Source organism: Peribacillus sp. FSL K6-5616 (assembly GCF_038008245.1).
GTDB lineage: Bacteria > Bacillota > Bacilli > Bacillales > DSM-1321 > Peribacillus > Peribacillus frigoritolerans.
The window spans coordinates 3,045,228-3,102,159 of the sequence record NZ_JBBOYT010000001.1 but is presented as its reverse complement, the minus strand read 5'-3'; the positions used below and the strand labels follow the sequence as shown (position 1 = coordinate 3,102,159).

The 56,932-nt window shown below is 41.3% G+C and carries 64 protein-coding genes and 2 riboswitches (2 of these 66 only partly in view); of the genes, 46 read left to right on the top strand and 18 right to left on the bottom strand.

Features of this window, described 5'->3' with window-relative positions; translation table 11 throughout:
• The 5 genes from rpoD to MHB45_RS14850 form a co-directional block, all read left to right on the top strand.
• Positions 1-600, top strand: the 3' portion of a protein-coding gene (rpoD, locus tag MHB45_RS14870; RefSeq protein WP_034308477.1) for an RNA polymerase sigma factor RpoD. It extends 534 nt beyond the left edge of the window; only the last 600 of its 1,134 coding nucleotides appear in the window; its start codon lies off the left edge, out of view; the stop codon is at positions 598-600.
• Positions 601-772: 172 nt separating this feature from the next.
• Positions 773-1,306: a hypothetical protein gene (locus tag MHB45_RS14865; protein ID WP_048685702.1), complete on the top strand. Its 534-nt coding sequence runs from the start codon at positions 773-775 to the stop codon at positions 1,304-1,306.
• 235 nt (positions 1,307-1,541) lie between these two features.
• Positions 1,542-1,910, top strand: coding sequence for a cytochrome c550 (gene cccA / locus MHB45_RS14860; protein WP_034308472.1), 369 nt, complete (start codon positions 1,542-1,544; stop codon positions 1,908-1,910).
• 217 nt (positions 1,911-2,127) lie between these two features.
• Positions 2,128-2,835: a tRNA (adenine(22)-N(1))-methyltransferase gene (locus MHB45_RS14855; protein ID WP_048685717.1), complete on the top strand. Its 708-nt coding sequence runs from the start codon at positions 2,128-2,130 to the stop codon at positions 2,833-2,835.
• A complete protein-coding gene (locus MHB45_RS14850; RefSeq protein ID WP_340907947.1) occupies positions 2,832-3,950 on the top strand; it encodes a Nif3-like dinuclear metal center hexameric protein in 1,119 nt (372 codons plus the stop codon). Before MHB45_RS14855 ends, MHB45_RS14850 begins: the two co-directional genes overlap by 4 nt.
• A gap of 47 nt (positions 3,951-3,997) precedes the next feature.
• On the opposite strand, the gene MHB45_RS14845 is transcribed toward MHB45_RS14850, so the two are convergent.
• Both MHB45_RS14845 and vrrA read right to left on the bottom strand, forming a co-directional pair.
• Entirely contained in the window at positions 3,998-4,942 is a 945-nt protein-coding gene (locus MHB45_RS14845) for a 4-hydroxy-3-methylbut-2-enyl diphosphate reductase (protein ID WP_048685698.1), read from the bottom strand.
• 126 nt (positions 4,943-5,068) lie between these two features.
• Positions 5,069-5,755: a VrrA/YqfQ family protein gene (vrrA, locus tag MHB45_RS14840; protein ID WP_072273231.1), complete on the bottom strand. Its 687-nt coding sequence runs from the start codon at positions 5,753-5,755 to the stop codon at positions 5,069-5,071.
• Positions 5,756-6,277: 522 nt separating this feature from the next.
• Here vrrA and MHB45_RS14835 point away from each other — a divergent pair.
• Together MHB45_RS14835 and MHB45_RS14830 are read left to right on the top strand one after the other, a co-directional pair.
• Positions 6,278-7,591, top strand: a complete 1,314-nt coding sequence (locus MHB45_RS14835) for a DEAD/DEAH box helicase (RefSeq protein WP_048677986.1) — start codon at positions 6,278-6,280, stop codon at positions 7,589-7,591.
• Positions 7,592-7,603: 12 nt separating this feature from the next.
• Entirely contained in the window at positions 7,604-8,497 is an 894-nt protein-coding gene (locus tag MHB45_RS14830) for a deoxyribonuclease IV (RefSeq protein ID WP_034308459.1), read from the top strand.
• 109 nt (positions 8,498-8,606) lie between these two features.
• Here MHB45_RS14830 and MHB45_RS14825 read toward each other — a convergent pair whose 3' ends face one another.
• Positions 8,607-8,867, bottom strand: a complete 261-nt coding sequence (locus MHB45_RS14825; RefSeq protein ID WP_048677987.1) for a DUF2624 family protein — start codon at positions 8,865-8,867, stop codon at positions 8,607-8,609.
• A gap of 211 nt (positions 8,868-9,078) precedes the next feature.
• Here MHB45_RS14825 and MHB45_RS14820 point away from each other — a divergent pair, with 211 nt between their 5' ends.
• From MHB45_RS14820 to MHB45_RS14810, 3 genes are read left to right on the top strand one after another with little or no spacing between them, the layout of a single operon-like run.
• Positions 9,079-9,843: a metal ABC transporter ATP-binding protein gene (locus MHB45_RS14820; protein WP_048677988.1), complete on the top strand. Its 765-nt coding sequence runs from the start codon at positions 9,079-9,081 to the stop codon at positions 9,841-9,843.
• 21 nt (positions 9,844-9,864) lie between these two features.
• Complete coding sequence (locus tag MHB45_RS14815; protein ID WP_034308452.1) at positions 9,865-10,698, top strand: metal ABC transporter permease; 834 nt, start codon at positions 9,865-9,867, stop codon at positions 10,696-10,698.
• 15 nt (positions 10,699-10,713) lie between these two features.
• A complete protein-coding gene (locus MHB45_RS14810; RefSeq protein WP_072273229.1) occupies positions 10,714-11,139 on the top strand; it encodes a Fur family transcriptional regulator in 426 nt (141 codons plus the stop codon).
• A 35-nt stretch (positions 11,140-11,174) separates the two neighbouring features.
• Here the strand turns inward: MHB45_RS14810 and MHB45_RS14805 are convergent, their stop codons facing one another.
• Complete coding sequence (locus tag MHB45_RS14805; protein WP_034308447.1) at positions 11,175-11,759, bottom strand: 5' nucleotidase, NT5C type; 585 nt, start codon at positions 11,757-11,759, stop codon at positions 11,175-11,177.
• A 168-nt stretch (positions 11,760-11,927) separates the two neighbouring features.
• Between MHB45_RS14805 and MHB45_RS14800 the strand changes: the two genes are divergently transcribed.
• Positions 11,928-12,398 (top strand): hypothetical protein, encoded by a 471-nt coding sequence (locus MHB45_RS14800; protein WP_063594173.1) that lies wholly within the window; start codon positions 11,928-11,930, stop codon positions 12,396-12,398.
• Between the two features lie 93 nt (positions 12,399-12,491).
• Here the strand turns inward: MHB45_RS14800 and ispG are convergent, their stop codons facing one another.
• The 4 genes from ispG to MHB45_RS14780 all read right to left on the bottom strand — a co-directional run bounded on the left by ispG (position 12,492) and on the right by MHB45_RS14780 (position 15,347).
• A complete protein-coding gene (gene ispG / locus MHB45_RS14795) occupies positions 12,492-13,604 on the bottom strand; it encodes a flavodoxin-dependent (E)-4-hydroxy-3-methylbut-2-enyl-diphosphate synthase (RefSeq protein ID WP_187050875.1) in 1,113 nt (370 codons plus the stop codon).
• 212 nt (positions 13,605-13,816) lie between these two features.
• A complete protein-coding gene (locus MHB45_RS14790; RefSeq protein ID WP_048677989.1) occupies positions 13,817-14,149 on the bottom strand; it encodes a hypothetical protein in 333 nt (110 codons plus the stop codon).
• A 113-nt stretch (positions 14,150-14,262) separates the two neighbouring features.
• Complete coding sequence (locus MHB45_RS14785; RefSeq protein ID WP_253349608.1) at positions 14,263-14,397, bottom strand: anti-repressor SinI family protein; 135 nt, start codon at positions 14,395-14,397, stop codon at positions 14,263-14,265.
• A gap of 182 nt (positions 14,398-14,579) precedes the next feature.
• A complete protein-coding gene (locus MHB45_RS14780) occupies positions 14,580-15,347 on the bottom strand; it encodes a DUF1189 domain-containing protein (RefSeq protein WP_072273228.1) in 768 nt (255 codons plus the stop codon).
• 162 nt (positions 15,348-15,509) lie between these two features.
• Between MHB45_RS14780 and MHB45_RS14775 the strand changes: the two genes are divergently transcribed.
• Positions 15,510-15,995, top strand: a complete 486-nt coding sequence (locus tag MHB45_RS14775) for a DUF456 domain-containing protein (protein ID WP_072273227.1) — start codon at positions 15,510-15,512, stop codon at positions 15,993-15,995.
• A gap of 143 nt (positions 15,996-16,138) precedes the next feature.
• A complete protein-coding gene (sodA, locus tag MHB45_RS14770) occupies positions 16,139-16,747 on the top strand; it encodes a superoxide dismutase SodA (protein WP_034308436.1) in 609 nt (202 codons plus the stop codon).
• Between the two features lie 134 nt (positions 16,748-16,881).
• Here the strand turns inward: sodA and MHB45_RS14765 are convergent, their stop codons facing one another.
• Positions 16,882-17,031 carry a hypothetical protein gene (locus MHB45_RS14765; protein ID WP_161802084.1) on the bottom strand — a complete coding sequence of 50 codons (150 nt, stop codon included), beginning with the start codon at positions 17,029-17,031 and terminating at the stop codon, positions 16,882-16,884.
• A gap of 1,091 nt (positions 17,032-18,122) precedes the next feature.
• Between MHB45_RS14765 and MHB45_RS14760 the strand changes: the two genes are divergently transcribed.
• The 7 genes from MHB45_RS14760 to phoU all read left to right on the top strand — a co-directional run bounded on the left by MHB45_RS14760 (position 18,123) and on the right by phoU (position 26,317).
• Positions 18,123-19,343: an MFS transporter gene (locus MHB45_RS14760; RefSeq protein ID WP_048682129.1), complete on the top strand. Its 1,221-nt coding sequence runs from the start codon at positions 18,123-18,125 to the stop codon at positions 19,341-19,343.
• Positions 19,344-19,536: 193 nt separating this feature from the next.
• On the top strand, positions 19,537-21,705 hold the full coding sequence (locus MHB45_RS14755) for a peptidoglycan D,D-transpeptidase FtsI family protein (RefSeq protein ID WP_048682132.1): 2,169 nt from the start codon (positions 19,537-19,539) through the stop codon (positions 21,703-21,705).
• A gap of 210 nt (positions 21,706-21,915) precedes the next feature.
• Positions 21,916-22,881, top strand: a complete 966-nt coding sequence (locus tag MHB45_RS14750; RefSeq protein ID WP_034308431.1) for a PstS family phosphate ABC transporter substrate-binding protein — start codon at positions 21,916-21,918, stop codon at positions 22,879-22,881.
• 138 nt (positions 22,882-23,019) lie between these two features.
• Positions 23,020-23,919 (top strand): phosphate ABC transporter permease subunit PstC, encoded by a 900-nt coding sequence (gene pstC / locus MHB45_RS14745; protein ID WP_048682191.1) that lies wholly within the window; start codon positions 23,020-23,022, stop codon positions 23,917-23,919.
• Positions 23,920-23,922: 3 nt separating this feature from the next.
• Positions 23,923-24,801, top strand: a complete 879-nt coding sequence (gene pstA, locus MHB45_RS14740) for a phosphate ABC transporter permease PstA (RefSeq protein WP_048682136.1) — start codon at positions 23,923-23,925, stop codon at positions 24,799-24,801.
• Between the two features lie 21 nt (positions 24,802-24,822).
• Positions 24,823-25,644, top strand: coding sequence for a phosphate ABC transporter ATP-binding protein PstB (gene pstB / locus MHB45_RS14735; RefSeq protein ID WP_048682195.1), 822 nt, complete (start codon positions 24,823-24,825; stop codon positions 25,642-25,644).
• A gap of 19 nt (positions 25,645-25,663) precedes the next feature.
• Positions 25,664-26,317, top strand: coding sequence for a phosphate signaling complex protein PhoU (phoU, locus tag MHB45_RS14730; RefSeq protein WP_048682139.1), 654 nt, complete (start codon positions 25,664-25,666; stop codon positions 26,315-26,317).
• Between the two features lie 68 nt (positions 26,318-26,385).
• On the opposite strand, the gene MHB45_RS14725 is transcribed toward phoU, so the two are convergent.
• Positions 26,386-26,838, bottom strand: coding sequence for an endolytic transglycosylase MltG (locus MHB45_RS14725; RefSeq protein ID WP_048682142.1), 453 nt, complete (start codon positions 26,836-26,838; stop codon positions 26,386-26,388).
• A gap of 2 nt (positions 26,839-26,840) precedes the next feature.
• Positions 26,841-27,221: a hypothetical protein gene (locus MHB45_RS14720; RefSeq protein ID WP_048682145.1), complete on the bottom strand. Its 381-nt coding sequence runs from the start codon at positions 27,219-27,221 to the stop codon at positions 26,841-26,843.
• A gap of 424 nt (positions 27,222-27,645) precedes the next feature.
• Here MHB45_RS14720 and MHB45_RS14715 point away from each other — a divergent pair, with 424 nt between their 5' ends.
• From MHB45_RS14715 to MHB45_RS14695, 5 genes are all read left to right on the top strand, one after another.
• The gene (locus tag MHB45_RS14715; protein ID WP_034308418.1) at positions 27,646-28,254 is read left to right on the top strand and encodes a hypothetical protein; all 609 of its coding nucleotides are present in this window, start codon (positions 27,646-27,648) and stop codon (positions 28,252-28,254) included.
• 117 nt (positions 28,255-28,371) lie between these two features.
• Positions 28,372-28,521, top strand: coding sequence for a 50S ribosomal protein L33 (rpmG, locus tag MHB45_RS14710; RefSeq protein WP_028391797.1), 150 nt, complete (start codon positions 28,372-28,374; stop codon positions 28,519-28,521).
• 182 nt (positions 28,522-28,703) lie between these two features.
• Positions 28,704-29,276 (top strand): 5-formyltetrahydrofolate cyclo-ligase, encoded by a 573-nt coding sequence (locus MHB45_RS14705; RefSeq protein ID WP_048682150.1) that lies wholly within the window; start codon positions 28,704-28,706, stop codon positions 29,274-29,276.
• Between the two features lie 76 nt (positions 29,277-29,352).
• Positions 29,353-29,541: a hypothetical protein gene (locus tag MHB45_RS14700; RefSeq protein ID WP_034308414.1), complete on the top strand. Its 189-nt coding sequence runs from the start codon at positions 29,353-29,355 to the stop codon at positions 29,539-29,541.
• 167 nt (positions 29,542-29,708) lie between these two features.
• Positions 29,709-31,247, top strand: a complete 1,539-nt coding sequence (locus MHB45_RS14695; protein ID WP_048682154.1) for a rhomboid family intramembrane serine protease — start codon at positions 29,709-29,711, stop codon at positions 31,245-31,247.
• Here MHB45_RS14695 and MHB45_RS14690 read toward each other — a convergent pair.
• Positions 31,242-32,099, bottom strand: coding sequence for a hypothetical protein (locus MHB45_RS14690; protein WP_048682157.1), 858 nt, complete (start codon positions 32,097-32,099; stop codon positions 31,242-31,244). The two genes, MHB45_RS14695 and MHB45_RS14690, sit on opposite strands and share 6 nt — an antisense overlap.
• 213 nt (positions 32,100-32,312) lie before the next feature.
• Between MHB45_RS14690 and MHB45_RS14685 the strand changes: the two genes are divergently transcribed.
• From MHB45_RS14685 to MHB45_RS14665, 5 genes are all read left to right on the top strand, one after another.
• The gene (locus tag MHB45_RS14685) at positions 32,313-32,534 is read left to right on the top strand and encodes a YqgQ family protein (RefSeq protein WP_048682161.1); all 222 of its coding nucleotides are present in this window, start codon (positions 32,313-32,315) and stop codon (positions 32,532-32,534) included.
• Between the two features lie 2 nt (positions 32,535-32,536).
• A complete protein-coding gene (locus MHB45_RS14680) occupies positions 32,537-33,508 on the top strand; it encodes an ROK family glucokinase (protein ID WP_048682164.1) in 972 nt (323 codons plus the stop codon).
• A gap of 150 nt (positions 33,509-33,658) precedes the next feature.
• Positions 33,659-35,512 carry an LTA synthase family protein gene (locus tag MHB45_RS14675; RefSeq protein ID WP_340907946.1) on the top strand — a complete coding sequence of 618 codons (1,854 nt, stop codon included), beginning with the start codon at positions 33,659-33,661 and terminating at the stop codon, positions 35,510-35,512.
• 761 nt (positions 35,513-36,273) lie between these two features.
• Positions 36,274-37,440 (top strand): M14 family metallopeptidase, encoded by a 1,167-nt coding sequence (locus MHB45_RS14670; protein WP_048682170.1) that lies wholly within the window; start codon positions 36,274-36,276, stop codon positions 37,438-37,440.
• Between the two features lie 173 nt (positions 37,441-37,613).
• Positions 37,614-38,786, top strand: a complete 1,173-nt coding sequence (locus MHB45_RS14665) for a YqgU-like beta propeller domain-containing protein (protein ID WP_048682174.1) — start codon at positions 37,614-37,616, stop codon at positions 38,784-38,786.
• A gap of 41 nt (positions 38,787-38,827) precedes the next feature.
• On the opposite strand, the gene MHB45_RS14660 is transcribed toward MHB45_RS14665, so the two are convergent.
• Positions 38,828-39,001: a DUF2759 domain-containing protein gene (locus MHB45_RS14660; protein ID WP_034308396.1), complete on the bottom strand. Its 174-nt coding sequence runs from the start codon at positions 38,999-39,001 to the stop codon at positions 38,828-38,830.
• A 233-nt stretch (positions 39,002-39,234) separates the two neighbouring features.
• On the opposite strand from MHB45_RS14660, the gene MHB45_RS14655 reads away from it, so the two are divergent.
• Both MHB45_RS14655 and MHB45_RS14650 read left to right on the top strand, forming a co-directional pair.
• Entirely contained in the window at positions 39,235-39,861 is a 627-nt protein-coding gene (locus MHB45_RS14655) for an MBL fold metallo-hydrolase (protein WP_048682180.1), read from the top strand.
• A gap of 307 nt (positions 39,862-40,168) precedes the next feature.
• The gene (locus MHB45_RS14650) at positions 40,169-41,269 is read left to right on the top strand and encodes a class I SAM-dependent methyltransferase (protein ID WP_048682197.1); all 1,101 of its coding nucleotides are present in this window, start codon (positions 40,169-40,171) and stop codon (positions 41,267-41,269) included.
• A gap of 52 nt (positions 41,270-41,321) precedes the next feature.
• Here the strand turns inward: MHB45_RS14650 and MHB45_RS14645 are convergent, their stop codons facing one another.
• Both MHB45_RS14645 and MHB45_RS14640 read right to left on the bottom strand, forming a co-directional pair.
• Positions 41,322-41,564: a DUF2626 domain-containing protein gene (locus MHB45_RS14645; RefSeq protein ID WP_034308393.1), complete on the bottom strand. Its 243-nt coding sequence runs from the start codon at positions 41,562-41,564 to the stop codon at positions 41,322-41,324.
• An 85-nt stretch (positions 41,565-41,649) separates the two neighbouring features.
• On the bottom strand, positions 41,650-42,351 hold the full coding sequence (locus MHB45_RS14640; RefSeq protein ID WP_048682184.1) for a helix-turn-helix transcriptional regulator: 702 nt from the start codon (positions 42,349-42,351) through the stop codon (positions 41,650-41,652).
• Between the two features lie 215 nt (positions 42,352-42,566).
• Between MHB45_RS14640 and MHB45_RS14635 the strand changes: the two genes are divergently transcribed.
• The 9 genes from MHB45_RS14635 to MHB45_RS14595 all read left to right on the top strand — a co-directional run bounded on the left by MHB45_RS14635 (position 42,567) and on the right by MHB45_RS14595 (position 47,394).
• Entirely contained in the window at positions 42,567-42,947 is a 381-nt protein-coding gene (locus tag MHB45_RS14635; protein WP_048682187.1) for a Spx/MgsR family RNA polymerase-binding regulatory protein, read from the top strand.
• 95 nt (positions 42,948-43,042) lie between these two features.
• The gene (comGA, locus tag MHB45_RS14630; protein ID WP_373689754.1) at positions 43,043-44,128 is read left to right on the top strand and encodes a competence type IV pilus ATPase ComGA; all 1,086 of its coding nucleotides are present in this window, start codon (positions 43,043-43,045) and stop codon (positions 44,126-44,128) included.
• On the top strand, positions 44,112-45,146 hold the full coding sequence (gene comGB, locus MHB45_RS14625; RefSeq protein WP_065421218.1) for a competence type IV pilus assembly protein ComGB: 1,035 nt from the start codon (positions 44,112-44,114) through the stop codon (positions 45,144-45,146). The genes comGA and comGB overlap by 17 nt, the downstream gene beginning before the upstream one ends.
• A 76-nt stretch (positions 45,147-45,222) precedes the next feature.
• Positions 45,223-45,534: a competence type IV pilus major pilin ComGC gene (gene comGC, locus MHB45_RS14620; RefSeq protein ID WP_048688337.1), complete on the top strand. Its 312-nt coding sequence runs from the start codon at positions 45,223-45,225 to the stop codon at positions 45,532-45,534.
• 7 nt (positions 45,535-45,541) lie between these two features.
• Positions 45,542-45,985: a competence type IV pilus minor pilin ComGD gene (gene comGD, locus MHB45_RS14615; protein WP_048688291.1), complete on the top strand. Its 444-nt coding sequence runs from the start codon at positions 45,542-45,544 to the stop codon at positions 45,983-45,985.
• The gene (locus tag MHB45_RS14610) at positions 45,972-46,310 is read left to right on the top strand and encodes a hypothetical protein (RefSeq protein WP_048688295.1); all 339 of its coding nucleotides are present in this window, start codon (positions 45,972-45,974) and stop codon (positions 46,308-46,310) included. Before comGD ends, MHB45_RS14610 begins: the two co-directional genes overlap by 14 nt.
• Positions 46,258-46,737: a competence type IV pilus minor pilin ComGF gene (comGF, locus tag MHB45_RS14605; RefSeq protein WP_081088666.1), complete on the top strand. Its 480-nt coding sequence runs from the start codon at positions 46,258-46,260 to the stop codon at positions 46,735-46,737. Before MHB45_RS14610 ends, comGF begins: the two co-directional genes overlap by 53 nt.
• Positions 46,730-47,116 (top strand): competence type IV pilus minor pilin ComGG, encoded by a 387-nt coding sequence (comGG, locus tag MHB45_RS14600; RefSeq protein ID WP_048688300.1) that lies wholly within the window; start codon positions 46,730-46,732, stop codon positions 47,114-47,116. Before comGF ends, comGG begins: the two co-directional genes overlap by 8 nt.
• Before the next feature lie 92 nt (positions 47,117-47,208).
• Positions 47,209-47,394, top strand: a complete 186-nt coding sequence (locus tag MHB45_RS14595; protein ID WP_048688303.1) for a YqzE family protein — start codon at positions 47,209-47,211, stop codon at positions 47,392-47,394.
• A gap of 44 nt (positions 47,395-47,438) precedes the next feature.
• On the opposite strand, the gene MHB45_RS14590 is transcribed toward MHB45_RS14595, so the two are convergent.
• Together MHB45_RS14590 and MHB45_RS14585 are read right to left on the bottom strand one after the other, a co-directional pair.
• Complete coding sequence (locus tag MHB45_RS14590; RefSeq protein ID WP_048688306.1) at positions 47,439-48,236, bottom strand: YqhG family protein; 798 nt, start codon at positions 48,234-48,236, stop codon at positions 47,439-47,441.
• Positions 48,214-49,902, bottom strand: coding sequence for a DEAD/DEAH box helicase (locus tag MHB45_RS14585; protein WP_034308367.1), 1,689 nt, complete (start codon positions 49,900-49,902; stop codon positions 48,214-48,216). The genes MHB45_RS14590 and MHB45_RS14585 overlap by 23 nt, the downstream gene beginning before the upstream one ends.
• A 375-nt stretch (positions 49,903-50,277) precedes the next feature.
• A riboswitch (glycine riboswitch) is annotated at positions 50,278-50,365 on the top strand.
• Between the two features lie 3 nt (positions 50,366-50,368).
• Positions 50,369-50,454, top strand: a riboswitch (glycine riboswitch).
• A gap of 140 nt (positions 50,455-50,594) precedes the next feature.
• Between MHB45_RS14585 and gcvT the strand changes: the two genes are divergently transcribed.
• The 3 genes from gcvT to gcvPB are packed head-to-tail and all read left to right on the top strand — an operon-like array spanning position 50,595 to position 54,515.
• Positions 50,595-51,701 carry a glycine cleavage system aminomethyltransferase GcvT gene (gene gcvT, locus MHB45_RS14580; RefSeq protein ID WP_340907945.1) on the top strand — a complete coding sequence of 369 codons (1,107 nt, stop codon included), beginning with the start codon at positions 50,595-50,597 and terminating at the stop codon, positions 51,699-51,701.
• Positions 51,702-51,718: 17 nt separating this feature from the next.
• Complete coding sequence (gcvPA, locus tag MHB45_RS14575; RefSeq protein ID WP_338565951.1) at positions 51,719-53,065, top strand: aminomethyl-transferring glycine dehydrogenase subunit GcvPA; 1,347 nt, start codon at positions 51,719-51,721, stop codon at positions 53,063-53,065.
• Positions 53,058-54,515, top strand: a complete 1,458-nt coding sequence (gcvPB, locus tag MHB45_RS14570) for an aminomethyl-transferring glycine dehydrogenase subunit GcvPB (protein ID WP_063594101.1) — start codon at positions 53,058-53,060, stop codon at positions 54,513-54,515. Before gcvPA ends, gcvPB begins: the two co-directional genes overlap by 8 nt.
• Positions 54,516-54,654: 139 nt before the next feature.
• Here gcvPB and MHB45_RS14565 read toward each other — a convergent pair whose 3' ends face one another.
• Positions 54,655-55,038, bottom strand: a complete 384-nt coding sequence (locus MHB45_RS14565) for a rhodanese-like domain-containing protein (protein ID WP_034308355.1) — start codon at positions 55,036-55,038, stop codon at positions 54,655-54,657.
• Between the two features lie 201 nt (positions 55,039-55,239).
• On the opposite strand from MHB45_RS14565, the gene MHB45_RS14560 reads away from it, so the two are divergent.
• Positions 55,240-56,076 carry a lipoate--protein ligase family protein gene (locus tag MHB45_RS14560; RefSeq protein ID WP_048688324.1) on the top strand — a complete coding sequence of 279 codons (837 nt, stop codon included), beginning with the start codon at positions 55,240-55,242 and terminating at the stop codon, positions 56,074-56,076.
• Positions 56,077-56,463: 387 nt separating this feature from the next.
• Positions 56,464-56,932 carry the start of a vitamin B12-dependent ribonucleotide reductase gene (locus tag MHB45_RS14555; protein ID WP_340907944.1) on the top strand. Its footprint extends 2,102 nt past the window's final position, so the window shows 469 of its 2,571 coding nt (coding positions 1-469); the start codon lies at positions 56,464-56,466; the stop codon falls past the right edge of the window.

Below are 56,932 nucleotides of genomic sequence, written 5' to 3'. Positions count from 1 at the left end.
AAAGCTGTGGAAAAATTTGATTACCGCAAGGGATTCAAATTCAGTACGTATGCAACATGGTGGATTCGCCAAGCGATAACCCGTGCCATTGCCGACCAAGCAAGAACGATCCGGATACCGGTGCATATGGTGGAAACCATCAATAAATTGATTCGTGTCCAAAGACAGCTTCTTCAGGATTTAGGACGTGAACCTTCACCGGAAGAAATTGCGGAGGATATGGACCTGACTCCCGAAAAAGTTCGTGAAATCTTGAAAATAGCTCAGGAGCCTGTTTCATTGGAAACGCCAATAGGTGAAGAAGACGATTCACATTTAGGTGATTTCATTGAAGATCAGGATGCGACTTCCCCATCGGAGCATGCAGCATATGAACTATTGAAAGAACAGCTTGAAGACGTATTGGATACTCTTACAGACCGTGAAGAGAACGTCTTGAGACTCCGCTTTGGACTTGATGATGGCCGCACCCGTACACTTGAAGAGGTAGGTAAAGTGTTTGGGGTCACCCGCGAGCGTATCCGTCAAATCGAAGCGAAGGCGCTGCGTAAACTGAGACATCCAAGCCGCAGCAAACGCTTGAAAGATTTCCTTGAATAGAATATATGCCCTTAACAGAGCCCTCTTTGAATGCCCAGCGTTCGGGAGCGGCTCTTTTTTTTAATTTCGATGTAAAAATATCCTAATAAGAACAATAGTTATCCATTTTTCCAAATAACAGAAACAAATTTACAGACGTTAAAAAGAAGATCATCATGAGGATGTGAGATTCATGGATGAAATGAGAAAGAAAATCATCATTCAAGAAATATACTCCTGGAAAGAAAGTCGTATGCTTCCGGAGCAATATTGTAATTACCTGCTTGCATTATACGGTCAAGGTGAACTTCCGCCATCAAAATCGAATGATGAAACCGCGAGCAAAAAAAACGACCTCTTTTTCGGAATGTTGATTGGAACCAGTTTTGCATTTATTGTATTTTTGAATTATTTTACTGAAATAACCATAAGAATGCAAATGCTTATGACAACAATTTCAATACTTGTCTTTGGGCTGGCAGTCCGCCGCTTAAAAGGCAGGAAGGTCATTTTTCAGATGGCGTTGATGGGGATGGTACTTTCATTGCTTTTATTAACTGTCAGTTTGGCGGAATTCATGGCACCCGGCAAAGCGGGTATCCTTTATATTTTCTTATTCATTAATTGCGGACTCTGGATTTTATTGGGCAATAAGCTGAAGCTGCTCCATTTTTCCATAGCGGGAAGCCTTGGGGCACTGGTCACTCTTTACTTTTTATTAATATAATTCAAGGACATTCCAGCGGTTTTAAATAATGATTTTTGGGTATTATGAAACATATGTAAGAAAAAGTAAAATTGTTTGGAAATATACATAAGTTTTTGACAATTTTAAGAAATTATATAATATCTTCTATTTTTGGGCTTTTACTTGAAACTCTTTTCAAGTAAAATAATATATAGTTGTTTGTATATAATATTAAATATGGTAAGTTTAGGTTCTACATAGGGGAGGAAATACTATGAATCGCAATCCAGTAATGCCTTTTATTATTATCATGGTTTTTGGTATTGGACTTATGTTTTTACTTTCGTTTAAAGGTTTGGGTGATGCCAAAGATCTTGCTAAGGAAAAAGAGGGCGGCGAAAAGACAGAAGAAACAGAAAGTGCCTCAGCATCACCTGAGGACATTTATAAGCAAAACTGTATCTCTTGTCATGGTGACGCCTATCAAGGTGGTGTCGGGCCTGCGCTAAAAGGAGTTGGCGATCGCCTGTCGGTGGACGAGGTTAAAGACGTGATCACTAATGGACGAGGTGCAATGCCGCCAGGTTTAGTCGAAGAACAGAACATTGACGCCATGGCCGAATATATTCATGGACTGAAATAATTCATGAAACTGACTCAAGAAATCGTTGGAAAGCGACCTTTTTGAGTCAGTTTTTCATTTAATTCAGAAAAGGAAGAATCCAGATGGCAGTTTTTCTTTTGCCCATGATAGAAAGGACCCTATTTCTCCTTTCTGTAATTTTTCGATTGAACTTGGTATAATCGAATGGGAAAGTAATTATAGCAAGACATTATTTGAATTAAGAGAGTTGATAAATATGAATCATGAAAAACTATCGATGAGATTAGAACGTGTTGCCATACATATACCAAAAGGAAGCATCCTAGCAGACATAGGATCAGACCATGCTTACTTGCCGTGCTATGCGGTGACTAACGGCTTGTGTGACAGCGCCATAGCAGGTGAGGTTGTAGAAGGACCCTATCAGTCAGCACGCAAGCAAGTGGCAATGACGGGTCTTGGAGACAAGATAGAGGTCCGTAAAGGAGATGGGCTTGAAGTATTGAATCCCGATGAAGCGACATGCATTACGATTGCAGGCATGGGAGGGACTTTAATATCAAGTATATTGGAAAGCGGAAAAGCGAAACTCGGCAAGGCAGACAGGCTAATCCTTCAGCCTAATGTCGGTGCAGCGAATGTTCGCAGCTGGCTAATCGAAAACGGCTGGGAACTTTGTGGAGAGGAGATCCTTGAGGAAGATGGGAAAATCTACGAGATCTTAATTGCCAAAAAAGGAGACCCGCTCCGTCCTTATGGTGTAAACAAGCAAACGGGCCTCACTTTCGGTCCATTCTTAAGAGAGCAATTCAGTGATATTTTCATAAAAAAATGGCAGCTTGAGAAAAAACATTTGGAGAGGATCATCGAACAATTGGATGAAAGCGGAAGAAGCGGACTGGAAACGAAGCGCAATGAGTTAAAATCCCAAATTTCGGTAATCGAGGAGGTGCTTAAAGGTTGAAGACAGTGAATGGTCACAAAATCATTGAGATGTTTGAACAATTCTCCCCAAAGCATTATGCAATGGAGGGAGATCCGATCGGGCTGCATGTCGGGCAGCTAAATAAGCCGATTACTAAAGTGCTGATTGCCCTTGATGTGCTGGAAGAGGTTGTAGACGAAGCGATCGAACATGGCGTGGAATTGATCATCGCCCACCATCCGCTAATTTACAGACCAATGAAAAGGATCGATACAAACACAGCTGGAGGCCGCATCATCGAAAAGCTGATTAAACATGATATCGCTGTTTATGCTGCACACACCAATTTGGATGTTGCTAAGGGCGGAGTGAATGATTTACTTGCCGAAGCGCTTCAATTGCAGGACACAGAGGTATTGATTCCAACCTATGAGACAGCTCTTAAGAAATTGGTCGTATATGTTCCAAAGACCGACGAACAAAAGGTGAGGGAAGCCCTGGGCAAGGCAGGGGCCGGAGCGATCGGGAACTACAGCAATTGTTCGTTTTCTGGGGAAGGTACCGGACGCTTCTTGCCAGGTGAAGGCAGTGAACCGGTTATCGGCTCTAAAGGAAAGCTTGAAGAAGTAGCTGAAGTGCGGATTGAAACGATATTCCCGGAAAATATCGAGAAGAAAGTGCTAGCTGCGATGATTAAAGCCCATCCATATGAAGAGGTAGCTCACGATATATATAAACTGGAGAATAAAGGGGAGTCACTTGGCTTAGGAAAGATTGGTGTACTTGCCGAAGAAATGACACTTGAACAATTTTCCGAACATGTGAAGCGGACACTCGATGTTGAAAAGGTGCGTGTCGTTGGAGATCTGCAAAGTCCGATAAAAAAAGTGGCCGTTTTGGGCGGAGACGGCAATAAATACTTTACGAAAGCAAAATTCAAGGGTGCCGATGTTTACGTTACAGGTGATATGTATTACCATACAGCCCATGACGCGATGATGATTGGATTGAATATCGTCGATCCCGGCCACAATGTTGAAAAGGTGATGAAAAAAGGGGTGGCACGACTCCTTGAAAGAACGTGCCGCGAAAAGAACTACGATGTGGAATTCATTCCATCCAGGCTGAATACAGACCCATTCCGCTTCATTTGATAAACACGAAAAAGGCAGCCCTAGTGGCTGCCTTTGTATTTGTGCAATCATTTCTTCACTTTAATTTTTGGTAAAATTTTATGCAACGGCGTTTTCTTTTCGGTATTCCAAGTCGATTCATCATTTGCTTCATATTGTTCTAGAAATGCGATAACTTCCTTCGTGATCGGCGTTGGTGTAGAAGCCCCCGAAGTGACGGCAACCGTTTCTGCATCTTTTAGCCATTCAAGGTTCAGCTCGGAAATGTCAGCGATTCGATAAGCTCTCGTGCCGGCAATCTCTTGGGATACTTGTGCAAGTCGGTTTGAATTATTACTCTTAGGGTCTCCGACAACGATTAATACATCAGCTTCGCCAGCTTGCTCGGCAACGGCTTCTTGACGAACCTGTGTCGCTAAACAAATTTCCTTATGGACTTCGGCATGTGGAAACTTTTCCTTGACCTTATCCATGATATCCAAAACATCCCATTGGCTCATCGTTGTTTGATTGGTGACGATGATCTTATCACTATTCAAAGTCAAGGCTTCCACATCTTCATCCTTTTGAACCAGGTGAACGACATCGGGAGCAACTCCGACAGCACCCTCAGGTTCCGGATGGCCTTTTTTGCCAATATAAATGATTTGATAGCCTTCCGCTTGTTTTTCCCGAATTAAGTCATGTGTTGCTGTAACATCGGGACATGTTGCATCAAGCGTCACAAGCCCTTTTTTCTCAGCGATCTTCCTGATCTCAGGTGAAACGCCGTGAGCAGTAAAGATGACGGTTCCGCTGTCCACCTGTTCGATGATATCGTTGCGGTTGCTGCCGTCCAACGTGATGATGCCTTCTTCTTCAAACGCATCCGTCACATGTTTGTTATGCACGATCATTCCTAAAATATAAATGGGACGTGGCAAGGTTTTATCTAAAGCCGCATTTCGGGCGATGACCATGGCATCGACAACGCCATAACAATAGCCGCGCGGGGAAATTTTAATCACTTTCATCTATGTGTCCTCCTTCAAGGCAAGAAACTCTCACTTTTTATACCTTTCTATTATATAAGACCATAGATGATATTACAAAACATCATATTTACATAAAATCAGTTATTGGTAAATTTTTTGTAGCTCTTAAATATAAAGCTTGGGACCTGAGGATCTTTTCCTTTTGGTTTCGGGACGAACTGGGGCGGTGGGGTTAGCTTCTATAGCTTTTTCTTTTTTCGTCGAATCCGTTTTTACCTCACTTTTTTCTTGTGCCCCAACCGCGGGCCCGCTTCCAACGGAAGCTCCCTCGTCCTTGGTCTCATCGGCTGATGATATGCTTCGGAAAACTTTCCACATGGAAGGCAGGTTTTTAATCACTGGTCCGTATTGTTCCACCATAGGCGTGAATTGTTCCGCCGCTTGCAACACCTTTTGCGTGTTGGAAAGCATATTATTAAGGGAATCGGGGTTTTTTAATGTTTCTAAGATACCGCCTCCGCTGCTTCTTGAAGAACTTTGGTTAGTGGAACCCGCTGGCGCAAACAAATTCGGAGAAGCTGCTTTTTGTTTCGACTTACCGAGTATTTTTGACAATAACCCTTCTTTCTTTGCTGGCGGCATTTCCTGCCGCTGCTGTTGGTTGAAAGGGCCGCGGAAACCTTGAGGTCCCTGTGGCATCTGCGGTCTGTTTGGAATCATCGGACGCTGCATCTGCTGATAAGGATGGGGAATTTGCGGTGACTGCCTGAATGGAGCAGGGGGCTGCTGCCTCCTTCGGCCATTGGGTGGCGGAAAACCGGGTCCGGGTTGACGATTTCTATTTGGGAACATAGGTTTCACCTCCTAAGAATATTATATACTGGTGTTATCTTCTATATAAATTATGCAACTCGACAAAAAAGGTTTGAGGAAAGAGTGACTGGGAAGTTGTGAAGTAACCGGAAAGAAGGTAAGATGGTAACGGTAGTCTTTTAGCTCCATGTCTGCGGGGGATACGCTATGACCAGGACAGGGGCTTTTCATTTGCAAGAGTCCATTTTAAGAGAACTAACCTCAGCGCTTGCGCTTTTGTGATTAGAGTGAATGGGGATATCGGAAAAGGTGGATGACATTCCTATTATGGGACAATCCCTATTTTCTTCACGAGCAACCCAGGCGCTTGCGCTTTTTGTGTAATCCAGCTTCAGCGCCTAGCTCGATGTGAAAAAGAGGATTGCCCTCACAAGGCAAAAAGCGCCTTATGGGACAATCCCTATTTTCTTCACGAGCAACCCAGGCGCTTGCGCTTTTTGTGTAAAATTTATTATAATAACAGGACATGTCTTATGACTGACAGGATAAAGGGGTTTTTTGATGAAACAAAATCAATTTGAACGATTTAATTTGAAAAGCTACATTCTAGATGCGGTTCGTACTTTAGGGTTCGATAAGCCGACGGAAATTCAAGAGCGCGTGCTTCCGTCGCTTTTAAAGGGAAGTAGCTTAATTGGACAGTCGCAGACAGGTACAGGAAAGACACATTCCTATTTGCTGCCGATCATGAACAGGCTTGATGCTGGTAAAAATGAGGTTCAAGCGATTATTTCCGCACCAACCCGTGAGTTAGCGAACCAAATCTACAAAGAAGCTTTGAAAATTGCTGACCATTTCCCTGAGGATGAGCAGATTCAAGTCCGTTGTTATATCGGTGGTACTGATAAACAGCGAATGATCGATAAATTGAAGACACAGCCGCAATTGGTAATTGGTACGCCGGGCCGGATCAAGGACTTGGTTGAAGCCCAGGCATTACAGGTGTATACAGCAAAAATGCTTGTGGTCGATGAAGCGGATCTTATGCTAGACATGGGATTCATAGAAGATGTCGATTTATTTGCATCACGTATGGCTGAAAAAATTCAAATGCTTGTCTTTTCGGCAACCATCCCAGAAAAATTGAAGCCGTTTTTGAATAAATATATGGAGAATCCAAAGTATGTACAGGTGAATCCCAAACAGGCGACCGCTTCGAAAATCGAACATGTTCTCGTACCGCTTCGCCACCGGAACAAAGAGCAGTTACTTCATGACATCATCGTTCGTTATAATCCATATTTGGCGATCATTTTCACGAACACAAAGAAAATGGCGGACCATGTGGCTAATTCCTTGATCGAAAAAGGGTTGAATGTCGGCCGTATTCATGGGGATTTAACGCCTCGTGAGCGTAAAAAAATGATGAAGCAAATCAATGATTTGGAGTATCAATTCATCGTTGCGACTGATCTGGCTTCCCGTGGAATCGATATTGAAGGTGTAAGTCATATCATTAACTATGAATTGCCTTCAGATTTGGATTTTTATATCCATAGGACGGGAAGGACGGCTCGTGCAGGATATTCAGGCATTGCCACTACCATTTACGATACTTCCGATGAAGATGCATTGAACCGCCTTGAAAAAATGGGCATCGAGTTCCGTGATGCCGATATCCAAAACGGTGATTGGGTTGATATCGACGAGCGTAATAAACGGAAAAACCGTAAAAAACAAAAATCTGATATCGATGTTAAAGCGAGCAGGCACATTAAGAAGCCAGCTAAAGTCAAGCCAGGATACAAGAAGAAAATTCAACGAGATGTGGAAAACTTTAAAAAACGCGAACGTCGTATACAGAGAAAGAAATAGGGGAGAAATCAGATGCTGAAGATTGGATCGCATGTTTCAATGAGCGGGAAAGGTATGCTTCTTGCTGCGAGTCAGGAAGCGGCTTCGTATGGCTCCAACACATTCATGATCTATACAGGGGCCCCTCAAAACACAAGACGTAAAAAAATCGAGGATTTAAATATCGAAGCCGGAAGATTGCATATGGAGGAAAATGGAATCAGTGATATCGTCGTCCATGCTCCGTATATCATTAATATAGGAAATACCACGAATCCAGCCACATACGAACTTGGAGTCAACTTCTTACGCAGCGAAATCGATCGGACCGAAGCGATTGGCGCAAGGCAGATCGTACTTCATCCAGGTGCGCATGTTGGTGCTGGAAGTGAACTGGGAATCAAGAGAATCATCGAAGGTTTGAATGAAGTGCTGACTGCCGACGATAAAGTTCAGATTGCCCTTGAAACGATGGCGGGTAAGGGTTCCGAATGTGGCAGGTCTTTCGAAGAGCTGGCGATGATCATTGATGGTGTGACCCATAATGAAAAATTATCGGTTTGCTTCGATACTTGCCATACTCACGATGCCGGATATAATATCATCGAGGATTTCGATGGAGTACTGAATGAATTTGATAAAGTGGTCGGTGTTGACCGCATCAAGGTACTTCACATAAACGACAGCAAAAACGAACGCGGCACGCGTAAGGACCGCCATGAAAACATTGGTTTCGGTCATATTGGTTTTAAGGCTTTGAATGATATTGTCCACCATCCGCAATTAAGCTCTGTTCCTAAAATCCTGGAAACACCTTATGTAGGGGAAGACAAAAAAGACAAAAAGGCCCCATATAAATTCGAAATTGATATGTTCAAGAATAAACAATTTGAAGAAGATTTATTGGAAAAGATCAGATTCCAATAATCACAAATAGAAAGGGACGATTCATCGATATGAAGATGAATCGTCCTTTCATTTTGCATTTGGATTAAGTATGCCCAAATAAAGACTGTCGTCAGCAGGCTTGGAATCTTTAAAAATTGGATGTAAGGTTGTTGAAGAGGGATTCTATTTCCCTGGCCGTGCTTGCTCCGGCAACTTTTGTAATTTGACCAAGTACGTTCTGTCTTTGACGAATATCAAAAATGTTAATATTTTTACCGGCTAGAAGTGCAGTAATATCCTGTGCTTGTTTTTGAGTGAGTGCAACCTTATGCTGTTTAGCAAGGGAAAGCAATTCATCTGGGCGTATACTGTTGATTTTATGATTGACCATCATTTCAAATAATTTCAAACGATCTCCTCCTTTGTTAAAACATATGAAGGAAGTGGACGTATGTGAACTTGAAACTTTGTTTGATTATGAAATTGGTTCAGATAACATTTTTTTGTGATTCAAGGCATATCGGCACTTGTTCGGAGGACCGGATTCTTTACATCTGGACTTCTTTGATTTATACTAACGATTGTTAATCGTAATGATTCTTAAAAAAAAGGTGATCTCTTTGGATAATGTAGTAAACCCCATAGTTAAATTTGAAGATATATCTTACAAATATACAAAAGATCTGGTGCTGGAACATGTTTCTCTTGAAATTCCCAGAGGGGCATTCCTAGCTATCGTCGGGCCTAATGGATCCGGTAAATCAACGCTTTTGAAGTTGCTGCTTGGTCTGTTCAAGCTCCAAAAGGGGAAAATTGAAATATTCGGTGAAGACATTCGGCGCTTTAAAGATTGGCAAAAGGTCGGGTTCGTTTCCCAAAAGGCGAATTCCTTCAACTCTGGATTCCCTGCCACTGTATTTGAGGTGGTTCAGAGCGGATTGACCAAAAAAATAGGCTTATTTAAGTTCGCTGGCAAAGGGGATAAGCAAAAGGTGAAGAAGGCTCTGGAATCAGTGGACATGCTGGAATATCAAAACCGCAATATCGGGGAATTGTCCGGAGGCCAGCAGCAGAGGGTATTCATTGCCCGTTCACTGGTCAGCGAGCCGGAATTGATGATATTGGATGAGCCCACTGTTGGCGTTGATTCAAAAAACGTCCACCAATTTTATGAAATGCTTGAGATGTTGAATAAAAAATTAGGAATAACCCTGATTTTAGTAACCCATGATGTTGGTACTGTGACCGATAAAGTCACACATGTTGCCTGCTTGAATAAAAAGCTTCATTTTCATGGGGATGCCTGTGAATATAATGAGTTGGATGAAGGTGAACTCTCGTCCATTTATGGACATGGAGTCCAATTTTTAAATCATGATCATTAATATGTTTTGGAGGATAGCCCAATGATATCGGGGATATTGCAATTTGAATTTTTGCAGAACGCATTCTTGACCGGAATCATCATCGGAGCGATTGCGCCATTAGTGGGCGTTTTTGTCGTGGTAAGGCGGATGTCGATGATTTCCGATGCGCTCAGTCATGTAGCGCTTGCTGGTATAGCGTTCAGTTTATTGCTGCAGAAGAGCTTTCTATCTTTAGCAGGATTGAATCCACTTTATATTGGAATGGCGTTTTCTGTAGGTGGTTCATTATTCATTGAAAAATTAAGAGGGGTGTACAAGCATTACCAAGAGCTTGCAATCCCGATCATTATGTCCGGCGGCATGGGTCTTAGTGTCATCTTCATATCCATTGCTGATGGTTTCAATACCGATTTATATGGTTATTTATTCGGCAGTGTCAGTGCCGTCAGCCGGGCGGACTTGTACGTCATTTTGGCAGTGGGGCTAGTCGTAGCCTTGATGCTCACTTTATTGTATAAAGAATTATTCCTGTTATCATTTGATGAAGAGCATGCCAAAGCGTCTGGAATCCCTTATAAAGCGATTCATTTTATTTTTATTGTCATGGTCGCATTGGTTATTGCCGCTTCCATGAAAATCATTGGCATATTACTTGTTTCTTCGCTCATGACGCTCCCGGTAGCAGCCAGTCTCCGCTTTGCTAAGGGCTTTAAGCAGATGATTGGTTATTCGGTATTATTTGGTGAAGTTTCCGTCATAGGCGGATTATTCTTATCATACAACCTTGACCTCGCTCCCGGCGGGACCATTGTAATAATAGCTGTACTAATTCTCATCTTGTCAATTTTGTTTGATAAGTGGAAAAATCGATAGATGGGGTGATGTATTTTGAACGTAACTACTGCCATGCAACTTTTAAAAGATAAAGGTTTTAAGCATACAGGAAAGAGGGAAGAAATGCTTCAGCTTTTCTCTTCCAGCGATAAATATTTAACGGCCAAAGATGTATTGGAGAATATGAAACAGGATTATCCAGGTTTAAGCTTCGATACGATTTACAGAAATCTTTCATTATTTGTCGAACTGGGCATCTTTGAAGCGACCGAGTTGGAAGGGGAAAAGCGTTTTCGTTTTACATGCGGTCATTCTTCCCACCATCACCACTTCATCTGTTTGAACTGTGGAAAAACGAAAGAAATTGAATTGTGCCCGATGCAGGAACTTCAGGAAAGCTTGAAGGACTACGATGTTTCGGGGCATAAATTTGAAATTTACGGACGCTGTCCTGCATGTACCGTATCTTTGGAAGCATAAAAACCATTGACTCAAGTCAATGGTTTTTTCTTGTCTCATTTTATAGTTGCCGGTTCCCCTGACATCCATTGATTCACCCAGGCAGAGGCTTCTTGCCAATTGTTGACCCGAATCACCCTTTCAGGCACGGGATCTTGGTTGTAAGGGGTATTAAATAAAATCACGGGTATTTTACATTCTTCTGAAATCGCCACTGCATTATCGTGCTTGTCCTCCAAAAAGAGATCGACTTCGAATTTTTTGGCTGCAGCAATCTTATCATGTGAACCTACAAGCTCTATATGATCATATAGGACTTGATTACTCGTGAACCAATTCTTCGTTACATCCAATAAACGGGAGCTCCTGGCACTGATGAAATAAAGGTTGGCTTGTTCTGTCCATTTTTCCAATACATCTTTCGCACCCTCAGCCAATAATGATTCGGAATAGATGAGCGGCTCGGTCTCGATGAACCATTTAGTGAAATCTTCTTTTGGAACATTCACGAAAGGCAATAAGTCATATTCGGTTATGTCTTCATAAGCTAAATTCAGTTGAAATGCTTTATTTAAAAAGGGAACCATGGAATCTGGTCTTGTGACAGTCCCGTCTATATCGATGCCAAAACGTTTTTTCATGATGAATCTCTCCTCATTTTCAATACTTGTAATAGTGTAACATATCCCATCATAGCTTTGGTAAAAACCCGTATTTATTTCCAAGACATGAAACCATTTTCACGATGGGTTCCTGCGATTTCTACATACACTATAAATGCTTCACAAACGAAAGTGAGGGATGCACGAATGGAAAAAGATCAATACTCCAGTATTGACGATGAAATGCAATTGGCAAAAGAGGGCAGTGAACCATCCGTTGTGGATGATCAGCATCATGAGCGGTATTATAATGAAGATACACCTGAAGATGACAGACGATATGAGAGCCGTGGGACCATAACCAATTTGGATAACCGGTATCAGGAAGAAACGTCTGCCGAGATTTCAACACCGCCTCAGCGTATCAGGTCATATAAAAATGATGAGCCTGCAGAGGATAATGGTTTAGGGGGAGTGGCATCAAGAGGAAAAGCGATTGGTGTCATAGCATTGATCATCTCCATTTTATCGTTATTCATGATGCCTTTCCTTTTAGGGATTGTGGGTATCATTGTAGGAATAGTGGCCAGAAGCCGGGGATCGAACCTGGGTACTTGGGCCATCGGCATAGGTGCTGTCTCCATCATCGTTGGCATATTTATCGCGCCGTTCTTTTAGCATCATTAACCCTTTGATGTCATTTACATCAAAGGGTTTTTCAAATGATAAAAAACAAAAAATCCCGATAATGAAAATTCGGGATTTTTTGTTTTATTTATTTAGTAAAGCTGCAGCAGCAGCTTCGGCTCTTTGTTTTTCATAGTACTCTTCAGCGATTTTGTCAATTTCCTTTTTCAGTTCCTCGACCATCGTCTCTTCAGGCACTTTACGTACGATTTGTCCTTTTCTAAACAGTAAACCTTCACCGCGGGCGCCGGCTATGCCGATATCAGCCTCACGGGCTTCTCCAGGGCCATTTACCGCACAACCAAGCACTGATACCTTGATTGGTGCTTTAACCGTCTGGATGTACTCTTCAACTTCATTGGCGATGGAAATCAAATCAATCTCGATTCGACCGCAAGTTGGGCAGGAAATTAAAGTGGCCATGTTGGAAGCTAGGCCGAATACTTTTAGAAGCTCCCTTGCCACCTTCACCTCTTCGACGGGATCGGCACTTAAGGAAACACGAATCGTGCTTCCGATACCCTGACTTAGGATGGCACCTAGTCCGGCAGCGCTTTTTACGGTTCCGGAGAACAGTGTACCTGATTCCGTGATTCCAAGATGTAAAGGATAATCGAATGCTTTTGAAGCTTTTTCATATGCCTCGATTGCTAAATTAACATCGGAAGCTTTCATCGAAACGATAATATCATGAAAATCCAGATCTTCTAGGATCTTGATATGGTGTAAAGCACTTTCCACCATTCCATCAGCAGTCGGGTAGCCATATTTCTCGAGGATTTTCTTCTCTAGAGAACCAGCATTGACGCCGATGCGGATTGGTATTCCTTTAGCCTTCGCAGCTTTCACGACTGCTTCCACCTTTTCACGGCGTCCGATATTACCAGGGTTTATCCTGATTTTATCCGCTCCACCTTCGATTGCCTTCAGAGCAAGCTTGTAATCGAAATGAATATCGACTACAAGAGGGATGTTAATCCGTTTTTTTATCTCAGAGATTGCGTCAGCTGCCCTTTCATCCGGACAGGCGACGCGTACGATTTGACATCCCGCTTCTTCAAGACGAAGGATTTCTGCAACCGTTGCTTCAACATCATGTGTTTTGGTCGTTGTCATGCTTTGTACGATAACTTCATTATTGCCGCCAATCGTTAAGTTTCCGACTTTAATTGGCCGCGTTTTGGTGCGATGTATGATTTCACTCAAGTGGAATTCTCTCCTTTAGGAAAAAATCAGTTTTGATTTTTAATTTGTTTCTCTGAAATATTGTATCAATCTACATACCGCTTGACAAGGAAATAGGACGCATAATCTTTTTTCAATAAGTGACATTTCCTATTTCAGGATATATTTGGTGCTTGGAAATCCCCTTTAGTGTGTTTGTGAAGGCACAAATCCCCATTTGAAAGTTATTTATAAACGGGAATTTTATAAGTTTTGCCAATCTGCATATTTTCGGGCTTCAATCCTTCATTCAAACTTTGAAAGTCAGAGATGATCGTTTCGATTGGGTGATTGGATTCGCCTTTTCCCTTTTCAACGATGGAGAGCAAGGTATCCCCAGGTTGCATGGTGATTTCTTTATAAGCGGCAGATGGTGCGGATGCAGGCTGGCTGGCTGGCACGGCCGGTTCGCCAGTAGGGGCAGGTGGATGGGAAGCCGGCAGGGTACCCGTAGTCAAATCAAAATAAATAATAAATAAAGTGAAACAGAATGAGATAAAAAGCAGTAGCCGTTTCAATTTTCCATCCTCCCAAGCTTGTCTTTAATTCATCTATACTTGGAGGGGGCAAAAAATATGCCTAAAAATGGGCGATTTTTCAAATGGAATGTGAGAGTGGCCATTCAAATTGTCTATTTCAGTTCAGTAACATCCTTATTATTTGAATGATTGCTGAGAAAGGAGCGAATTTCCTTTTGGGTCAGACCACTCTTTTTTGCCTCCAATATGAGTAACAACCACTGTACATCAATATGACTCTCCTTCACGTCTATCACCTCTTAAATACTAATTCAATCATAAGTATAGTAATAACTTGGTGAGTATTTTGTCGAATTAAGTAGATATAAAAAATGATGACTGTAGTCATATGAGGGAAAGGCAAGGATTGCCCTGTTTTGTGCAAAAGCAAAAAGATCCGCACCGAGGTGGGTCCGGATCTTATTTAACTTCAATTTCCCATCTTATTGGCTGATGTTTCTTTAATGGATAAATATAACATCATTAATGTAACAAACCAGCTAATGATGGAAGCGAATGGTACAATTGCTTGAAAAGCATCCATGATGGTGAAGAATATGGTGGCAAGAGTTATGCTGTATGCACTAATTCTCCAAAGATGCCTGTAGGAAAGTGGACGGCCAAGAGCATTTTTGAAAAAAAGACCAAAAGTAGCAATGATTGTCACTTTAATGAAGATTCCGCTAGCAGTAAACAGGTATAATATGAGTAGAAGCAATGGAATGATGATCGGCAGCACAGATTCAACTGAATCAAGCCAAGTGGAAATTTCCTGATTATCTCCCTCCAGAACTGAATAAGGAGAGGATTGCACATTGCCTCCTGATACGAAAACCAGATCAGACTTCAAAAGTGCGACAGCCTCATCAGCTTCTGCAGCTACCTTTTCCGGGGTCAAGGCTCCCGTGCCATCCACAAAAATTTGATATCCGTTTTTATTCAGGCTAAATGGCTCATCTTCTTCAGTCGTCAACGTGCCATTTTTGATTTCAAATGCCGGTAAGTCTTCGGATACTGTTTCGTGCATGGCATCTATCCCGTCAACTATCATTGTACCGAAATAATAAGCTGAAGGGAGAAAGGCGATGAGACTTATAAAGAAAACGTATAAAATCGTTTTCCCGATACCTTGGTTTTGAAAGGAAGCGATATCTTTAGGGGAAAATATGCTAACCCAAAGTTGTTTGAATATGTTCAATGTTTTCAGCACCTATCTTTATAAGATTCCTAACCAATTTTAACTATATGGGAAAAATAAAACAACCTGTATTCAGCTTCATTGGTTTCAAACAACAGTAATGAGGTAATTATGGAGAGATAAATCAAATTATAAATTAAATGAGAAAGGGGCTTTAGAGATATGGACACACTATTTTGGATAATAATCACCCTCATGTTCATAATGGGATTTGTCGGTCTGATTTTTCCAATCATCCCAAGTGTTTTGTTCATTTTTGGCGGAATATTGTTATATGGACTTTTTTATTCTTTTGAACCTTTTGGCTGGTTTTTCTGGACGGTCCAAATTTTATTCGTCATCCTTTTATTCGCAGCCGATTATATTGCCAACATGGTCGGGGTCAAAAAGTATGGCGGCACGAAAGCGGGGATATGGGGCAGTACGATTGGGCTCCTGATCGGACCATTCGTGATTCCATTCGTCGGAATTCTGATAGGTCCATTCATCGGGGCATTCCTGGCAGAGATCCTGGTACATAAACAAGACCCTGTAACTGCTTCCAAAATCGGCCTAGGTTCCGTTGTAGGCTTTATAAGCAGCGTAATCACAAAAGGCATCATTCAGCTTCTGATGATAGGATATTTTATATTCGTGGTATTCTCATAGGAAAAATAATCGAAAAATGAAAAATTGAGGCATATGGTTTGAAACGGTTACAAAAATTTGATACTCTATTGCTAGCGAGCTTTAGGTATCTTTCGAGAACTGAAGCCCTCAAAAAAACAGCTTACATAGGGAGGAATTTTATTATGGCTTTTGAACTTCCACAATTACCGTATGCATATGATGCATTAGAACCACACATCGACAAAGAAACAATGAACATTCACCACACTAAACATCACAACACATATGTGACAAACCTGAACAATGCGCTTGAAGGCAACCAAGAACTTCTAAGCAAAAGCGTAGAAGAAATCGTCGCTAACCTTGACGCAGTACCTGAAGCTGTTCGTACAGCTGTACGCAACAATGGTGGCGGACACGCTAACCACACTTTATTCTGGGAAATCCTTTCACCTAACGGCGGCGGACAACCAACTGGTGAATTAGCGGATGCCATCACTTCAAAATTCGGAAGCTTTGACAGCTTTAAAGAAGAGTTCGCTAAAGCGGCTACTACTCGTTTTGGATCTGGCTGGGCTTGGCTTGCAGTCAACAATGGCGAGTTGGAAGTAACAAGTACACCTAACCAAGACAATCCATTATCAGAAGGTAAAACACCGCTACTTGGATTGGACGTTTGGGAGCATGCTTACTACTTAAACTACCAAAACCGCCGTCCTGAATACATCAATTCTTTCTGGAATGTTGTAAACTGGGATGAAGTTGCAAAACGTTACAGCGCTGCAAAATAATTTTAATCAACTAACAAAAGACGGGAATTCCCTTTTCAGGGAAACCCGTCTTTTTTTGTTTCTTTTATCCGAACGGGAATATGAAAGAAAAACAAATAAAGGGAACTCGTATTGCTTGTTTCGATGAAAGAAATTCACGGAGTAAAAGCTGCGAATTTAAGAGAAACGCACAAATTCACGAGTAATATCATCAAATTCACGAGTAAAAGCTCAAAACTCACGAGTAAATGCCCAAAACTCACGAGTAAAAGCCCGAAATTCACGAGTAAAAGCCCGAAATTCACGAATAACACTCCAATTCCAGAGTAAAAGCCCGAAATTCACGAATAAAAGCATCGATTGACGAGTAAACACCCCAATTCATGAGTGAAAACTCGAAATACACGAGTAAAAGTCCGAATTCACGAGTGAACACCCCAAATTCATGAACATCCCCTTCGTCTCCCAGTCGAAGAGTTTTCTTTATACTGTTCTTAATTTTAAAAGGAAGGACTTTAAGGAAAACAGTATAAGGGCAACTACTTCTCTGTCTTCGCCATCCTGGCTCGCCAGTCGAAGAGTTTTCTTTATACTGTTCTTGTTTTAATGGGAAAAGATTTTAAGGAAAACAGTATAAGGGCAACTGCTTCTCTGTCATCGCCATCCTGGCTCGCCAGTCGAAGAGTTTTCTTTATACTGTTCTTAATTTTTTATTTTGAGAGAGCTTTTAAGGAAAACAGTATAAGTGCAACTGCTTCTCTGTCTTCGCCATCCTGGCTCGCCAATCGAAGAGTTTTCTTTACACTGTTCTTGATTTAAAGGGAAGGGCTTTAAGGAAAACAGTATAAGGGCAACTGCTTCTCTGTCATCGCCATCCTGGCTCGCCAGTCGAAGAGTTTTCTTTATACTGTTCTTAATTTTTTATTTTGAGAGAGCTTTTAAGGAAAACAGTATAAGGGCAACTACTTCTCTGTCATCGCCATCCTGGCTCGCCAATCGAAGAGTTTTCTTTATACTGTTCTTGTTTTAATGGGAAAAGATTTTAAGGAAAACAGTATAAGTGCAACTGCTTCTCTGTCATCGCCATCCTGGCTCGCCAATCGAAGAGTTTTCTTTATACTGTTCTTAATTTTTTATTTTGAGAGAGCTTTTAAGGAAAACAGTATAAGTGCAACTACTTCTCTGTCTTCGCCATCCTGGCTCGCCAGTCGAAGAGTTTTCTTTATACTGTTCTTGTTTTAATGGGAAAAGATTTTAAGGAAAACAGTATAAGTGCAACTGCTTCTCTGTCATCGCCATCCTGGCTCGCCAATCGAAGAGTTTTCTTTACCTTTTTTTACATAAATTCTTTTGTTTTTTCAAACACTAGAGTGGAATTTAAAGGAGAGTTAAAACAATGGGTATTTTAGAGAGATGGTTGGGTGAAGCGGGCGGGAAGAAGGATTTGCACCTCCTTTTGTTTATTGGCGGGCTGTACAGCCTAAGTATTGCTTTATCCAATACATTCGTTAATGTGTACTTGTGGAAACAATCCGGTCAAATTGTTGATATTGCCGTATATAATCTAACCGTGGTGCTTTTTCAACCGCTTACTTTTGTCTTTGCCGGCAGGCTCGCGAAAAAGGTTGACCGAATCATTGTTTTGCGTCTGGGTGTTATCTTTTTGGCCCTGTTTTATTTATCGGTCCTATTGGTCGGCACACGGGCAACGGATTTCCTTTGGTTGCTTGGTGGACTGTTAGGAATCGGTTATGGGTTTTATTGGCTTGCCTATAATGTCTTGACTTTTGAAATAACTGAACCGGAAACCAGGGATTTCTTCAATGGGTTTTTAGGGATTTTATCATCCATTGGGGGAATGGTCGGTCCGATTCTTTCAGGGTTCATCATTTCGAGGCTTGAGAAATTCACGGGATATTCCATTGTATTCGGGCTGTCTTTGCTATTGTTTTCCGTTGCGGTTTTTCTTAGCTTTTCGTTAAAAAGACGTCCGGCTCATGGCAGGTACTGCTTCTTTAGGATATTGCAGGAACGGAAAAATAATCGGAATTGGCTCTTGATCACTCGTGCTCACTTTTTTCAAGGGATACGAGAGGGCACATTCATGTTCATCATTTCGATTACCGTTTTCATTCAGACGGATAGTGAACTTGCCTTAGGGAGCTATGGTCTGTTAAATTCGGCCATATCATTCGTTGCGTATTTTTTTGCTTCACGATATATAAAACAGCCGATGCGCAAAAAGGCGATTCTTATTGGAGGAATCCTGTTGTATGCTGGGGTCTTATTGATTGCATTTGATGTCACATTCGGGAAGCTTCTCATTTATGGGGCAATTGTCGCAACCGCTTATCCTATTCTTTTGGTCCCATATATATCACTGACCTATGATATTATAGGCCGGGCTTGGAAAGCAGCTGAAATGAGGATTGAATATATCGTTGTCCGGGAATTGTTCGTTCATATTGGAAGGATTGTATCCATATCGGGATTCATACTTTCCGTCATGTTATTCGACCTAAAGCAATTACTGCCGATTTATCTGTTGATCGTCGGGGCAGGGCATACCGTGATATATTGGTTTGTACGGAAAATCGATATCATTGACCAAGATTGAAAAGAGGCCTTAGAGGCCTCTTTTCAATATACATGACTTACGGTTGTAGGATTTATGAGCCGTAAGTCACTTTTTATGTAAAGTTCGTTAGATGTTTAATATTTCTAGAACACTAAGGTAGAAAAAAAGACAAATGTTCTATAGAATAGTATAGGATCTATTATGACTATGTAAAAAGGATGTGTGGCTTAGTGTGAATAAAAAGAAAAAGAAAAAGACGCATGTGCCTTTCAGATTGAATATTCTTTTCTTTTTAGTGTTTGTTTTGTTTTCCGCTTTAATTTTACGCTTGGGTGTTGTACAGATTGTTTATGGTGATGATTACCGGCGTGAGATTGAAAGAACAGAGGAAGTGACCGTGAATAATTCGGTGCCCCGTGGGAAAATGTATGACCGTAATTTAAAACTTATGGTCGATAACCAACCACTGGATGCAATTACATATACACGAAAGCAAGGTACGAAACAAACAGAAATGGTGGAAACGGCTGAGAAACTCGCGAAGTTGATCGAAAAGGAAACGGACAAAGTGACTGAACGCGATAAAAAGGATTTTTGGATTTTGAAGAATCCAAAGCTGGCCGAGAAAAAGATTACCGATAAAGAGCGGAAAAAAGTGGAAGAGGGCGAGATGGAAGAAAGTGATTTGTATAAGCTTCAGCTTGATCGGATTACTGAAAAAGAAACAAAGCTTTCGGAAAAGGATCTTGAAGTTCTTGCCATCTATAGGGAATTTGCAAGCGGATATGCCCTTACCCCGCAAATTGTGAAAAACAAGGAAGTAACAAAAGAAGAATTCGCCAAGGTGAGTGAAAACCTTGATTCGCTCCCAGGGGTCGATATATCTACAGATTGGGATCGTTTTTATACATATAATAAAACACTTAAATCTGTATTGGGTAAAGTTTCTTCATCTGAAGAAGGGTTGCCTAGCGAAAGCCTGGACTACTACCTCGCACGTGATTACAGCCGGAATGACCGTGTAGGTAAGAGTTATATTGAGGCGCAATACGAAGATATCCTTCAAGGGCAGAAAGCGAAAGTAAGGAATGTGACCGATAAATCAGGAAATGTCGTCGATTCTGAAGTGATTTCTGAAGGTTCACGGGGAAAAGATCTTATTTTGACAGTTGATATGGATTTACAGCTTGCTACTGAGGAAATCATTGAGAAGCAATTGATTGCCAAGAAAAAAATGGGTAACACCAAATTCTTGGACAGGGCCTTTGTCGTCATGATGGATCCCGATACAGGGGAAGTGTTGACGATGGCTGGCAAGAAATATGAGAAGGACCCAAAAACGGGGAAATCCTCCATTGAGGACTTCGCATTAGGAAATATCACCACTTCCTATACGATGGGTTCTGCGGTTAAAGGCGCTACCGTTTTAACCGGTTATCAGCAAGGTGCGATCCAGCCTGGTACGTACTTTTACGATACGAAATTGAGAATCAAAGGTACACCGCCCAAAGGTTCATACAGTGACTTCGGGAACATAAATGATTTGACCGCATTGAAAGTATCTTCTAACGTTTATATGTTCAGAACGGCCATTAATATTGCAGGTGCGCATTATGTGCCAAATGAACCTTTGAACATTAGTTCAGGCGCGTTTTCAACCATGAGGAATTCATTTGCCCAGTTTGGCTTGGGTGTTCGCACGGGAATTGATCTTCCGAATGAAATGAGCGGATTCAAAGGTTCCGAAGTATCTCCAGGTAAGCTGCTTGACCTTGCTATCGGACAGTATGATACGTACACACCGATGCAGCTCGTGCAATATGTTTCAGCGATTGCGAATGGCGGTAACCGCATGAAGCCGCATATGGTTAAGGAAATCCGCGATCCGGTTGATAATAATGAGGAATTGGGACCTGTTGCCGAAGACGTTTCACCGACTGTCCTTAATCGTCTTGATATGAAGGAAGAATGGGTTGAACGTGTTCAGAACGGTTTTGAGAAAGTTGCGATGGAACAAGGCGGAACGGCCTATACCTACTTTGGGAATAAATCGTATACAGTGGCAGCTAAAACCGGGACGGCGGAAGCATTCTATGACGGCCCGAACCGGATGAATTATAGCGAGCCCCAAGAAACGATGAACATTACGCTTGTTGGTTATGCCCCAGCTAAAAATCCTGAGGTCGCTTTTGCGGTCGTTGTGCCGTGGGCATATCAAGGACATTCGGGCCATAGCATGAGTAAAGAAATAGGTGAAGAAATCATGGATACTTATTTCGAACTGAAAAAAGAACGGGCTAAGAAGGAAAATACCGAAACCTCGACCGATTTGAAGGTGGAGAATGGTAAAGACGTTCAAAAGGACCAGGCTGAAGTTAGAAAAAGCCAGGAAAATGAATAATAAAAGGTTAAAAAACACGTTTTTGGGTAAAACCGGAAACGTGTTTTTTTGCATTTTAAGAAAGGAATCAGCACAGTTCTTTCATCTTTACAATAAGCACACAATTATTTACTGAATATTTACAAATGCTTTAAACGGAATTTACAGTCTGAAAGTATGATGTGAGAGTAGGACAAAATATTCATATAAAATTCTTAGGGGGATTTACAAATGAGACGTTTCAAATTTATGGCTATGACCGCAGTAATGGGTGGAGTAATCGCAGTGGCAGCTGGATGTGGATCTAATGATACTTCAAACAGCGGTAAAGGAAATGAAGCGGCTTCAGATCAACTCAAGGGAGAAGTTATTACGGATGGTTCTTCAACGGTCTTTCCGATCATGGAGGCAGTTGCGGAAGAATATATGGCTACACAGCCTGATGTGAAGGTTTCAGTGGGAGCGTCAGGAACAGGTGGGGGATTCAAGAAATTCATCGCTGGTGATACGGACCTAGCCAATGCATCCCGCCCGGTGAAAGAAGAAGAAAGTGCCTTACTTGATGAAAAGGGTGTTGAATATACAGAATTGAAACTGGCATTTGACGGTATTTCAATCGTTGCCAATAAAGATAATGATTTCATCGATTCACTAACAGTTGAAGAACTTCAAAAACTGTGGATTGATAATGGAAAGGTGAAGAAATGGTCTGATATACGTCCTGAATGGCCGAACGAAGAAATTAAATTCTACTCTCCGGGAACAGATTCAGGAACATATGATTATTTCAATGAAGTGATCCTTGAAGAAAAACCAATGGTGGAAAATGCTACGCTTTCAGAAGACGATAACGTTCTTGTACAAGGTGTAGAAGGTGATAAAAATGCGATTGGATTCTTCGGTTATGCCTACTACTCTGAAAATAAAGATAAGTTAAAGATCATTTCCATCGATAACGGCAAAGGTGCTGTAGAGCCAACGCATGAAACGATTAAAAGTGGGGAGTATGCACCATTGTCACGTCCACTTTACACATATGTAGCTAATAAGTCGGTAGCTGAAAAAGAACAAGTTGCAGATTATACTCAATTCGTCATTGAAAATGCAGGAGAGCTTGCAGAAGAAGTGGGTTATATCAGCCTGCCGGAAGAAGAGTACCAGAAAGATCTTGATAAATTAAAAGAATTGGAAAAATAAACGATATTACAGGCTATTGAAATCCCGCCTTGACTCGATTAAGGCGGGGGTAACAGCTTGTAAATCCAAATATTGCGTGTCTGAAATGGAGGATGCAAGTTGGAACTTAGAAAAACAGAAACCTATTCTGTACAGCAAATGATTCTGGAAAAGAAAAGTAAGAAAAAAATCAATATGGAAAAAGTCATGCCTAAGCTTTTGTTCTTTACGGCGGCAATTTCCGTTTTTACTACAATCGGGATCATCCTGACCCTTATATTTGAAACATTCATCTTTTTTGACAGAGTATCCATCGTCGAATTTTTTACGGAAGCTAAATGGCTGCCATTTGCATCTGCACCTTCCTATGGGATTATGCCCCTTATTGTTGGAACGTTGAAGGTAACAGTCATAGCAGCGGTGGTTGCAGTTCCAGTAGGACTTGCAACAGCCATTTTCTTGAGTGAATATGCATCAGAGAAAACACGGAGAATCATCAAGCCGATTTTAGAAGTATTAGCTGGGATTCCTACTATCGTTTATGGCTTTTTTGCCTTAACTTTTGTAACACCGGTTTTGCGGGATTTATTTCCTTCCCTTGACATGTTCAATGCACTGAGTCCTGGAATCGTTGTAGGTATCATGATCATGCCGATGATAGCTTCTTTATCGGAAGATGCCCTAGTATCAGTGCCGAAGTCGATTCGCGAAGGTGCGTATGCTTTAGGAGCAACGAAACTTGAAACGACAATTAAAGTGGTATTGCCAGCCGCCATTTCTGGAATTGTGGCATCCATCGTTCTTGCTTTATCCAGAGCGATCGGGGAAACCATGATTGTGAGTGTTGCCGGTGGCTCGACCCCAAATATGAGCATGGATGTCACTTCATCGATTCAAACGATGACCGCTTATATCGTTCAGGTCAGTTCGGGGGATGCAGGGTATGGGACAACGATTTACTACAGCATATATGCGGTTGGAATGACACTGTTCGTCTTTACGCTTATCATGAATTTACTGGCGCAGTTCATCTCTCGCAAGTTCAGGGAGGAATATTAAGTCATGAAACTGATAAACAAAAGTCATGTTGCAAAAAAAATGCCTGCTAGGCTTGCTGTTAACACGATTTGTAAAGGATTATTCTTCTTGGCAACATTGGTTGGCCTCCTCGTATTGGCCATCTTATTTTATCGGATATTCACTCAAGGAATTGGTAGTCTGAATGGGGATTTCCTTCAGAATTTCGCTTCCAGGAAACCTGAAGAGGCTGGTATAAAGGCAGCGCTGATCGGTTCAATATGGTTGATGGTAGTGGTGGCCCCGGTTTCCCTGCTGCTCGGTGTTGGAACGGCCATTTATTTAGAGGAATATGCGAGGAAGAATTGGATCACCACTTTTATCAAAGTGAATATTTCCAATCTGGCAGGTGTCCCGTCAATAGTATTTGGACTACTGGGCCTAACGGTTTTCGTTCGTGCTCTTGCCTTGGACCGGTCCATATTGGCAGCGGGCCTGACCATGAGCCTACTCGTTCTCCCGGTCATCATAGTCTCTGCACAGGAGGCCATACGTGCCGTACCTCGTGATTTAAGGGAAGCTTCGTTTGGAATGGGTGCAACAAAGTGGCAAACCATTTTGAAAGTGGTCCTGCCTGCTGCGATACCTGGCATTTTAACTGGAGGAATACTTGCTTTGTCACGGGCAATCGGTGAAACGGCGCCATTGGTGGTGGTTGGCATACCAATGTTCATCGCCTTTTTACCTCAAACGGTCATGGATACATTTACAGTGCTGCCAATGCAAATCTATAATTGGACATCTCGTCCGCAGGAGGAATTCCAGCAGGTTGCTGCCGCGGGAATCATCGTTTTACTCATCCTGTTAATATTCATGAATTCAATAGCGGTTATAATTCGAAATAAATTCCAGAAAAGATACTGATAGGAGGAAGGAAGCATGAATATGACCTTAACGAGAGAAAAAGAGTCACCGGCTATCGAAATCGATAATGTCGGATCAGCTGCCTTGACGGAAAAGGTGTATGAAACATCCAATCTTAATTTATGGTATGGAGAAAACCATGCTTTGAAAAATATTAATCTGGATATGCACCAAAATGAAGTGACGGCCATCATAGGGCCTTCAGGATGTGGGAAATCCACCTACATTAAAACATTGAACCGAATGATAGAACTAGTCCCGGATGTGAAAACGACAGGACAGATTAAATATAGGAACCGGAATATCCTTGATCAGTCCTATAAGGTGGAAGATTTAAGGACACAGGTGGGGATGGTCTTCCAAAAGCCTAATCCCTTTCCTAAATCCATTTATGAAAATGTTGTATATGGACCAAAGATCCATGGAATTAAAAATAAAAAAATTCTTGATGAGATAGTCGAAAAGAGTTTAAAAGGGGCAGCCATTTGGGATGAAGTGAAAGACCGTCTGCATGAAAATGCATATGGACTTTCAGGTGGACAGCAACAGCGCCTTTGTATTGCCAGATGTTTGGCAATCGAACCAGATGTCATTCTAATGGATGAACCTACTTCTGCCCTTGATCCGATATCCACGTTGAAAATAGAAGAATTGGTCCAGGAACTGAAAAAGGATTTCAGCATCATCATCGTTACCCATAACATGCAGCAGGCAGCACGTATCTCTGATAGAACAGCCTTCTTCTTAAATGGGGAAGTCATCGAATATTCTGATACAAATACCATCTTCTCTAATCCGAATGATAAAAGAACAGAAGATTACATTACCGGACGTTTCGGTTAAGAGAAAAGGAGATGCGATAATGATCGTTCGTGAAAATTTCGAGCTTCAATTGAAAGAGCTGCAAGAGAAAATCGTGAAGTTGGCTAATTTAGCTTCAGGTGCCATATCAAAATCATATGCCGCACTGGAAAGCAATAATGTAGATGAGGCTCTTGAAGTTATTGATGATGATACAATAGCTGATTTACTGGAAGAGGAAATAAATGACTTTGCAATTTTACTGATTGCTAAGCAACAGCCGGTTGCGATTGATTTAAGGCGTATCATTGCTGCCATAAAAATCGCCTCGGATATTGAAAGGATGGCGGACTTTGGTGTGAATATCGCCAAATCGGCGATCCGAATCGGTGACCAGCCATTTATTCTGCCTTTAACACCATTAAAGCAGATGCATGATATTACATTAAAGATGATTCGACTTTCAATAGAAGCATTTGAGAAGGAAGATGTTGTTCTTTCAAGAGAAATCATTGAAATGGATGATGAGGTTGATCGCTTTTATGGAGAAATGATTCGAAGTCTCCTTCGCCTTTCAGATGAAAAAAACCTTCAGCAGGTTACGCAGCTTTCCCTAATTGCTCGATATTTGGAAAGGACAGCGGACCATACAACGAATATCGCAGAGAATATTTATTTCCTTGTAAGAGGGAGATATATCAGCAGGAATGAATGAACCTATCCTAATTGAAAAAAGAGAGGCTTTTTCTCGGACATAGTCCATTTAAAAGTCTCTCTTATTCATTAATGTGTCAAAGTATTGGCCAATTGTCTATATGTCATATTATTCGTAACAACAAACTCGCCGATTTGTATTTTTTTCGAGAAATCACGGTCATTCATGTAAGCTTCAAATTCATCAGCATCATCGATGATTTTTTCCTTGGAAAGGCGATCGGCAATCTCGGCTGTGGTCATATTCGTTTTCACTTTAATTATATAGGTAACGATGGAAGGTGCCTCTTTTGAAGCTTCCTCCTCCATTAAAACCTTATCCGGATCCTTTGGTTGGACGGTCTTTTTAGCTTCCTCGGTAGGAAGTGTAACGACGAATCCCTTCTTTACGAGCAATTCCTTAGCTTCCTCCGCAGTGGGAGTGGTGCCTTCGAACTTTCCGGTGCCATAATAAAAGGCAGCAAAGATTGTTGTTGTAAAAATGATGCCGGCGGAAAGACCTTGCAGTCTTGCTTTGTTCATTTTCATTCACCCCGCAATCTTTGCTGCTCGATCACTGAAATGGTTTGTTCCTTCGTTAACGAGGATTGTCTAGCGATCTGGTCCAAAGTGAGACCTTGACTATATAAAGATAGAACCTGGCTTTTTAGAATCTCATGTATGGGTTCGATATCATTGGAAGTGACAGTTGATTGATCCTGTACAGAGGGAACAGGGGCGTCCTGGATAACGAATGCCTCTTCAAGAACCTTCACCTTCTTCTTTAATTGGTAGATATCCTGCATATACGTTAGTGTCATCTGTTCTAAATCTTCTTCCAATTTGGCAACTTTATCTTTACCGAAAAAGGAAATGATGAGAAGGACGATCGCTAATGAAAAAAGAAGGACGATAAGTGTTTCCATGTTTTCACCTCAGAAGCTAATTTTCGACAATATACTTATATTTTACACATATTCGAAAAAAATTGGGGATTTTCATATTTTTATATTTTCGGAAGTAGGCAGTAAACTTTATTTATTGTCTGTTTTTTCAAATATTGTCGAAAAGCGATGTGACCGTCGTTGATGAAAAAAAATTAGGCATGAAAATGGGAAAAAAACCTTTGAGAGATAACGTACATAAAATTCGACAAAATGTGTTTATTGTCCATCAGCCAATTCAGTGCTAACATAAAGATAGAATAAATCGAAAAAACGAAATATTTTGAATTGTTAAAAATCAATGATCCTATAAGAAAATGGTGTGCAGAATTTAAAGTGGATAGTTTCACTGTCAGCGCCTAACGATAAGTAATATAAAGATAAAAGAAGGGGAAGGGATGATTATATGAATTCGCTATTCGCTTATATGCCACAGGATAACCAGGAATTATTTCGTAAGGGATTAAAGGCTGGATTATGGATGGATGAGAGTTTTGATTGGTATCCTGAGGAGGATATGATGAGTCATCCTAATGGAGAGATCCGGACACTTTCACAGACGTATACCCAAGGGCAGGTGACCTTTTCGAAGTTCACGATCAGGAATACCTCATTCGAGACCAAGCGCCCAAAAGTGTTTTTTCACTATGAAAACGCTTTCGAAAGGCAGGCGGTGGCTTTTTATAGCCCGAATGAACGGGCGATCTTACATGTAGCCCCTCAATCGATTGCCTTATTGGGTGGATTGGTGAAAGGAAAAAGCATCTCTCAATATTGCATCCAAGGTAAGGGAAGCCTTTATCAAGAAGGATGCTTCAAATCATTGAAAGAAGGTCTCCTGGCTTATTCACCGCTCGCCAAAGGGGAAGTTACCAGTGTGTTTACGCTAGAAACGGAAATCTTACCGAAAGAATGTGTGGAAGCTGTGGCTTGGGTCATTCATGCCGAAACGAAAGAAGAAGCGAAAGTTATAAATAATCAACTCCTCCTGACGATGCAAAACGTAAACAATTAAGAATACGAAAAAGTTATGTTGGATTTCCCGAAAAACATACTAGCAATTCGCATTGAATAATGATATTATAGAAAAGTCCTATGTGAAAATGTCAATATGTTTGGAGGGAAATACACTATGCGCGTGAATATTACATTAGCTTGCACTGAATGTGGAGACCGTAACTATATTTCTAAAAAAAATAAACGTAACAATCCAGACCGTCTTGAGCTTAAAAAATACTGCTCAAGAGAAAAACGCAGCACGACTCACCGTGAAACAAAGTAAGCAACAGGATTTTTCCTGTTGTTTTTTTTATGCATTTCTTTAAGTCCTTCTTTTCTCTCTTTCCTTTAGTGAATATTTTCACCAGAATGCACGAATGATTCGGCGATTTCCGACATCGTATTTTCGTAAATGGACAAATATTATGAGATAATGATAGAAGTAGACTAAAGGAGTCGGAAGAGATGAGAGAAAACAAGAATAAGCTCCGTCAAGAGGTTAAGTCCCGTTTAATGGAGCTGACTAAAGAGGAACATGAAGTACTATCCAACAGAATCGCTGAAAACCTATTTGCATTGGAGGAATGGAAAAATGCTGATACCATTGGCATCACCATCTCCATTCCGCCTGAAGTCCCAACGGTACGGATCATCGAACAAGCATGGAGCGAAGGAAAAGTAGTGGCTGTACCAAAATGTGATCCCGAAAAAAAGACAATGGAATTCAAAAAAATTTCGTCCTTCAATCAGCTCGAGTCTGTTTATTACGGATTGCTGGAACCAGTGGCTGAAACAGCCAAGGCCTGCAAAGAGGAATTGGACGCATTGATCGTACCCGGCCTTGCTTTTAACAAGGAAGGGTATCGCCTAGGCTTTGGAGGGGGCTATTATGACCGTTTCCTATCTAATTACCGAGGAGATACATTGGCCCTTACATACGAGCTTCAATTAATGGATGGACTCCCGATAGAGGTACATGATCTAGCGGTGGGCAAACTCATTACCCCATCCAGGGTTATACGCACGTACGCCCATTAAGAAGAAGTTCATTAATTATCACTTTTAGCTCATAAAAATCCTATCCTGTATCACACTATTGATAGGAGGGATTGTTATGCTTCGATTAATTATTCAAATCTTCTTGGTTGGTTTAGCTGTTTATGCAGGCTACAAAAACCGGTACCGCCTGATAAATGTTGCGCTGTCCAACGGCATTTTAAGAAGATTTCTAGTGACTAAATCCTTGGATATGCCAATGTTCAGGGATAAAATGATGCAAAGCATGTTCACTCAGACCAAATGAGGATGCCCGCATCTTGAAAAGGGAACCTGACCAGGGGTTCCTTTTTTTTATTTTTTAGGAGCGGGAAAACAGTCTCCTTTTTTACTTTTTACATGATTTCGTCTATAGTTTTAATTAAAGAACAGGAATTTTAGAAGCTTAAGTTTTATTGGAAAGTGGGGAAGGCATTGGGATTTAAAGAGGATTATTTTTTTTGGGAAACCATAAGGGAGTTGTCTGCCCATTACGATTATCGAATGATCACAGTCACGGAAAACCATCAGGAGATTTGGCTTGAGAGCGATAAGAATAAGGAGTTTCCAGTCATAAGACTCATCCGCCATGATTTGGATTGGGCTAATTGGCTGAAACGCGATATCGAGCGAACATTGCAGAATGGGGAAAGAATCAGAAGGAAATTATACAAAAAGCCCATAAAAATATTAAGTATCTATGTTAGTAAATTCGCCCCGGTCGATGATCATGACTTTAGTTCACGGGTGGCCTCCTTTAAAAAAACGAATGTCAACACGTTCCTTCTAACTTGTGAGAACTTTCATGATTCGTTGCAAAACCTTGAACATGTTTTGAAAAAACCACTTTCAATTCAAGTTCTTGAGGAAAATGAAATAGATGAGGAAAAGGTTCTTACAGTAAAGAAGAACGCCATCTCGGAGTCAGTCAAAAAGGCTAAGGCCGAACAGAAGGTATTCCAAAATGCCAATAAGCCATTCTTTACATATATATTCATGGCGGTACAAATAGCAGTGTTCATCTTGATGGAGTTTAATGGGGGCAGCACCAATTCCAAGACTTTGATTGAGTTTGGCGCTAAATTTTCCCCTTATATCATCCAAGGGGAATGGTGGCGGTTCTTTACACCGATGATCGTCCATATTGGGTTCATTCATTTACTGATGAATACATTTTCGCTGTATTTGATTGGTGCTGAAGTTGAAAGGATTTATGGTAATGCCAGGTTCCTATTCATCTATATATTCGCTGGTTTCGCTGGAACCCTGGGCAGCTTCATCATGACCCCGAACCTTTCCGCAGGAGCGAGCGGTGCCATTTTTGGCTGTTTTGGGGCACTTCTGTACTTTGGCATCGTCTATCCGAAATTATTCATGCGCTCGATGGGCTCATCGGTGATCGTGTTGATCATCATTAACTTAATATATGGTTTCACCGTTTCGGGAATTGACAATGCAGGGCATATCGGAGGTTTGATCGGAGGGTTTTTGGCCGCTGGAGTGGTACATCTGCCAAAATCCAGGAATATCTTTCGGCAGCTGGCTTTTCTGATCGGGACGGTAATACTGACCTATTCCCTGCTGCAATTTGGTTTCAATCATCAGGAAAGTGCAGCTATCGATGATAATACCATGGCAATGCTGGCCCAAAAGTATATTGATGATGATGAAGAGGATAAGGCGGAAGAGATGCTATTCAAATATGTGGAGTCAAATCCTGATGCACCGCTATCGCTCTTTATGCTCGGAAATTTATCTTTTGATAAAAAGGACATATACAAGGCCAGGGATTATTATGAAAAAGCGATTGAAAGTAATCCGGATTTGCATGAAGCCCATTACAATCTTGCCTTGGTCTACATGAATCTCGAATCATTCGATCAAGCTAAAGAGCAAGCTGATAAGGCTATTGAGCTTGCCCCGGATAATAAGTCATACATTAAACTACTGGAAGAAATCGAAAAGCAACTATAACTTTTGACGCAGCATGATTGGGGTACCGTCTTTCAGGATAAACAAGACAAGTATTTCCCTTTGATTCTTCGCCATAAGCAATAGGGGGATGGTGCTACCTTGTGGACTCACAGTGGAGCCATCCTCCTTTTTTACTCCCAACACATAATTTTTGTATAGTCCTTCCCATAGTTTTCCCACAATTTCTTCCCGTTTGAATTGGGGGAAGGCAGCAAGCCATTGATTTTTCTTTGAAGGCAGATCTGTTAAAGAAATGATTTTGTACTGATCAAGATTAACCTGAAAGGCTTCCCCGGCTTTCTCCAAACCATTTCGAACCGTTTGATCTGTCAAGCCGTCCAGCGTTTTTTTCCACTGAATCTGTTCTTCTGAAAGGGGGCGGTGGAAAAATTGAAAAACCGGTGTCGTTACTGTATAGAGTTTATCTTTACTGAGCTGCTGGGCACTGGTGAAAATGGTGTCACTTGGATGAACCTCGGCATAATGAAACGTTACAGCTTCATAACGCCCACTTTCGGATTCTTTATATTTCGCTTTTTGAGAGAGTTCTTGTTTATTTTGGCGCCAATTTTTTAAAGCTCCAGCCAATTTTCCATTTTTGTATAAAAGCGATACGTCCTGACGTAAGTAAGCAGGCTGATCCAACGTAGAATCCACCCTCCAAGTGATGGTATAGGTGGAATTCCCGGTACCTTTAGGTGTCAGGTTGGTGGAAGCATGTTCAAAATGGAGCGAGGAATCGATGGGAAAAAAAATGATGGTTTCCTCTGTCCGTTTATGATTTGATAAATAAAGGATGACAAAAATGGTGGTTAAAACCAAAAAGACGGTATACTTCAATTGTACTTTCATTTTTCCCCTCCGTTTTCACGCGTGATGAATGGTTTAAAATCATTAAGCTGTTAAATCAAATCAAAGGAGTCCATATTCTTGATATTTCATCATATGAATACAGTTGGACATGTATGAGGGGGATGGGGAAATTATCAAAAGAGGAAATGGGCGCTTGTTACAAAGGTGCTGATTCGATATACTTTCCTAAAGAAAAGAGTAAAGAGGTTTACTATGAAAACATATTATGATCTTCAACAATACTTGAAAAGATTTGGTACATTTATCTATATTGGCGATCGCTTAGCCGAGCTTGAACTGATGGAGGTCGAAATAAGGGAACTCCACCGTATGCAGATGATGGATACGAAAGATTATCAAATGGCGATTCTTTTAATCAGGCAGCAATTGTCTCTTGAAAGGGAAAAACAGAAAAAAATTGATAAAAAAAGGTGAGAATGATGGAAAAGTGGCTGATGGGTGTGGATTTAGGCGGTACAACTACCAAACTGGCTTTAATCAATTTATACGGAGAGATCATTCATAAATGGGAAATCAGCACGGACATCTCCGAAAAGGGAAAATACATTACGATTAACATAGCCAAAGCAATTGATGCGAAGCTCGTGGAACTTAATGAACCGAAGAGTAAGATAGTAGGGATAGGAATGGGGGCTCCCGGACCTGTGAAATTTGTTAACGGTTCCATATATGAAGCCGTCAATCTTGGCTGGAAGGACTATCCTTTAAAAGATTTATTGGAGGTGGAGACAGCTCTTCCAGCTGTGATCGATAATGATGCCAATATGGCAGCTTTGGGGGAAATGTGGAAAGGTGCCGGTAATGGAGCCAAAGACCTTGTTTGTGTCACTCTCGGAACGGGTGTAGGAGGCGGAATCATCCATAATGGCCAAATCGTCCATGGTACCAGTGGAGCTGCTGGGGAAGTAGGGCATATAACGGTCGTAACGGACGGAGGGGCACCATGCAATTGCGGCAAGACTGGTTGTTTGGAAACGGTTGCTTCGGCAACGGGAATCGTCCGTATGGCTTTAGAAGCCTTGAATGCCGCCGATGAAAAGTCATTGCTTCAGCAGAAAGTAGAAGAGGGAAATACGGTTACTTCCAAACTGTTATTCCAATGCGCCGCAGCAGGTGATCCCTTGTCCAAAGCTGTGGTGGATAAGGTAGGCAATTACTTGGGGCTGGCACTATCACATGTTGGGAATGTCATGAATCCAGATAAAATCGTCATTGGCGGGGGCGTTTCACAAGCGGGAGACATTTTGCTTGATACCGTTCGTTCTGCATTCGAGAAGTATGCATTCAAACGGGTTAGTAAATCAACGAAAATCAGCCTGGCCACTCTAGGCAATGATGCAGGGGTAATAGGTGCAGCCTGGCTCATTAAAAGCCAAATGAATACGTGATTCCATGCTGCCCTCTGGCAATCAGGGTAATAAGAAAAAAAGATGGATCTTCAAAGATAGTTCCCCCCTTCTGAGGGGGAGAACCATGACCCATTATTGAGGCGCTCTGGATCGCAGCTCCAGCGCTTCTTCGATGAGGAGGGACCAGGATTGAAAAGGGGCTTCAAAAAACAGGGATATTCATTGTTTTGGGTCGTATTGATTTCACTTTGGCTTAAAACATATATCGCCTATAAAACAAGTTTTGAGATAGATATTGATAATTGGATCCAGGAGTTCATACTATTCATCAATCCTGTCAGTTTCCTTTTACTTATACTTGGCGTGAATCTATTTTTTAAAGAAAATGGACGGACAGCATACTTATTGATCATGAGTTTTTTCATCACCTTCGTCCTCTTTGCCAATCTTGTTTTTTTTCGCTTTTTCAATGATTTTTTAACCATTCCCGTTCTTTTTCAAACGAGCAATATGAACGACCTTGGAAGCAGTGTACATGAATTGATCAATCCGAGTGATCTATTGTATTTTGCCGATATTCTGTGCTTGATGCTTCTGCTGAAATACAAACCAAAAACATTCCATGAAAGTCGATACAATCCCCAGGACCGTAAATTCTTTTTGTTAATGGCTTTAGGAGTGACATTTTTTAACTTGGCTTTAGCGGAAGCGGCGCGTCCTGAACTCCTGACAAGAACGTTTGACCGTGAAATCCTCGTTAAGAATATCGGTACGTACCATTATCACCTCTATGATGCAATATTACAGACGAAATCATCAGCTCAACGTGCACTTGCTGATGGCAGTGAATTGTCGGAAATCGAAAATTATGTCCGTGCCAATCAAAAAGAAGTTAATGATGAACTTTATGGTCTGGCAAAAGGCAAAAATGTGATTCTTATATCATTGGAATCCACTCAAAGCTTTGTCATCAATAAAACTGTCAACGGGGAAGAAATCACTCCTTTTCTGAACCAATTCATTAAAGATAGCTATTATTTCAATAACTTTTATCACCAAACCGGCCAGGGGAAAACATCCGATTCAGAATTCATTATTGAAAATTCCCTCTATCCTTTAGGTAGAGGTGCAGTATTTTTCACTCATGCCCAAAATGAATACAAAGCCACACCTGAAATCTTAACGGAAAAAGGTTACTATACGGCTTCCTTGCATGCCAATAATAAAAGCTTTTGGAATCGTGACATAATGTACGATTCTCTTGGGTACCAACGGTTTTATGATAGTGATGAATACAAAGTGTCTGAAGGGAATTCCATCAATTGGGGTTTGAATGATAAATCGTTCTTCAAGCAATCTATTTCTCACTTGAAGAGGATGCCTGAGCCTTTTTATGCCAAGTTCATAACGTTAACCAATCATTTTCCATTCACTTTGAATGAAGAAGACCGGACATTGGAACCTTACGATTCGAATTCCAAAACATTGAATCAGTATTTTCCGACCGTACGTTATACCGACGAAGCCTTGAAACAGTTTATCGGCGATTTGAAACGTAATGGATTATATGAGGATTCCATCATTGTTCTATACGGAGACCATTATGGAATTTCTGAAAATCACAACTCTGCCATGAGCCAGTTCCTTGGGAAGGAAATTACGCCATTCGAATCCATCCAGCTTCAGCGTGTCCCGCTCATCATACATGTCCCCGGGCAGAAGGGAAAAACGATTTCCACCGTTGCCGGCCAAATTGATGTAAGGCCGACTCTCCTTCATTTATTGGGAATTGAAAATGATGATTATATTGAATTCAGCAAAGATCTATTTTCCGAAGAAAAATTAGAATTCACCGTTCTTCGCGATAGCAGTTTCATCACGAAGGATTACCTCTATACGATGGATACCTGCTATGATAAAAAGACCGGGGCGGCGACTGCAAAGGATCCATGTGAGAAGTATTTGGAAAAGGCAAAGCAGGAGCTTGATTACTCCGACAAAATCATTTACGGGGATTTGCTCCGATTTTATGAGCAGCCTTGAAAAAGGAAACCTGGTGCAATCCAGGTTTCCTTTTGATTCTTTATTGGAATTGAAGCAGGTATAGAAACAGTTGACCTCTCTTGATTCGTCCACTTATTCTTGCCAATTAGGACGTGTCACTACTTTTGAGGATCTTTTCTTTCCGTACATTGTGCTCAAAAAAGAACTTGTTGCGCAATTATGTTTCGGTGATTGATACTCACTAATAAGTAACTGGTAATCGCAGGTGTTTTATAAGCTGCACGTGCGACAACAGCTTCCGGTTTTCCAACTCTCCCAATCAACTTTTCCGCTATAGAATTTTAGGATATTCCTGCCATATCACGTGTTACAATCGTGCCGACCACAAACTAAAGTAATCATTTCAAGCCGATATCAAGTTTTAATACTAAAAAAAGACGGTAGACAATCGTGTCCTATCTAAAAGTTAAAACAAAGTTGATTGGAACGTAAGGTGCGAGACTCCTGCGGGAAAAACGTGTCCAGGGGAGACCCCGCAGGCGCAAAGGCGCCGATGTGGCTCCCGGACCGCCTGCGGAAAGCGAGTGCCTGAAGAGGAAATGGACGTTCAAATTGCACAAACCCTAAAAAAACTGTAGGTGATTTTCAGCGAGTTTGTCTACTGAAACCCGGCGCAATCCAGGTTTTTTCGCTTTTTCAGGGAAATCAGTACCCCTTACAATTATGAAACAAGAGACTTCCTGAACATCTTTCTGTTTTTCCCTTCATAAAGATAAAACAATGAAAGGGGCGGAGGCTGAATGAAAGTTGTGAGCAGAAGCGGGGATGATTTGGCATATTACAGTCAATTGTTCCAAATTCCCCGGGTTTTGATTGAGGATGCCAATCCGGCCATTACTGGCGGTGTTTTGCCAAATGGCATCGAAGTACAGATACCTGGATACATTGTTCAGCAAGAGTCCCGGTTAGATATCGATTTTGCTGAAATCGCTTTACAATATCACCTGCCAATCGATGGGATAGTATTATTGAATCAAGATGGACAAAAGCCTTTTTCGGTACCCGTCCGGGTGATGAATCCCGTGATAGTCACCGACAAGCCCTACGAATATCAATCACTTCTTGACGATCTTGATGTTCTATCTTGTCATTACCCCTTTATTAAGGTTGAATCGGTAGGAAAGAGTGTGCTGGGAAAAGAACTCCTTGAGGTAAGAATCGGTCAAGGTGAAAAGATCATACATTATAACGGTTCATTCCACGCTAATGAATGGATCACTACTGCGGTTTTGATGAAATGGCTGAATGATTTTCTGCTGGCCGTAACGAATGATCGTACACTTTGCGGAATGGACTGTATGCCGTATTACCGGGATATGTCCATTTCGATGGTTCCAATGGTGAATCCGGATGGAGTCGACCTTGTCCTAAAGGGGGAGGAGGCGGCAGAGGGGAAGGTTGATGTTTTAAAAATAAATAATGGCAATCCTGCCTTTTATGCTTGGAAAGCCAATATCCGCGGTGTAGACCTGAATAACCAATATCCTGCTAACTGGGAGGTTGAAAAGCGCAGAAAGATTCCAAAAGCCCCTGCCCCGAGGGATTTTCCAGGAGAAACCGCGTTATCAGAACCAGAAGCATTGGCCATGAAGGAGCTGGCAATAAGACGGAATTTTGAAAGAGTGCTTGCACTTCACACCCAGGGAAAAGAATTCTATTGGGGATATGAGGGACATGAACCTGAACATGCAGCGAATGTTGCGAGGGAGTTTGAGGAGCGCAGCGGATATCGGGCCGTAAAATACGTTGACAGTCATGCTGGGTATAAAGATTGGTTCATTCAGGAATTCAAACGCAGTGGATTCACAATCGAACTGGGAAAGGGCATAAATCCGCTTCCGCTATCCCATTTGCCTGGTATATATGAAGATTCCGTCAAGATTTTGATGGCAGGACTATATATGTGATGCATTCCCCCTAAGGAATATACTTCCAAAAAAATATAAGATCATTATCCGCCACATTTTCTCTTTTTTACTTTATAATGAAAGAGAGTAAGGATTCGATTGATTAATCCTTACTCTCTTTCTAATGTCTCGCTCACATATGCCAGGCGTTTTAGTTTTGAAGTGGGAGGTGTGTGGAGATTAAAGTATCCAAAGCAGCACTTTGTATGCGGCTTTCCATTTGTAAGATGTTGTGTTTCGTCCCATTATTTATCTCCACTATCCTTCTTATCTCGGCTTGTGAGCCTTCCAAGGACCTTAGTAAACCCGTAAATGATTCGGAAAAAGAACACTCCCAATCTAACCAGGAAACTTCAGTAAGCAATTTAAAGGTACCGACCGCAGAAACGGAAAAAATCGAAGCCATTCTTGGATGGCTGGATTCAAAAACCATTTTATATTCTGTGAAGCGGGATGGTAATGAATTATCCCAGTTGATGGAATGGAATTTGGAAACGAATGAAACTTCCGTTTTCTATCAGCCGGCTTTTGCGTTTTCTGAAGTATCGATCAGTCCGTCTGGTACGCATATTTTGTTGTCGTCCTTTACCTCTTCGGATAAAGCATCAATCACAATACTCGATAGAACGGGGAATCCACTGTATTCCGTAGCGATCCCAGCCTATGAATTGGCTTATGAGTGGAATTCATTTAAAGATGGCCGGTTGTTTGTATCGAGCTTTTATGAAGATTGGACATACAGCAGTTATGTATTGAATCCAGATGAACAAACTATGGAAACTCTGGACTTTCCGCAGCCCTTTGCTCAATGGGCAAGTGAAAATGACTTGATGTTTTTGGATTGGGACAAAGAAGAACCTGCTTTGACGGCTCCCCTAGAAAAAAAAGCGCTGCATGGGGATGGGGCAGACAGCCTTATGCTCGATGTCATTCACTTTAAAAAAATGAAGCAAGCGCTGATGACGATTCAAGTGGAGACAGAAAAACAAGATCGGGGTACATATGCATTTTATGATCCAACAAACAAGCCGATCCACTCTTTTTCCGTGCCACTATTGAAAAGCTTTTCAGATTGGGTCATTCCATCCTATGATTTCATTGAAAAAAACAAGGAATTCATAACGTTTATTCCTAATGAATCAAAAGATGCGGACCAATATGAGGGAAGGTTTACCTTAACTAAATTAAATTGGGAAAAAGGCACACAAGAAGAATTGATGAAGGACATGGAAAATGAACCATTAAGCTGTTCGCTTGATGGCAACTTCTGCTTATATGGATATCAATTTGAGAAAATCATTGATATGAAAACCCATCAAATACAAAGATTGTTCAAACAAACATGATAACCTAAAACAAAAGCTCGCCGGATGGCGAGCTTTTTTCTTCAATGGGCAACAGGAAAACCGCTGTTGATGACTGTCATGACAGTGAACCAGCCAAACACGACTGCACTGCCGGCTGCAAAAATGAATCCTAAGAAGTTTCTCTTTTTTAATGAGGTAAACACAGCTGCTACTCCTAATATAGCCACAAGTCCGAAAACAACCATTAATATCATGTCAAAACCCCCTTTTTTCGTAATGAATACCTAATCCCTAATAATATACCCAGAGAATAAAGCAACTACCAAAAATATGTAGAAAAGATTGCATTTGTTAATATCTTAATATTTTTTCAATTATTTGTCGAGGTTTAATAGGTGACACTTCTATGACTTGAGTAAACTGGATTAACATTAGCAGCTTAATTAGTGTAAGATAAAGATAGAAAATCATATTGGAGTTGATGGAAATGAAATGGACACAAATTCCTCTAGGCCCGCTGCAAACGAATTGTTATGTAGTTTCCGATGGACAGGATTGCATCATTTTCGATCCGGGTGAAGAGCCACAGAAAATCATACAATACATACAAACAAAAAATTTAAAGCCTTTAGCGATTTTATTGACACATGCACATTTTGACCATATCGGTGCTCTGGATGCTATTCGGGACCATTATGGAATCCCTGCATATATTCATGAAAAAGAGGCCAAGTGGCTACTTGATCCCGCATTGAATGGTTCTCAAAACTGGTTCCCTGAAAGTCCAATGCGAATGAAGCCTGCCGATCACATCTTGGCAAATGAGCAAGAGCTTACTATTGGAGGATTCACTTTCGAAGTATTCGAAACCCCTGGACACTCACCAGGGAGCGTTTCGTATTATGTGAAGGACGAACGTCTCCTCTTTTCTGGGGACGTCTTGTTCCAAGGAAGCGTTGGCAGGACCGATTTAATAGGCGGAAGCGAGTCAGTGCTCTTAAATAGCATTGAAAAGAAGCTGCTGACACTTTCTGATGATGCTATCGTTTTTCCAGGTCATGGCCCTGTCACGACGATTCTGGATGAAAAGAATACTAATCCCTTTTTGAGATAATTACTTATACAGGTGCCGCTATGGCACCTGTTTTTTAAGTTCTTAATTATGTAAAAATATTGAAATGGGTCAATTCCGGAACTATACTGAATATAAAAAACAGGGTCTTCCCCAATGTGCATTTTTGAACCCTCCGCTGAAGTAATATTATTAAATTCATTTTGTGGATGCACTGTTATAACTGCGAGATAAAAATTTGGACATTTTGTGAACTGTAAATTTGTTTTCTGTATGAATGTCGTTAAAAAAACTTATTTACTGTGTTTTATAATAAGATGGAAAACTCATGGAGACGGAGGCTATTGTGTTGAAAAATCATTTAAAGGAATTGATTGCAGGAAGCCCGCAAAAAAGAATCTCCTATAATGACTATATGGATGCTGTTTTATATACGCCGAATATAGGCTACTATGCACGCGCAAAAGAGAAGATTGGCCCAAGAGGGGATTTTTATACGTCTGGCAATGTTGGCGATGCATTTGGGAGATCACTGGCGAGATGGTTCGTATATTTGATAAAAAGATGCGGAGTTTCACCAAGAATCATCGAGGTCGGCGCAGGGGACGGTAAACTGGCGTATGACATCCTCGTTTACATAAAAGAAACGGAACCGCAGATATGGGACTCTTTGACTTATATTCTTGTGGATGGCAGTCCATTTCATAGAAAGATTCATCAAGAACGTTTAGGGATATTCAAACAGGCAGTTTCTGCTGCCACTATAGAAAAATGGACGAATGTAAATGGAATCGTCTTTTCAAACGAACTTTTCGACGCGTTGCCTGTGTATGTCATTGAAAAGTATAAGGGAGCCTTGGTAGAGGTATTCGTCACTGAAAAGGAAGGCGATTTGGTAGAAGAGAGAGAACCTTTGGACAACCCTGACATTCTTTCTTACCTTACTGAACGAAAAATCACCTTACATGAAAAACAACGATACGAAGTTCCGCTAAACATGATCCGTGAATATGAGAAGATCGTTTCCTGTATCGAATCGGGTATTCTCCTTACAATTGATTATGGCTATACCGATAGGGAATGGAAGGAGCCAGCTCATCTTCAAGGGAGCTTGAGGGGCTATTATCGGCATCAAATGATTAAAGATGCACTTATGTATCCTGGTGATATGGATCTGACGACACATATCCATTTTGACACATTAATCGAGATTGGAAAAAGAAAGGATCTTTCCAATCAAGGGCTTTTTCTTCAAAATGAATTCTTGCTTAAAGCAGGGATACTAGAGGAATTGATGGGCCATCAAGGAAATGATCCATTCTCGAAAACGGCAAAGCGTAATCGGGCAATCCGGGGGCTAATCGTTCCTGGGGGATTTAGTGAACATTTCAAAGTGTTGCTTCAATCGAAGAATTTAGCAGATGATGTAAGGATCTTTCCTGAATGGTAACAAGTAAAAACCCATGAATCAAAATTCATGGGTTATGTAATATTGCTTGTTCTTAATGCGCAGCACCCGGAGTCATCATAAATACGCTCCAGTAGGAAAATCCTGCAAAGAAAACGGTAAGATAGGCGCCGAAAACATAAATATACATGCGCTCAGATAATTTCAAATAACTTAAAAGTACAAAAAAGATCGTTTGTGCAAAGAAAAGCAAAGACGTTTGATGCATATGGCCAAGATAAAAGAAAATGGCCATAATTCCTGTCCAAAATCCACATACTCTGAACATGCGTTCCATCCGAATCCCTCCTTATGTCTAGTCGTGTACATTCTAAATAATTATAAATGAAATTGTAAGGTAATGTAAAGGATGCCTTTTGTTTCTATGTGAGAACCGAAGCCTGGTATGAGCATGCTGCACAATTGGACATCATATTTTCTATTTCCACAATATTGACATTCTCAAACAAGGCTTCGAACATACCTTTTAAAAGTGAATTATGCATGGAGCAGATTGTTCCTGGCTCGACTTCAGTAACTTCCTTAAACGGGCAATTGAAGATACGGAAGGATATTTTATTTTCTTCTTCGCTTGCTTGTATTTCGGGAGATAACCCTGCAATGGTAGCCGCATTTTTAAGCATGTTGACTTTTTCCGCAAAAGCAAGCCGATCTACCGATGTCGAGTTCAGGGCTAGTTGCTGATTGATCAATTCCTCCCCGAATACTTTTCCCGTTTCATAAAGAGCCTGTTTTCCTTGTTCCCCTAATGTCATCATAGACTGGACGGCAATCTTTGCAAGCAGCTGATAATTCCTATATGGAAAATGAAGCTGTATGACTTTGTCAGATAATCGATAAAGTCTGCTTGGGCGACCGCCTTTCCCGGTCTTTCGGGAATTCGAGGTCAACATATCGATATCCTCAAGTTTTGACAAATGTAGACGGGCAACATTTGGATGGATGTTGAATGAATCGGCGATTTCCTGTACCGATACATCACCATGGTTGTTCACTATATGCTGATATATATAATATCTGGTGGGATCAGCTAACACGTTTGTTATTTTTAACGTTTGTTCCATTACACCCTCCTGCTATTCCATAGTTTACCTATGTCCATTATAATGCAGGCAGAAAAAAATGGAATAAGAGAAAGGGTAAACACTCTTTAGTTTAAAAAACGTTCACATTTAAAACGGTTTTATAAAGCAAATATGTATACATTAATTATACAAATGTTATACAATTATTGTATAGACTATAAATGTATACAAAATGTGAACGGGGAGTGATTAGTATGCCACAGTTAACTTTCTTTTCGTATCCAAGTTGTACATCTTGCCGCAAAACAAAAAAATGGTTAAGCGCCAATCAAGTTTCCTTCGATGAGCGACATTTATTCAGAGAGACTCCAACTGTAGCAGAGTTGAAAAGAATTCTTGAATTGACATCGGAAGGACTTGATGAAGTCTTGGCGACAAGAAGTGAAGCATACAAAGACTTACAAGTTAATATTGACGAAATGATGCTTTCTGATGTCATCCAATTATTAACAAAAGAACCGAAGTTATTAAGAAGGCCCATTCTCATAGACGGGGAAAAACTGGTCATTGGCCATAATGTAGATGCATTAAGAAATTTGGTTTCCCGGAGGCCTGATTTGAAAATGAGCATGTGAGATGATTCTCGAAGTTTTTTCGGGAATTTTTTTTATTATAAAGCAGGAATTTGTCGTGGATTGTCGAATCAATACAACAAGAAACATAGGAGGTGATGAATGAATTGATATCGATTGAAAAGACCGCAGAAAAAATACTAACCCGTGCCATCGTGGAGTCGGCATCGGATATCCACATTTTTTTTCGCGGAGAGGGGCCTCTCATCCAATTCAGGATAGACAATAAGCTTGTTCCCCAGGAAACATTATCATTTTTTGAAGCTGAAAGGCTGATCGCTCATTTGAAGTTCCTTGCCTCGATGGATATAGGGGAGAAAAGGAGGCCCCAGAGTGGCGCCATCACCATCAATTTGGCTAACCAGGTGGTCGGACTCCGCCTTTCCACTTTACCCACTGCCCATCTCGAAAGTTTGGTCATCCGCTTAATACCCCAACAGAATATCCTTCCTCTAGAACAGTTATCCTTATTTCCAAACACCGTTCAAAAATTGATTGCACTCCTGAAGCATTCCCATGGCATGCTCATATTTACCGGCCCGACCGGCAGTGGGAAAACCACGACTTTATATTCCCTGCTTCACCACGCCCATGAGATGATCAATCGAAATATCATTACACTTGAAGACCCCATTGAAAATGTATCCGAAAAGGTATTGCAAGTCCAAATCAATGAAAAGGCGGGCATTACGTATTCCGTCGGCCTAAAAGCTGTTCTGAGGCATGACCCGGACGTGATCATGGTTGGGGAAGTCAGGGATGCAGAAACTGCCAAAATCGCAGTCCGTGCCGCATTAACCGGTCATTTGATACTAACGACCATGCATACGAGGGATGCCCAGGGTGCCATCTCCAGATTACTGGAATTTGGTGTCAGCTTACTTGAGGTTGAACAGACTTTGATTGGCGTGACAGCGCAGCGGCTGGTTGAATTGCGATGTCTTACGTGTAAAGGGGATTGTGCTTTAGCTTGCAAAATGACTGCGAGGAATAAAAGGGCAAGTGTATATGAATTGCTATATGGAAAAAGTCTGGCTGAAGTTCTCCGGATAATGGGAGATGAAAAAGGAAAGGCAACGGTCAGCTACCGCCAATTAAAGGATGAAATCGGAAAAGCGGTTGCGATGGGCTATGTGGATGCTCAGGAATATGAACGGCTGGTATACCATGAAACCAAAAAGTAAATGGAAGGTAAAAGAGCAGGCGGTCTTTATTTCGAAGCTAGGTGAATTATTGAATCATGGTTATCCTTTGGCGGAAGCTTTACATTTTCTTGAATTTCAGGAATCAAAGAAAAAAGCGGAAGACTTCACTCAGGCTATAGCCGATTTAAGGAACGGCTACCCGTTGCACATGGTGCTGACCCATCTTAATTTTCATCCGCAGCTTGTAAGTTATATATTTTATGGAGAGCAATATGGCGACCTGGAACGGTCGTTGAAAGAAGGAGGGCGATATTGGAAGAAAAGAATCGAGGATATGGATAAAGTAAAAAAGTTAATGATGTATCCCGTATTCTTAGTCGTTTTTGTAAGCATCGTTTTTTATATTCTTCAGAGTGTTCTCCTTCCCAAATTCCAGACCATCTATTTCACCATGGATGTCGAGCAGCATATCCTCTTAAGATTAATGTCAGCCTCCACGTTCATTCTTCCAGCACTCCCCTTCTTATTACTCGGATTGCTCCTATTCTTGTATGCACTCAAACGGTTTTGGTTCAATGGATTATGCCCATTAAGGCAGCGAAGGATATTGATGGGAATTCCGATATTCGGGACGTTCATCAAATTATACGAAACTTATTTTTTTGCAAGCCAATTCAGTGGCTTGCTTTCCGGAGGGCTGTCGATTAACGATAGCATCAAATTATTCTCGATAAATCAACAGCAGCCTTTTTACCAAAAACTTTGCAATATCATCAAAGATGATCTGATCGAGGGCAGATCACTTGAAATGATTTTTCGGGAGCTCCCATATTTTGATGGGAATTTACCGGTGGTCGCTGCAAATGGTCAAAAATACGGCAGACTTGATGCCGAGTTACTTCATTACAGTCGTTTTATACTGGAGAAAATTGAAGAGAGAATGAATGCAATCTTGAAAATCATTCAGCCTTTAATGTTTTCACTGATAGGTCTTTTGATCGTGTCCATTTATTTGGCGGTTTTGCTGCCGATGTTCTCACTGCTCGAAGGTTTATAGGATTTCATTTTTGTATTCCGGAGGTGAAAATGCCCGAAGGTCATCTGGTATTCAGATGCTTCAGGAGCATGATGATATGTTGAAGAAAGTGATGAATGAACGTGGTTTTACACTAATTGAAATGCTTATTGTTTTACTGGTGATATCCATCCTTTTGATTATAACAATCCCCAATATCACGAAAAACCAATCCACAATCCAGTCTAAAGGATGTGAAGCTTTCGTGAAGATGGCCCAAGCACAGGTGCAGGCTTATGAAATCGATAATGCTAAATTGCCCGGAAGTATCGATGAATTGGAAAGTCAAGGCTATCTCAAACAGACTTCCTGCCCAAATGGGGATGAAATTAGTTTGGATAGTAAAGGAAAGATAACGGTCGTTGAGTAGGAGAGAAGTGAATATACGGCATTCCGATGGTGGGTACACACTATCTGAAACCCTTATTGTCCTCGCTATTTTTGTACTCCTTATTTCCATCGGTCCTAATTTATATCCCAGCTTCACTAAAGGAATGGAAAATAGGCTATTTCTTTCTCAATTCCATGAAGATCTTTTCTATGCTCAACAGTATGCCATCAGTCATGAGAGCTTGATTTACCTCCACATTGATAATACCAAAAAGGTTTATACCGTTTCGTCTTATAAGGAGGGGATCGTTTTAGAGAGAAGCATACCAGAGGATATACAGTTTTTAAGCGGCACTTTGGGGTACAGCTTCCATTTTAATCAATATGGAAATGCTTCCAAAGCCGGAACGATTATGATTGACACGTCAAAGGGAAAGTACAAACTAGTGCTCAATATCGGTAAAGGGAGGTTCCGGATTGAGAAATTGTAAAGGGTACGTCTACCTTGAACTGATGGCTGCATTTTCCGTTTGTATATTACTGGTCCTTGCCATTTTACCAATGCTTGAAGAGGTATTGACGCAACGGAAAGATATTTCCGTAAGGACAGAAGCCCACCATTTATTATATGAAAGGTTGACGGCGTTCATGGATGGGGAGATTCAGGCAGTTGGTCAGGAGATCATTTACAAAAAAAGAAGCTTTGAATTGGTTTGGAAGGACCATGGGGATTTCCCGGGAATGATTGAAGGGTGTGTACGCTATGAAGATGAAACGGGTAATTGGGAATCCATTTGTGATGCTGCAAAAAAATGATGGCTTTACGATGATCGAATTGCTTTTTTCTTTATTGATTTTAATGACGACGTCGCTTTTTGTTCTGCAGCTCTTCTCAATCATTCACACCCAGATGAGGTCCGTTGATAAATTGCATCCTAAAGAGTGGGAGGTCTTTACCATGCAAATGAAGCAGGAGGTCCGGAGTTCCAAAGCTCAAGATGTAATGGGAAACAAATTATATTTGCTTTCAGGTGAACAATTATCATCGCTGGAACAATATGAAGATAAGGTACGAAGACGAGTGGATGGTATGGGGCATGAGGTCATCTTGCAGAACATTTCGGAATTCCGGGTCGATAAGGATGGAAGTGTCATTGTTATAAATATAACGGATAAAGCAGGGACTACTTTCAGTCGAAGATTTCATCCCTTCTTTAGGAATGATACGAAAGTCGATGAATAATCAAAAAGGAGTCGTTTTCCCGATGGTCATGATTGTAGCGAGTGTTTTCATCATGTTCACGATACTAATGATCGACCAGTTTATCATTGATAAAAAGTTTTATAAAGAAGTGGAAGAGTCGCTTGTGGCCGACCATCTTGTCCATCTAGCCATCAAGGATGTGACGGCAGAGTGGGGCGAAGAAATCCCGAAAATCATCCAAGGGGAAAAATCATATCCCAATGGTGTGGTGCGATATTCCTTAATGAAGCAAGAAGGTCCTTACGTCTATATCGAGTTTTCTTCCAAAACTAAAAATGATCGAGAGGGAAGGGTCATCATTCAATACGATAAAGAAGCGGGGGAAGTGAAAGAATGGTTGGAGAAGCAAGCTGTGTAATACCAAAACGACAGGTTCACGTGTTCAGGGAGCAAGGGAAGGAATAAAAAAAGCGTAAACCGGACATACTTTGCGTAGGGTGATGATTTTATATGTCTACAAACGCTTATATTAAATATCTGACGCAGCAGCTTGTCGAGTATTTCAATCTGACGAAAAAAGAACGAAAAGAAAAACGCCGTCACAGAAAAGAGGATAAAAACCATGGTATGTCCCATTGGTTTGGCATTGTCCCTTTTGCTTTGTCGATGTTTGTAAGGAAAACGATCAAAAAGTAAAACAGATGTCCTGAACTTTGGACATCTGTTTTTTTGTTCTTCACTTATCCCAACGCCCTATCTGAAAGGTAAAATAATCCTCCGTTGATGATGGATATTCTGATGTTGGGTTCATATTGTGCTTTTAGTGCTTCTTTTTCGGTATAATAGCTCTCACTTTTTTCGTCCATATCCTTGTAAAAATGCTCCAATAAATTCAAGTCATTCTGCCAGCGCAGCATTGCCTCCTCCGCCCAGGAATGGTCATCATCCTCGAAACTGGTTCTGATGTATGTATCCAGTCTTGCCAATCCACTCTTGGGCATGATCAGAGGTGAAAGCGTAAAGGAGTAATCCGGTATTTTCGGGGTGACGTTAATCGGTAAAACCCGATGGTGAAACCCTTCCATTATTTCACCCGAGATTAAATTCAATCCGATTGACATGAAAGTATCTTTTTTGCGGTCGCATTGATACGATATTTTCACATTCAAGGTCAGCCAAGGAAACAAAGGATTATTTCTGCCTTTTGATGGAGGCGTATTCTCAAAAAGTCTAGTATACCCTGCCAGCTTTTTGGTTGATTGAATAATCTGGTGAAGGCGAGGGGAGCCAAAATGAATCATTTCTCCCTTTAAATCGGATGGAGCTTGTTCTGGGTCGGTAATGAAAGTAATCTGTGCCGGGTTCGGAACACCTCCTGTTTTTTCCAGATAATGCCAATAAAAGGGTCTGTTCATTAATTCCTTATCCATTTCAATCGTCAATTGCACTGTAAGGTGGGTTGGTGCATTATCCAGTATTTCACAATCGTTGGCTTTAAAGAAAGTGATTAAAAAATCATGAATTTCCCGTTGCTGCATGAACCTCACCTTCCTTCATTGATTGAGCGAATTGGATCAATGATGAAAAATTATCCATCTTGATTTTCATTTCGCCCTCTGTTTTGGACTCGCCGACCACATCAATTAAATATTCTTCAATGTTGTTAATATCCAGTTTGGTTAGAATATCATCCAATTCACCGATTACTTTTTCAAATAAATTTATTTTTTCGTATAGTAACTTCAGTATATGTTCTTCAACTGTATTTTTCGTGGCAAAGTTATAAATCATCACATCTTCTTCCTGACCAAGGCGGTGGATCCGTCCAATTCTCTGTTCAAGCCTCATTGGGTTCCATGGCAGGTCAAAATTAATCAAGTGATGGCAAAACTGAAGGTTTATCCCTTCCCCGCCAGCTTCTGTTGCGATTAATACCTGAATATTCTTTTGGAATAATTCTCGCATCCAGTCTTTCTTTCCGCGCTTAAAACCGCCCCGGAAAGGAACAGAAGAAATTCCATTCTGCTGTAGGTACCATTGGAGATATAGTTGAGTCGCCCTATATTCCGTAAAGATAATTACTTTGTCATCAATTTTCTTGATCAGTTCCAAAGCTTTTTCAGCCTTTGAGTTCTGGACCGTTTCATTCACTTTAGTAAATAAATCATCAAGCTTTGCCAAAAAATCAGGGGAAGGCTGATCGTATTTATCTCTCATATTCTTTAATGTATAAAAGACAGCCTCTCTGCTGCTGCATGCTTCCCTTTGGAGAGTGAGAGCCGAAAAGGCGCTTCCTTTTGATCCATCGGAAATTGGCTTGAATTTGGAAACAGCATCATACAATGCTTGTTCCGTTGGAGAAAATTCAATGGTGATGGTTTCCACATGCCGTTTTGTCCATTCAATGCCAGTATCGGCCCGCCGGTTTCGAATCATGACAGTGTTGACCAGTTCCTTTAGGTGTTCATCTTCAATTATGTTCCGGCCTTTCCCTTTATACTTTTCCGAAAAGAGTGAAGCATTTCCCAAGTGGCCCGGTTTCAATAACGAAACGAGGTGGAATATCTCCTCGACTTTATTTTGAATCGGAGTGGCTGTCAGGAGTAAACAAAATTTCTTTTTCAGATTTTGAACGAATTCATAGTTCTTCGTCTTATTATTTTTAAGTTTATGAGCTTCATCAATAATGATGAAGTCATATTCCTGAGTAAAGATGATATCTCGATGTGGAGCGCGTTTCGCTGTATCAATGGATGAAATGACCACATCACAGGAGTCCCAGACATAACTTTTTCTCTGAACGACTGCCGGAATATGAAACTTGGTATTCAATTCAAATGCCCATTGTGTGACAAGGGAAGCCGGAACAAGGATCAATACTTTTTTTACAAGTCCCCTAATCATATACTCTTTTAGGATCAAGCCTGCTTCAATTGTTTTTCCCAGCCCTACCTCATCAGCCAAAATGGCTTTTCCATTCATCTTTTCCACTACTTGCTTCGCCGCTTCCAATTGATGGGGAAGCGGGGTTAACTGAGGAAGGTGCTTGGGCGCCTGTAAACCTTCAAAATCAGGGATGATAAGGTTTTCCTCCATTTGAACCGCCAACTTATAAAGCTCCCAATTTCCCCATGGACCGTCATTTTCCATCTTTTGCAGAAACTCGTCATTCCATTCAGAATTGAAGGATATATTGATTTTCATAGAAATAACTCCCTCTTAAATCATAATTTCCTTAATATAAGGTCAAAACCCGAACATTTCATATGTGAAGTAAGATAAATATTTCTCTTCAAAAGTTATTGCAGAGATAAGTTTCTTAGGGTAGGATATAAGTATATTTAGAAAATTCCAATTTCCTAACGCTGCAAAGAATGTTTGTACATCGATTTTGCAGTTCGCGTTTTCTTAGTATGGGCTATATGCTCCTAATTTATCCAAGATTACCGAGGAGATCAGTTAAACGGTATCTGAAGTTTTAGGAGAATTGGCAGAGAATGCATTCCATTTATGTTCAAAGGTTTTACCGATGCTGGGGGCTTATTCGCTTCCTTTCAATGGTAGACCATTTATATGCGGGTGAAGATAAGGGGAGAGACTACGGATGTAGCGCCGAAGGAGCAAACTTAGCAGTGAATCTCTCAGGCAAAAGAACTCTTATTGGACGCAACTCTGGAGAGCGCCGCCCGTTATGGGACGCGGCCACCAAAGGGGAAAACCTATTACATAGGTAAACTTTCAGGTTTCAGGACAGAGAAAAAGCTCAAACGGGCTTTCTCTGTCCTTTTTTGTGCTTTTTTCACATCATGAATCAGGATGTATCTGATGCGTAATGACAAGAAGCTTTTGATAATGAAGCCAATTAATTTTTAAAAAAATCTGAAGGGGGTCATTTTTTGACCAATTTAAAAAGAACACCACTATTTGAGGTTTATCGTGAATACGGAGGTAAAACGATTGATTTTGGCGGCTGGGAACTTCCTGTCCAATTTTCGGGTATAAAGGATGAACATGAAGCCGTACGGACAAAAGCGGGGTTATTCGATGTTTCCCATATGGGGGAAGTCGATGTTAAGGGGCCTGGGAGCCTTTCCTTTTTACAGAAGATGCTGACCAATGATATATCAAAGCTGCAACAGGGCGGTGCCCAATATACAGCCATGTGTTATGAAAACGGAGGCACGGTTGATGATCTTATCGTGTATAAAAGGGCTGAGGACGACTATCTGCTCGTGGTCAATGCAGCGAATACAGAAAAAGATTTCAATTGGCTGCAAGCAAATTTAACGGAAGATGCCCAAATTACGAATGTATCAAGTGACTATACACAGCTGGCACTTCAAGGACCAGCTGCAGAGAAGATATTACAAAAACTATCGGGAAGTACTGACTTAAGTGAAATTGGACTTTTCAGGTTCAAGGATCATGTCATGATTAACGGTATCTCCACGCTGGTATCCCGTACTGGATACACTGGTGAAGATGGTTTTGAGATATATAGCGACAGTAAAAATGGCCCTGCCCTTTGGAAGGCGATTATGGATGCCGGTAAGGAAGAGGGGGTTCAGCCGATTGGTTTAGGTGCTCGTGATACCCTGCGTTTTGAAGCGAAACTGCCGCTGTATGGGCAGGAGCTTTCAGCGGACATCACCCCGATAGAAGCCGGGATTGGTTTTGCAGTAAAAGTGGATAAGGAAGTTGATTTTTTCGGGAAAGCCGTTCTTGCTGAGCAAAAGGAGAAAGGGGCTCCCCGAAAGCTTGTGGGAATTGAAATGATTGACCGTGGCATTCCACGTCATGGGTATAAGGTCTACAGCGGTGATGAAGTCATTGGCGAGGTCACGACTGGTACCCAATCGCCAACATTGAAGAAAAACGTTGGATTGGTACTTATCGATAAGGAATTTTCGGTTCTGGATGCGGAAGTCGAAGTGGAAATCCGTTCCAAACGTTTGAAAGCCGTTATAATACAAACACCTTTTTATAAAAAACCACGTAAATAGAGGGGAATGGTCATTAGATGAAACATCGTTATTTACCCATGACAGAGCAAGATAAACAAGAAATGCTGGAAGCGATAGGGGTATCCACTGCTGAAGAACTTTTCAAAGATATCCCTGAAAGCGTTCGTTTTCAAGGAGAATACGATATCAAGCCTGCTAAATCGGAACCTGCATTAATGAAAGAATTATCAAGGCTTGCTGCAAAGAATGCGGACCTTAAAAATTATGCTTCCTTCCTTGGTGCGGGTGTCTATGACCATTACGCCCCGGTCATCGTCGATCATGTTCTTTCCCGTTCTGAGTTTTATACGGCTTATACACCGTATCAGCCTGAAATTTCACAGGGCGAGCTTCAAGCAATCTTTGAATATCAAACGATGATATGTGAATTGACGGGCATGGATGTGGCTAACTCCTCCATGTATGACGGCGGGACGGCGCTGGCTGAAGCAGCGATGCTTGCTTCAGGTCAGACAAGGAGGAAGAAGATTCTCATTTCAGGAACCGTTCATCCTGAATCAAGAGAAGTTGTGAAGACATATGCGAAAGGGCAACGCGTGGAAGTGATCGAAATTCCTCATGAAGGCGGTGTGACTGACTTAGCTGCTTTAAGGGAATTGGCGAATGATGACATTGCAGGAGTGATCGTGCAATATCCGAACTTTTTTGGCCGGATCGAGCCATTGAAAGAAATGGAAGAAATCATTCATGGCGTCAAGTCCATGTTTATCGTTTCCAGTAATCCGCTTGCATTGGGAGCTTTGACATCCCCTGGTGCACTCGGTGCAGATATCGTAACGGGGGATGCTCAGCCATTCGGCATTCCAGCGGCATTCGGTGGACCTCATTGTGGATATTTTGCGGTTACCAATAAATTTGTACGGAAAGTTCCGGGCAGACTCGTCGGTCAGACGGTTGATGAGAATGGAAAAAGAGGGTTTGTACTGACGCTTCAAGCTCGTGAACAGCACATTCGCCGTGACAAAGCCACATCCAACATATGTTCCAATCAAGCTTTGAATGCCTTGGCAGCTTCTGTTGCAATGACCGCGCTTGGGAAAAAGGGTGTCAAAGAAATGGCCGTGCAAAATATTCAAAAAGCACATTATGCGAAAAAAGCAATTATGGCAAAAGGGGTGGAAGTGATATTCGACGGTCCTTCGTTTAATGAATTTGTCATTAAACTGCCTGCTCCGTTTTCAGAAATCAATAAAAACCTTTTTCAAAAAGGGATGATCGGCGGCTTCGATTTAGGTACGGTTTATCCTGAATTGAAAGACCATATGCTGGTTGCGGTAACTGAACTAAGAACAAAAGAAGAAATTGATGCACTTGCGCAGGAATTGGGGGATCAACATGAATAATCAAGATCAATCACTCATTTTTGAAATCAGTACTTCCGGCCGGATCGGGTACAGTCTGCCAGAAATGGATGTTGCAACTATTCCGCTCGAAGAAATTCTTCCTGCCGACTACATCCGTGAAGAAGAGGCAAAGCTTCCTGAGGTGTCCGAACTGGATATCATGCGTCACTATACTGCACTTTCCAAACGGAATCATGGGGTGGATTCGGGTTTTTATCCACTGGGTTCATGCACCATGAAATATAATCCGAAAATAAATGAAAATGTGGCACGCTTCAACGGTTTTGCCCATATCCATCCATATCAAGATCCCGCTACTGTACAAGGAGCATTGGGACTATTATTTGATTTGCAGGAACACTTAACGGAAATCACCGGGATGGACCAAGTGACATTACAGCCTGCAGCAGGTGCCCACGGAGAATGGACAGGATTGATGATGATTCGCGCTTTTCACGAAGCGAATGGAGATACAGAACGGACGAAAGTGATTGTACCTGATTCGGCCCATGGTACGAATCCTGCCTCTGCCACTGTTGCCGGACTAGAAACGATTACAGTTAAGTCCGATGAAAATGGGTTAGTCGACCTTGAAGATTTAAAACGTGTTGTCGGACCTGATACGGCGGCCTTGATGCTGACGAACCCCAATACATTGGGATTGTTTGAAGAAAATATTTTGGAAATGGCACAACTTGTCCATGACGCAGGTGGGAAGCTTTATTATGATGGAGCCAATCTGAATGCAGTCCTATCAAAAGCACGACCGGGTGACATGGGCTTTGATGTGGTTCATTTAAATCTCCATAAAACATTCACAGGCCCGCATGGAGGCGGCGGCCCGGGTTCTGGTCCTGTAGGTGTGAAGTCCGACTTGATTCCTTACTTGCCTAAACCTCTTATAGTCAAGCAAGGTGAGCAATTCGTCCTTGATTATGATCGTCCGCAATCCATCGGCAGGGTAAAACCATATTATGGTAATTTCGGAATAAACGTGAGGGCATATACGTACATCCGTTCAATGGGTCCTGATGGCCTTAAAGCCGTCACAGAGAACGCGGTCATCAATGCCAATTATATGATGCGCAAGTTGGAACCTTATTTTGACTTACCATATAATCGTCATTGTAAGCATGAATTCGTATTAAGCGGACGCCGGCAAAAGAAATTGGGGGTAAGGACTCTCGATATAGCTAAAAGATTGCTGGATTTCGGGTATCATCCTCCAACCATTTACTTCCCATTGAACGTGGAAGAAGGAATGATGATAGAACCGACTGAAACCGAGTCAAAAGAAACGCTGGATGCGTTCATCGATGCGATGATCCAGATTGCCAAGGAAGCGGAAGAAACTCCGGAAATCGTTCAGGAAGCTCCGCATACAACCGTTATAAAGCGGCTTGATGAAACTCTTGCTGCCAGAAAACCCGTTTTGCGTTATCAAGCCTAGATTAGTAGCTTACACGAAAAAAATCCCTGCCTTCCGGCGGGGATTTTTCATGTTTATGTAAGATTCCATTAAAGTCCAACAGTTGACTTTCTTTTACTTGAGCTATGGAATTAAAAAGAGCCCATGCCGAGATGGGGTCTTATTTCTTTGCTTTGATTTTCCCGGTCCACATCTTGAAACCGCCCTTTAAGTGAAAAAGTTCCCTGTAGCCCTTTTTGTATAGCATGGCTGCAGCTCTGCCGCTGATGATCTCGCTTTGAGCATACAAATATACAGGCTTGTCCGGCCTAATTTCGACCAAGCGGGTTTTCATTTGAGTCATAGGGATGTTTCTTGCGCCTAAGATATGACCATTTTCGAAATCATTCGGTTCCCGCACATCGATTAGCTGCACTTTTCTGTAGTTGGCGATAAATTCGTCCTGTGTTAGTGTTTTAACGATTTTACGCTGGCGGTACCAATTAAAAAGTGAATACGCAATAACCACTCCTAGGATGATGAGCAGTGTATATAATATTTCCAAACATAAAAACTCCCTTCTACCTTAACGAATACAGACAATCTTTATTATATAATTGCTTTACCCAATAATCAAAAAGTATTTTCATCAAATTCTTCATGACTTGATAGCACTTTCTTTTTTAGAGTGTTAAAGTCTGTTAAACTACTACATGTGAGTTTTTTGTGGGGGATTGAAAAACGTCTATCGAAACGAGGGGTAAGGATGACTAAAGAAAAATGGGGTTTTATAGATTCGGGGTATTGTTCACCGGCTTTTAATATGGCGCTGGACGAAGCCCTGTTAAACTGGCAAAGCAAAGGGGAAATTCCGCCGATCATACGCTTTTACGGCTGGGATCCAGCGACATTGTCGATCGGTTATTTTCAAAAGGCAGAAGCGGAGATCGATCTGGAAGAGGTCAAAAGGCAGGGCCTTGGTTTTGTTCGCAGGCCGACAGGGGGACGAGCGGTACTGCACGAACATGAATTGACTTATAGTGTAATCGTTCCAGAATCCTATCCGGGAATGCCAACCACCGTTACTGAAGCTTATCGTGTCATTTCTGAAGGTATATTGATGGGGTTCAGGAATCTTGGATTGGATGCTTATTTTGCCGTGCCTCGAAGCGAACAGGAAAAAGCGGCTTTAAAATCGCCCAGGTCTTCCGTCTGCTTTGATGCACCTAGCTGGTATGAACTGGTCGTTGAGGGCAGGAAGGTCGCTGGCAGCGCTCAAACCAGGCAAAAAGGCGTCATCCTTCAGCACGGGTCCATTTTGCTTGAGCTTGATGATGATAAGCTCTTTAGCGTATTTAAATTCTCAAATGACAGGGTTAAAGAGAGAATGCAAAAAAACTTAAAAAACAAAGCTGTGGCCATGAATGACATTGCCGGGAGAAAGATAACCATCCCTGAAGCGAAAGAAGCTTTCGAAAAAGGTTTTGCCGAAGGACTTTCGGTCGATTTAGAGCCATATGTCCTCACCGAAAAGCAATTGCTGGAAGTGAAGGCCATTGCAGAAAGCAAATACGAAAGCGATGAATGGAATTTCATGAGATAGAGGAAGCATAATTAGAGTGGATAATAAAAAGTTTTTTCAGATTTGTTTGACCGAATAACACATCCCTTGCAGGGATAAGCCCTAAAAGGGATGGGGAAAAAGCAAGGTCCAAATTAATTGAAATCTGATGAAAAATTATTGTAAATCGACATTTTCCTCCCTTTTGCTAACTATATTAATTGATTTAACGTTTGACAAAATTAAAAGTTATTCAAAACAAACACAATATATAGTAGTTGAAATATTTAATGCGACACTATATGTTGATTTTTGAGTTTCGCTATGATAGATTTAGGGTACTTGTTAAGCGAAACGGACATGTAAGGCTACATAAGGATTTTTGCGGCAGCAAGAACGGATCATGAAACATATAAAGGAGAGGGAATTATGTCGGTTGTAATAAAAGAAGCTTTAAAGGTTGATCTAGAAAGGTTGAATAAGGATATTTCTTTATTTCCCCAGGTTCACCCTGTAACTGCTGATATGAAAATGGCGCATAAGGGAGTGTCCCGTCTAGTCATGCTTGACCGCTATTCTTTTAAGGATACTGAAAAAATCACACTCTCGGCAGGCGATTTCGTCGTGTTGACGATTAAGGAAGATCCGAAATTCCCGGCAAGGGGTCTCGGTTACATCGTTGAAATTGATTGGGAAACCAAAAAAGCCAAGGTATTGGTGGATGAAGAATTCCGTGGCGTATTGGATAATCCGGAAGAAGTCGAGACGGGAATTGTAAACCGTCCGTTGGATATAATCGAAAAGCCGCTTGAAATATACTATGAACAAATTGCGAAACGTAATGCAACGGGATTGGCATCAGTGGAAACCACGGAAGAAAAAAGAACGGAATGGTTCA

What these genes read in the sequence shown, in the direction of transcription:
- MHB45_RS14865 (WP_048685702.1), top strand. Translation starts at nt 773, where the DNA reads ATGGATGAAATGAGAAAGAAAATCATCATTCAAGAAATATACTCCTGG.
- cccA (WP_034308472.1), top strand. Translation starts at nt 1,542, where the DNA reads ATGAATCGCAATCCAGTAATGCCTTTTATTATTATCATGGTTTTTGGT.
- MHB45_RS14855 (WP_048685717.1), top strand. Translation starts at nt 2,128, where the DNA reads ATGAATCATGAAAAACTATCGATGAGATTAGAACGTGTTGCCATACAT.
- MHB45_RS14845 (WP_048685698.1), bottom strand. Translation starts at nt 4,942, where the DNA reads ATGAAAGTGATTAAAATTTCCCCGCGCGGCTATTGTTATGGCGTTGTC.
- vrrA (WP_072273231.1), bottom strand. Translation starts at nt 5,755, where the DNA reads ATGTTCCCAAATAGAAATCGTCAACCCGGACCCGGTTTTCCGCCACCC.
- MHB45_RS14835 (WP_048677986.1), top strand. Translation starts at nt 6,278, where the DNA reads ATGAAACAAAATCAATTTGAACGATTTAATTTGAAAAGCTACATTCTA.
- MHB45_RS14830 (WP_034308459.1), top strand. Translation starts at nt 7,604, where the DNA reads ATGCTGAAGATTGGATCGCATGTTTCAATGAGCGGGAAAGGTATGCTT.
- MHB45_RS14815 (WP_034308452.1), top strand. Translation starts at nt 9,865, where the DNA reads ATGATATCGGGGATATTGCAATTTGAATTTTTGCAGAACGCATTCTTG.
- MHB45_RS14805 (WP_034308447.1), bottom strand. Translation starts at nt 11,759, where the DNA reads ATGAAAAAACGTTTTGGCATCGATATAGACGGGACTGTCACAAGACCA.
- MHB45_RS14800 (WP_063594173.1), top strand. Translation starts at nt 11,928, where the DNA reads ATGGAAAAAGATCAATACTCCAGTATTGACGATGAAATGCAATTGGCA.
- MHB45_RS14775 (WP_072273227.1), top strand. Translation starts at nt 15,510, where the DNA reads ATGGACACACTATTTTGGATAATAATCACCCTCATGTTCATAATGGGA.
- sodA (WP_034308436.1), top strand. Translation starts at nt 16,139, where the DNA reads ATGGCTTTTGAACTTCCACAATTACCGTATGCATATGATGCATTAGAA.
- MHB45_RS14760 (WP_048682129.1), top strand. Translation starts at nt 18,123, where the DNA reads ATGGGTATTTTAGAGAGATGGTTGGGTGAAGCGGGCGGGAAGAAGGAT.
- MHB45_RS14750 (WP_034308431.1), top strand. Translation starts at nt 21,916, where the DNA reads ATGAGACGTTTCAAATTTATGGCTATGACCGCAGTAATGGGTGGAGTA.
- pstC (WP_048682191.1), top strand. Translation starts at nt 23,020, where the DNA reads ATGATTCTGGAAAAGAAAAGTAAGAAAAAAATCAATATGGAAAAAGTC.
- pstA (WP_048682136.1), top strand. Translation starts at nt 23,923, where the DNA reads ATGAAACTGATAAACAAAAGTCATGTTGCAAAAAAAATGCCTGCTAGG.
- pstB (WP_048682195.1), top strand. Translation starts at nt 24,823, where the DNA reads ATGACCTTAACGAGAGAAAAAGAGTCACCGGCTATCGAAATCGATAAT.
- phoU (WP_048682139.1), top strand. Translation starts at nt 25,664, where the DNA reads ATGATCGTTCGTGAAAATTTCGAGCTTCAATTGAAAGAGCTGCAAGAG.
- MHB45_RS14725 (WP_048682142.1), bottom strand. Translation starts at nt 26,838, where the DNA reads ATGAACAAAGCAAGACTGCAAGGTCTTTCCGCCGGCATCATTTTTACA.
- MHB45_RS14720 (WP_048682145.1), bottom strand. Translation starts at nt 27,221, where the DNA reads ATGGAAACACTTATCGTCCTTCTTTTTTCATTAGCGATCGTCCTTCTC.
- MHB45_RS14715 (WP_034308418.1), top strand. Translation starts at nt 27,646, where the DNA reads ATGAATTCGCTATTCGCTTATATGCCACAGGATAACCAGGAATTATTT.
- rpmG (WP_028391797.1), top strand. Translation starts at nt 28,372, where the DNA reads ATGCGCGTGAATATTACATTAGCTTGCACTGAATGTGGAGACCGTAAC.
- MHB45_RS14705 (WP_048682150.1), top strand. Translation starts at nt 28,704, where the DNA reads ATGAGAGAAAACAAGAATAAGCTCCGTCAAGAGGTTAAGTCCCGTTTA.
- MHB45_RS14700 (WP_034308414.1), top strand. Translation starts at nt 29,353, where the DNA reads ATGCTTCGATTAATTATTCAAATCTTCTTGGTTGGTTTAGCTGTTTAT.
- MHB45_RS14690 (WP_048682157.1), bottom strand. Translation starts at nt 32,099, where the DNA reads ATGAAAGTACAATTGAAGTATACCGTCTTTTTGGTTTTAACCACCATT.
- MHB45_RS14685 (WP_048682161.1), top strand. Translation starts at nt 32,313, where the DNA reads ATGAAAACATATTATGATCTTCAACAATACTTGAAAAGATTTGGTACA.
- MHB45_RS14680 (WP_048682164.1), top strand. Translation starts at nt 32,537, where the DNA reads ATGATGGAAAAGTGGCTGATGGGTGTGGATTTAGGCGGTACAACTACC.
- MHB45_RS14670 (WP_048682170.1), top strand. Translation starts at nt 36,274, where the DNA reads ATGAAAGTTGTGAGCAGAAGCGGGGATGATTTGGCATATTACAGTCAA.
- MHB45_RS14660 (WP_034308396.1), bottom strand. Translation starts at nt 39,001, where the DNA reads ATGATATTAATGGTTGTTTTCGGACTTGTGGCTATATTAGGAGTAGCA.
- MHB45_RS14655 (WP_048682180.1), top strand. Translation starts at nt 39,235, where the DNA reads ATGAAATGGACACAAATTCCTCTAGGCCCGCTGCAAACGAATTGTTAT.
- MHB45_RS14645 (WP_034308393.1), bottom strand. Translation starts at nt 41,564, where the DNA reads ATGGAACGCATGTTCAGAGTATGTGGATTTTGGACAGGAATTATGGCC.
- MHB45_RS14640 (WP_048682184.1), bottom strand. Translation starts at nt 42,351, where the DNA reads ATGGAACAAACGTTAAAAATAACAAACGTGTTAGCTGATCCCACCAGA.
- MHB45_RS14635 (WP_048682187.1), top strand. Translation starts at nt 42,567, where the DNA reads ATGCCACAGTTAACTTTCTTTTCGTATCCAAGTTGTACATCTTGCCGC.
- comGA (WP_373689754.1), top strand. Translation starts at nt 43,043, where the DNA reads ATGAATGAATTGATATCGATTGAAAAGACCGCAGAAAAAATACTAACC.
- comGB (WP_065421218.1), top strand. Translation starts at nt 44,112, where the DNA reads ATGAAACCAAAAAGTAAATGGAAGGTAAAAGAGCAGGCGGTCTTTATT.
- comGC (WP_048688337.1), top strand. Translation starts at nt 45,223, where the DNA reads ATGTTGAAGAAAGTGATGAATGAACGTGGTTTTACACTAATTGAAATG.
- comGF (WP_081088666.1), top strand. Translation starts at nt 46,258, where the DNA reads ATGAAGATGAAACGGGTAATTGGGAATCCATTTGTGATGCTGCAAAAA.
- comGG (WP_048688300.1), top strand. Translation starts at nt 46,730, where the DNA reads ATGAATAATCAAAAAGGAGTCGTTTTCCCGATGGTCATGATTGTAGCG.
- MHB45_RS14595 (WP_048688303.1), top strand. Translation starts at nt 47,209, where the DNA reads ATGTCTACAAACGCTTATATTAAATATCTGACGCAGCAGCTTGTCGAG.
- MHB45_RS14590 (WP_048688306.1), bottom strand. Translation starts at nt 48,236, where the DNA reads ATGCAGCAACGGGAAATTCATGATTTTTTAATCACTTTCTTTAAAGCC.
- MHB45_RS14585 (WP_034308367.1), bottom strand. Translation starts at nt 49,902, where the DNA reads ATGAAAATCAATATATCCTTCAATTCTGAATGGAATGACGAGTTTCTG.
- gcvPA (WP_338565951.1), top strand. Translation starts at nt 51,719, where the DNA reads ATGAAACATCGTTATTTACCCATGACAGAGCAAGATAAACAAGAAATG.
- gcvPB (WP_063594101.1), top strand. Translation starts at nt 53,058, where the DNA reads ATGAATAATCAAGATCAATCACTCATTTTTGAAATCAGTACTTCCGGC.
- MHB45_RS14560 (WP_048688324.1), top strand. Translation starts at nt 55,240, where the DNA reads ATGACTAAAGAAAAATGGGGTTTTATAGATTCGGGGTATTGTTCACCG.